The sequence below is a fragment of the Micrococcus sp. KRD096 genome (genome assembly GCF_017168495.1).
Taxonomy (GTDB): Bacteria; Actinomycetota; Actinomycetes; order Actinomycetales; family Micrococcaceae; genus Micrococcus; species Micrococcus luteus.
Genome location: NZ_JABFAY010000002.1, coordinates 1 through 41,942 on the forward strand (window position 1 = coordinate 1; position 41,942 = coordinate 41,942).

40 protein-coding genes and 1 tRNA gene are annotated in these 41,942 nt (G+C 73.9%); 36 read left to right on the top strand and 5 right to left on the bottom strand.

Going from position 1 to position 41,942, the window contains the following annotated elements; translation table 11 throughout:
- The first annotated feature begins 133 nt into the window (after window positions 1–133).
- From J1M41_RS00240 to J1M41_RS00250, 3 genes are all read left to right on the top strand, one after another.
- The gene (locus tag J1M41_RS00240; RefSeq protein ID WP_036339476.1) at window positions 134–640 is read left to right on the top strand and encodes a CDP-alcohol phosphatidyltransferase family protein; all 507 of its coding nucleotides are present in this window, start codon (window positions 134–136) and stop codon (window positions 638–640) included.
- A 126-nt stretch (window positions 641–766) separates the two neighbouring features.
- Entirely contained in the window at window positions 767–1,987 is a 1,221-nt protein-coding gene (locus J1M41_RS00245; protein WP_020624489.1) for a glycosyltransferase, read from the top strand.
- Window positions 1,988–2,032: 45 nt separating this feature from the next.
- Window positions 2,033–2,106 (top strand) — tRNA-Ile (locus J1M41_RS00250).
- Window positions 2,107–2,167: 61 nt separating this feature from the next.
- Here the strand turns inward: J1M41_RS00250 and J1M41_RS00255 are convergent.
- Window positions 2,168–3,052 carry a C40 family peptidase gene (locus J1M41_RS00255; RefSeq protein ID WP_206450912.1) on the bottom strand — a complete coding sequence of 295 codons (885 nt, stop codon included), beginning with the start codon at window positions 3,050–3,052 and terminating at the stop codon, window positions 2,168–2,170.
- A gap of 312 nt (window positions 3,053–3,364) precedes the next feature.
- On the opposite strand from J1M41_RS00255, the gene J1M41_RS00260 reads away from it, so the two are divergent.
- On the top strand, window positions 3,365–4,567 hold the full coding sequence (locus J1M41_RS00260; RefSeq protein ID WP_082067604.1) for a glycosyltransferase: 1,203 nt from the start codon (window positions 3,365–3,367) through the stop codon (window positions 4,565–4,567).
- Here the strand turns inward: J1M41_RS00260 and J1M41_RS00265 are convergent.
- Window positions 4,503–5,177 carry a peptidoglycan DD-metalloendopeptidase family protein gene (locus J1M41_RS00265; protein WP_052001192.1) on the bottom strand — a complete coding sequence of 225 codons (675 nt, stop codon included), beginning with the start codon at window positions 5,175–5,177 and terminating at the stop codon, window positions 4,503–4,505. The two genes, J1M41_RS00260 and J1M41_RS00265, sit on opposite strands and share 65 nt — an antisense overlap.
- 404 nt (window positions 5,178–5,581) lie before the next feature.
- Here J1M41_RS00265 and rpsB point away from each other — a divergent pair, with 404 nt between their 5' ends.
- The 9 genes from rpsB (at window position 5,582) to J1M41_RS00310 (ending at window position 14,309) form a co-directional block, all read left to right on the top strand.
- Window positions 5,582–6,475, top strand: a complete 894-nt coding sequence (rpsB, locus tag J1M41_RS00270; protein WP_036339469.1) for a 30S ribosomal protein S2 — start codon at window positions 5,582–5,584, stop codon at window positions 6,473–6,475.
- Window positions 6,476–6,578: 103 nt separating this feature from the next.
- A complete protein-coding gene (tsf, locus tag J1M41_RS00275; RefSeq protein ID WP_061866737.1) occupies window positions 6,579–7,415 on the top strand; it encodes a translation elongation factor Ts in 837 nt (278 codons plus the stop codon).
- A gap of 195 nt (window positions 7,416–7,610) precedes the next feature.
- Entirely contained in the window at window positions 7,611–8,378 is a 768-nt protein-coding gene (pyrH, locus tag J1M41_RS00280; RefSeq protein WP_002857706.1) for a UMP kinase, read from the top strand.
- A gap of 53 nt (window positions 8,379–8,431) precedes the next feature.
- Entirely contained in the window at window positions 8,432–8,989 is a 558-nt protein-coding gene (frr, locus tag J1M41_RS00285) for a ribosome recycling factor (RefSeq protein WP_036314042.1), read from the top strand.
- A 25-nt stretch (window positions 8,990–9,014) separates the two neighbouring features.
- Complete coding sequence (locus J1M41_RS00290) at window positions 9,015–9,851, top strand: phosphatidate cytidylyltransferase (protein ID WP_036314044.1); 837 nt, start codon at window positions 9,015–9,017, stop codon at window positions 9,849–9,851.
- Window positions 9,852–9,900: 49 nt separating this feature from the next.
- Window positions 9,901–10,500, top strand: a complete 600-nt coding sequence (locus J1M41_RS00295; RefSeq protein WP_041105097.1) for a DivIVA domain-containing protein — start codon at window positions 9,901–9,903, stop codon at window positions 10,498–10,500.
- Between the two features lie 154 nt (window positions 10,501–10,654).
- Entirely contained in the window at window positions 10,655–11,809 is a 1,155-nt protein-coding gene (gene pdhA / locus J1M41_RS00300; RefSeq protein ID WP_060974171.1) for a pyruvate dehydrogenase (acetyl-transferring) E1 component subunit alpha, read from the top strand.
- Window positions 11,810–11,817: 8 nt separating this feature from the next.
- A complete protein-coding gene (locus J1M41_RS00305; protein WP_051995228.1) occupies window positions 11,818–12,873 on the top strand; it encodes an alpha-ketoacid dehydrogenase subunit beta in 1,056 nt (351 codons plus the stop codon).
- A complete protein-coding gene (locus J1M41_RS00310; protein WP_206450913.1) occupies window positions 12,870–14,309 on the top strand; it encodes a dihydrolipoamide acetyltransferase family protein in 1,440 nt (479 codons plus the stop codon). The genes J1M41_RS00305 and J1M41_RS00310 overlap by 4 nt, the downstream gene beginning before the upstream one ends.
- A gap of 108 nt (window positions 14,310–14,417) precedes the next feature.
- Here the strand turns inward: J1M41_RS00310 and J1M41_RS00315 are convergent, their stop codons facing one another.
- Both J1M41_RS00315 and J1M41_RS00320 read right to left on the bottom strand, forming a co-directional pair.
- Complete coding sequence (locus tag J1M41_RS00315; RefSeq protein WP_206450914.1) at window positions 14,418–14,936, bottom strand: GNAT family N-acetyltransferase; 519 nt, start codon at window positions 14,934–14,936, stop codon at window positions 14,418–14,420.
- Between the two features lie 58 nt (window positions 14,937–14,994).
- The gene (locus J1M41_RS00320) at window positions 14,995–15,561 is read right to left on the bottom strand and encodes a TetR/AcrR family transcriptional regulator (protein WP_206450488.1); all 567 of its coding nucleotides are present in this window, start codon (window positions 15,559–15,561) and stop codon (window positions 14,995–14,997) included.
- Window positions 15,562–15,774: 213 nt separating this feature from the next.
- Here J1M41_RS00320 and J1M41_RS00325 point away from each other — a divergent pair, with 213 nt between their 5' ends.
- From J1M41_RS00325 to J1M41_RS00435, 23 genes are all read left to right on the top strand, one after another.
- Window positions 15,775–17,391 carry a carboxyl transferase domain-containing protein gene (locus tag J1M41_RS00325; RefSeq protein ID WP_206450915.1) on the top strand — a complete coding sequence of 539 codons (1,617 nt, stop codon included), beginning with the start codon at window positions 15,775–15,777 and terminating at the stop codon, window positions 17,389–17,391.
- A 7-nt stretch (window positions 17,392–17,398) separates the two neighbouring features.
- Window positions 17,399–19,534, top strand: a complete 2,136-nt coding sequence (locus tag J1M41_RS00330; protein ID WP_206450916.1) for a biotin carboxylase N-terminal domain-containing protein — start codon at window positions 17,399–17,401, stop codon at window positions 19,532–19,534.
- A 15-nt stretch (window positions 19,535–19,549) separates the two neighbouring features.
- Window positions 19,550–20,737 carry an acyl-CoA dehydrogenase family protein gene (locus tag J1M41_RS00335; RefSeq protein ID WP_063190286.1) on the top strand — a complete coding sequence of 396 codons (1,188 nt, stop codon included), beginning with the start codon at window positions 19,550–19,552 and terminating at the stop codon, window positions 20,735–20,737.
- Window position 20,738: 1 nt separating this feature from the next.
- Window positions 20,739–21,269, top strand: coding sequence for a MaoC family dehydratase (locus tag J1M41_RS00340; RefSeq protein ID WP_063190287.1), 531 nt, complete (start codon window positions 20,739–20,741; stop codon window positions 21,267–21,269).
- Window positions 21,266–22,144 (top strand): CoA ester lyase, encoded by an 879-nt coding sequence (locus J1M41_RS00345; RefSeq protein WP_206450917.1) that lies wholly within the window; start codon window positions 21,266–21,268, stop codon window positions 22,142–22,144. The genes J1M41_RS00340 and J1M41_RS00345 overlap by 4 nt, the downstream gene beginning before the upstream one ends.
- 202 nt (window positions 22,145–22,346) lie before the next feature.
- Window positions 22,347–22,721, top strand: coding sequence for a DUF485 domain-containing protein (locus J1M41_RS00350; RefSeq protein ID WP_206450918.1), 375 nt, complete (start codon window positions 22,347–22,349; stop codon window positions 22,719–22,721).
- A complete protein-coding gene (locus J1M41_RS00355) occupies window positions 22,718–24,340 on the top strand; it encodes a cation acetate symporter (RefSeq protein WP_041104224.1) in 1,623 nt (540 codons plus the stop codon). Before J1M41_RS00350 ends, J1M41_RS00355 begins: the two co-directional genes overlap by 4 nt.
- A gap of 139 nt (window positions 24,341–24,479) precedes the next feature.
- Complete coding sequence (dxr, locus tag J1M41_RS00360; protein WP_206451017.1) at window positions 24,480–25,715, top strand: 1-deoxy-D-xylulose-5-phosphate reductoisomerase; 1,236 nt, start codon at window positions 24,480–24,482, stop codon at window positions 25,713–25,715.
- Complete coding sequence (locus J1M41_RS00365; RefSeq protein ID WP_206450919.1) at window positions 25,712–27,079, top strand: site-2 protease family protein; 1,368 nt, start codon at window positions 25,712–25,714, stop codon at window positions 27,077–27,079. Before dxr ends, J1M41_RS00365 begins: the two co-directional genes overlap by 4 nt.
- Before the next feature lie 138 nt (window positions 27,080–27,217).
- A complete protein-coding gene (gene ispG / locus J1M41_RS00370) occupies window positions 27,218–28,369 on the top strand; it encodes a flavodoxin-dependent (E)-4-hydroxy-3-methylbut-2-enyl-diphosphate synthase (RefSeq protein WP_036314066.1) in 1,152 nt (383 codons plus the stop codon).
- Window positions 28,344–29,276, top strand: coding sequence for a GNAT family N-acetyltransferase (locus tag J1M41_RS00375; protein WP_206450920.1), 933 nt, complete (start codon window positions 28,344–28,346; stop codon window positions 29,274–29,276). The genes ispG and J1M41_RS00375 overlap by 26 nt, the downstream gene beginning before the upstream one ends.
- A 120-nt stretch (window positions 29,277–29,396) precedes the next feature.
- The gene (locus tag J1M41_RS00380) at window positions 29,397–31,223 is read left to right on the top strand and encodes a proline--tRNA ligase (RefSeq protein WP_044658608.1); all 1,827 of its coding nucleotides are present in this window, start codon (window positions 29,397–29,399) and stop codon (window positions 31,221–31,223) included.
- Between the two features lie 43 nt (window positions 31,224–31,266).
- Window positions 31,267–32,016, top strand: coding sequence for a TSUP family transporter (locus J1M41_RS00385; RefSeq protein WP_206450921.1), 750 nt, complete (start codon window positions 31,267–31,269; stop codon window positions 32,014–32,016).
- Between the two features lie 130 nt (window positions 32,017–32,146).
- Complete coding sequence (locus J1M41_RS00390) at window positions 32,147–32,734, top strand: ribosome maturation factor RimP (protein WP_036314068.1); 588 nt, start codon at window positions 32,147–32,149, stop codon at window positions 32,732–32,734.
- 1 nt (window position 32,735) lies between these two features.
- The gene (nusA, locus tag J1M41_RS00395; protein WP_060974126.1) at window positions 32,736–33,722 is read left to right on the top strand and encodes a transcription termination factor NusA; all 987 of its coding nucleotides are present in this window, start codon (window positions 32,736–32,738) and stop codon (window positions 33,720–33,722) included.
- Between the two features lie 84 nt (window positions 33,723–33,806).
- Window positions 33,807–34,106: a YlxR family protein gene (locus J1M41_RS00400; RefSeq protein WP_228070540.1), complete on the top strand. Its 300-nt coding sequence runs from the start codon at window positions 33,807–33,809 to the stop codon at window positions 34,104–34,106.
- A 191-nt stretch (window positions 34,107–34,297) separates the two neighbouring features.
- Window positions 34,298–36,862 (top strand): translation initiation factor IF-2, encoded by a 2,565-nt coding sequence (gene infB, locus J1M41_RS00405; protein ID WP_206450922.1) that lies wholly within the window; start codon window positions 34,298–34,300, stop codon window positions 36,860–36,862.
- Window positions 36,863–36,942: 80 nt separating this feature from the next.
- Window positions 36,943–37,389, top strand: a complete 447-nt coding sequence (gene rbfA / locus J1M41_RS00410) for a 30S ribosome-binding factor RbfA (RefSeq protein ID WP_136940854.1) — start codon at window positions 36,943–36,945, stop codon at window positions 37,387–37,389.
- A 13-nt stretch (window positions 37,390–37,402) separates the two neighbouring features.
- The gene (gene truB / locus J1M41_RS00415) at window positions 37,403–38,368 is read left to right on the top strand and encodes a tRNA pseudouridine(55) synthase TruB (protein ID WP_206450923.1); all 966 of its coding nucleotides are present in this window, start codon (window positions 37,403–37,405) and stop codon (window positions 38,366–38,368) included.
- Entirely contained in the window at window positions 38,365–38,733 is a 369-nt protein-coding gene (locus tag J1M41_RS00420; protein WP_036336701.1) for a hypothetical protein, read from the top strand. Before truB ends, J1M41_RS00420 begins: the two co-directional genes overlap by 4 nt.
- Before the next feature lie 11 nt (window positions 38,734–38,744).
- Entirely contained in the window at window positions 38,745–39,176 is a 432-nt protein-coding gene (locus J1M41_RS00425; RefSeq protein WP_036336703.1) for a hypothetical protein, read from the top strand.
- Window positions 39,176–40,153: a bifunctional riboflavin kinase/FAD synthetase gene (locus tag J1M41_RS00430; protein WP_206450924.1), complete on the top strand. Its 978-nt coding sequence runs from the start codon at window positions 39,176–39,178 to the stop codon at window positions 40,151–40,153. Before J1M41_RS00425 ends, J1M41_RS00430 begins: the two co-directional genes overlap by 1 nt.
- Window positions 40,150–40,992 carry a class I SAM-dependent methyltransferase gene (locus J1M41_RS00435; protein WP_206450925.1) on the top strand — a complete coding sequence of 281 codons (843 nt, stop codon included), beginning with the start codon at window positions 40,150–40,152 and terminating at the stop codon, window positions 40,990–40,992. Before J1M41_RS00430 ends, J1M41_RS00435 begins: the two co-directional genes overlap by 4 nt.
- On the opposite strand, the gene J1M41_RS00440 is transcribed toward J1M41_RS00435, so the two are convergent.
- Window positions 40,970–41,942 (bottom strand): CPBP family glutamic-type intramembrane protease (locus J1M41_RS00440; protein WP_206450926.1); only part of this gene is annotated, 973 nt, incomplete at its 5' end. The two genes, J1M41_RS00435 and J1M41_RS00440, sit on opposite strands and share 23 nt — an antisense overlap.

Genomic DNA, 41,942 nt, shown 5'->3' on the forward strand with positions numbered 1-41,942 from the left:
CCCCGGCCCCTGAGGCCCCGATCCCCACGGATCGGGGCCTCGTCGTCTGCGGGGAGGGGCGACGGCGTCGGTAGGCTGGGCGTGTGGGGCGCCCGGCGGGGGCGTCCGCCCGCGGACCCTGGAGGAGCGACCCATGCGTGTGATCGACGTCGGCCTGCGCGAGGGCCACGAGTACCGCGTCCGCGACACCTGGCTGACCGTGCCGAACCTCATCACCCTGGCCCGCTTCGCCCTGGTGCCGGTGTTCGTGTGGCTCACCGTCGACGGTCGGCACCTGGACGCGTTCGTGATCCTGGCGGTGCTCTCCGGCACGGACTGGGTGGACGGCTACGTGGCGCGCCGGTTCGACATGATCTCCACGGTCGGGCGGTGGCTCGACCCGGTGGCGGACCGCCTCTCCCTGCTGGTGGTGGCCGTGACGTTCGTGGCCACGGGCATCGCCCCGCTCTGGCTCGCCCTGGCCATCGCGATCCCGGACGTCGTGCTCGCCGCCGTGTGCCTGCGGCTGTTCGGCGGCAGCCCGGACCTGCCGGTCACGGTCCTGGGCAAGGTGCGCACCGCGCTGCTGCTGGTGGGCAAGGCCCGCGGCCTGCGGGCGGACGGTCAGGACCCGCGTGAGGACCCGTCCCGCCGGGGCTGACCCCCTCGCGCATCCTCGTGCCGGCGCCGACGGTTGCTACCGTGGGACGCGCGCCGTGCCCGCGGTCGATCCTCACGGCACGGGCCGGGCGCCGTCGTGCCATCGCCACCACAGAGAGGGATCGCCGTGTCCGACCGTCCCGGGATCGCCGCCGACCGCCCCCTGAAGGTGCTGATCGCCGCAGACACCTATCCGCCGCACGTCAACGGGGCCGCCACCTTCGGCCACCGCCTCGCCACGGCGCTGCACGCGCGCGGCCACGAGGTCCACGTCGTGATGCCGCGCAGTGACGCCGGCCCGGACACCGTGGAGCACCGGCCGGAGGCCACCGTGCACCTGCTGCGCTCCCTGCCGGCGCCGACGCACGAGTACTACCGTGTGGTGCTCCCGCGGCATGCCAAGATCTCCTTCCGCCGCATCTACCGCGAGGTCCAGCCGGACGTCGTGCACGCCCAGTGCCACTACATGATCGGCGAGGCCGCCATCAACGAGGCCGAGCGGCGCCGCATCCGGATCGTCTCCACGAACCACTTCATGCCGGAGAACCTCGAGCCGTTCCTGCCGTTCCCGCAGTGGTTCCTGGACATCGTCTCCCGGGTGTCGTGGAAGGACATGGGTCGACTCATGGGCAAGGGCGCGGTGGTCACCACCCCCACGGCCCTCGCCGCGCAGGCCATGGCCGAGCACGCCGGCCTGGACAACGTTCTCCCGGTCTCCAACGGCATCGACGCGAGCGCCTACGAGCTGCAGCCGGGGGAGAGGGTGGACCATCCCGGCCATCCGGTCGTGCTCTTCGTGGGGCGGCTGGCCGTGGAGAAGAACGTGGAGGTGCTGATCCGTGCGATCGCGCACCTGGCCCGCACCCGCCCCGACCTGGACGTGCACGCCGAGATCGTCGGCGACGGCGAGCAGCGCGACCGCATCCGTGCCACGGTGGACGAGGAGGGGGTGGCCGACCGCGTCCTGCTGCGCGGCCACGTCTCCGAGGAGGAGCTGCGGGCGGCCTACCTGCGCGCCGACGTGTTCTGCCAGCCGGGCACGGCGGAGCTGCAGTCCCTCGTGACCCTCGAGGCGCTCAGCGCGTCCACCCCGGTGGTCCTCGCGGACGCCCTCGCGTTGCCCCACCTCGTGGACGAGGGCGTCAACGGCCACCTCTTCCCGCCCGGGGACCACGTGGCCCTGGCCGATCGGATCGCCCGGATCCTCGACCTCTCGGACGCGGACCGCGCCGCCATGGGCGAGGCGTCCCACGCGAAGGCCCTGCACCATTCCGCCCAGAAGACGGTGGACATCTTCGAGCGCCTCTACCGCGGCGCGACGGCCGCCGAGGTCCGCGCGATGCTCTGAGCCCCGTCGGTAGGATGGGCGGGTCCCGCGCGATGCCGCGGGGGAGGGGCGTTAGCTCAGTCGGTCAGAGCAGGGGACTCATAATCCCTGGGTCGCGGGTTCAAGTCCCGCACGCCCTACAGAAAACGGCCCCCGGCCGCGCGGTATGGCGCGGACAGGGGGCCGTCGTCGTGCCGGTGCTCAGTAGCGGGCGGCCACCGCGAGCATGTCGGACTTCATGATCGTCGTGGAGGTGAACACCAGGCCCGCGCCCTCGTTGAGGGCGTGGGCGAGCTGGCCGCCGCCCATGTACATGGCCACGTGGTAGATGCGGCCGGTGGACTGGTTCGCGTAGAACACGAGATCGCCGGGCTGGGCCTGGGAGATCGGCACGTAGGACTTCGCGGCGAGGTACTGGTCGCCGGCGCGGCGCGGGATGGAGATGCCGGCCTGGGCCATGGCCTGCTGGGTGAGGCCGGAGCAGTCGAAGCCGGAGGGGCCGTTGCCGCCCCACACGTAATAGGAGGACGGGTTCCGGACGGCGGCGCGCACATAGTCGACGGCGGCCTGCTTGGACGCGGGCGCCGGCGCAGGGGCGACGGCGGGGGCGGTGGAGGTGGAGACCGAGGTGGTCTTCAGGACCATTCCCGGGTGGAGCATGGTCGAGGAGGTCATGCCGTTGATGGACTGCAGGACCGAGGCGGACACGCCCGTGCGGTAGGAGATGATCCACCAGCCGTCGCCGGCCAGCACGGTGTAGGTCGAGCCCGAGGTGGACGGCGCCGGGGCCGGGGCCGGGGTGGCGGTGCCGGAGGTCTTGAGGACCATGCCGGGGTGCAGCACGGTCGCGGCGGTCATGCCGTTGAGCGACTGCAGCGTGGACATGGAGACGCCGGTGCGCTGGGCGATGATCCACCAGCCGTCGCCGGAGCGGACGGTGTAGGTGGTCTCGGCGGCCTGGGCGGTCTCGGCGACGGACACGGTGCCGACGCCGGTCAGGGCGGCGGCGCCCAGGGCGAGCGCCACGGAGGCGGCGGCGGTGCGGGGGGCGCGACGCGCGGCGGCGTGCGGGGAGGTCACAGACATCAGATCTTCTTCCCGGACAGGACCTGCGGCCCATGAGGGCGGTGCCTCCGGGCGATGCCCGGAACGAGGCCGGACCGCGGGTGCGAGTTGACGAGCAGTGCGGATGACCGGGTACGCGAGGACGCGGAGGAAGCCCCGGTGTGGCGGATCGGCTGTAACCGATCCGTGATCAAGATACACGATCGTTATCGAAACGCAATCAGAAATTCGGATGACGTCCAGGTGGCCGATCGGCGCTCGACGCGCCCCGGTCGGCACCTACCGTGCGCGGCTGTCCCCGCCCCTCTCCGGCGCGGCGCTAGCGTGGTGCGGGTGAGCCCCTCCCGCCCCCTGCGCCTGCTGATGGACGCCCGCTACACCCGCACCGACTTCCACGACGGCATCTCCCGCTACGGCGCGAGCCTCCTCGAGGCGGTCGCCCGCCGGACCGACGCGCCGGGCCCGGAGGGGGCCGACGTCGAGGTCGAAGTCGCGATGCTGATCTCGGACGAACGACAGCTGGCCCTGCTCCCGGACGGCGTGCCGTGGCACCTCGTCTCCGGCCCCACCTCCCCACGCGAGCCGTTCGTGGCCCGTCAGGTCGCGCGCCTGCGACCGGACGTCGTCTTCTCGCCCATGCAGACCATGGGTTCATGGGGGCGGGACTACGCGCTGATCCTCACGCTCCACGACCTCATCTACTACGAGCACCGCACCCCGCCGCGGAACCTGCCCGAGCCGATCCGCTGGCTGTGGCGGGCCTACCACCTGACCAAGACCCCGCAGCGGCTCCTGCTCGACCGCGCGGACGCGGTCGCCACGGTCTCCCGGACGACGGCGGAGCTCATCGACCGGCACCGCCTCACCCGGCGTCCGGTCCACGTCATCGCCAATGCGGCGCAGACGGTACCGGAGCCGCGTGACCCGGACGAGACCCCGGACCGCACGCTGCTCTACATGGGCTCGTTCATGGACTACAAGGACATCGAGTCCCTCGTGGCGGCCGCGCCCCTGCTGCCGGGCTACGCGCTGCACCTGCTCTCCCGCATCAGCCCGGAGCGCCGCGGGCAGCTCGAGGCCCGGCTGGCCGCGCGCCGCGCCGCCGCGGGGGCCGCCGGCGCGGACGTGGTCTTCCACGACGGCACCGACGAGGCCGAGTACGTGCGCCTGCTCCGCCGGGCCACCGCGGCCGTCACCCTCTCCCGCGCCGAGGGCTTCGGCCTGCCCGTGGCCGAGGCGATGGCCCATGGCACGCCGGTGGTGTGCTCGGACCTGCCGATCTTCCGCGAGATCGCCGGCGCGGGCACCCCGTCCTTCCGGGGTGTCCCGCTCGAGGGGGACCGGGCGGCCGCGCTCGCGGCCCGTGTGCGGGAGCTCGAGGACCCCGCCGAGTTCGCCGCGGCCTCCCGGGCGAGCGTCGCTCAGGCGGCCCGGTTCAGCTGGGACGAGTCCGCTCGCCGACTCCTGGACCTCACGGCCGCGCTGGGTGCGGCGCGGCGTGCGGCCAGAGCACGGACGGACCGCTCCAGCCGATGAGCACCAGCGGGTCGAGGTAGCGATCGAAGGCCGCGTCCCCCACCCGCCAGCCGTCGGGCTCCCGCACGCCCCAGTGCACGCACGCCCGCGTGCAGTGGGGTGGCGCCCCGGCCAGTCGCCCCACCGGGTCGCCTGCGGCGACGACGGCCCCCACGGCGACATCCGCCTCCACCGGCTCGAGCGAGCTGCGGGTCCCGTCCTCGTGCTCGAGGGTCAGCACGGGGCGGTCGACCACGACCCCGGCGAACACGACCCGGCCCGCCGCCGGTGCCCGGATCGCTGCGCCGGACGGCACGGCGAGGTCCACGCCCCGGTGCCCCCGACCCCACGGTCGCTCGGGCGCGACGAACGCGCGGAGCACGTCATCCGGGGCGGCGCCGGCCACGGGCGCGTGCCACGCGACCGGCGCGGCCGTCGATCCCGGACCTGCCGGGGACGCCGCGACGAGCAGCAGCGCGTCGCGCCCCGACGGTGCGGACGTGGCCCGCGGCACGGCGTCGAGGCCGCCCACCCCCGAGGCGAGGACGAGCCAGGCGAGCAGGGCCGCCGCGACGCACCCCGCGATGTGCGGGCGCGGGAGCGGACGGGGGAGGTGGGTGCGTGGGGTCATGGCGACAGCCTGGCGTCCCGGGCGGCCGCGTGGCGGGCCCGCAGTGCGATCGTGGAGAGCGCCCGCCGCACCGGTCCCTGTGCAGGAGTCGGCGATGGGAGCGGTCGCCCACCTGGGGTAGGATTCACCTCAGCGGTGTCCTGTGGCCGGCCCAGTGCTATGCCCCGGACACCGACTCCGCGCATCGCGGTGGGTCGCTCCAGCGGCCCAGCCCCCACGCTCGGTCCCGTCCCCGCCGTCCTCCTGGAGAGGGCGTCGGCGCGGGTGCTCGTGGGGCCCGGCAGCCCGCCGTCGTGATGCCAGGGGCCGCCCGACCGGGCCGGCCGCCAACCGTCAAGAAATCGACCGGCAGACCGCCCGCGCGTGAAGCGCGGGGTGTCACGGCTGCCACAGAAGGGAACGTCATGCCCGTCGTGACCATGCGCCAGCTCCTCGACTCCGGTGTCCACTTCGGCCACCAGACCCGCCGCTGGAACCCCAAGATGAAGCGCTTCATCTTCACCGAGCGCAACGGCATCTACATCATCGACCTCCAGCAGTCGCTGTCCTACATCGACCGCGCCTACGAGTTCGTCAAGGAGACCGTCGCCCACGGCGGCACCATCCTGTTCGTCGGCACCAAGAAGCAGGCCCAGGAGGCCATCGCGGAGCAGGCCGGCCGCGTGGGCATGCCCTACGTGAACCACCGCTGGCTCGGCGGCATGCTGACCAACTTCTCCACCGTCTCCAAGCGCGTGCAGCGCATGAAGGAGCTCGAGGAGATCGACTTCGAGGACGTGGCCGGCTCGCAGTTCACCAAGAAGGAGCTGCTGCTGCTCAACCGTGAGCTCGAGAAGCTGCAGGCCAACCTCGGCGGCATCCGCAACATGGCCAAGACCCCCTCCGCCGTGTGGGTCGTGGACACCAAGAAGGAGCACCTGGCCGTCGACGAGGCCCAGAAGCTCGGCATCCCGGTCGTCGCCATCCTGGACACCAACTGCGATCCGGACGAGGTCGCCTACCCGATCCCGGGCAACGACGACGCCATCCGCTCCGTGAACCTGCTGACCCGCGTGGTCGCGGACGCGGTCGCCGAGGGCCTGATCGCCCGCCAGGGCGGCAAGTCCGGCCAGGCGGCCGCCGAGCCGATGGCCGAGTGGGAGCGCGAGCTGCTCGAGCAGCACAACGCCCAGCAGGCCGAGCAGGCCGAGGCCCCCGCCGCCGAGGCACCGGCCGAGCAGGCCGAGGCCCCCGCTGCCGAGGCGCCGGCCGAGCGGGCCGAGGCCCCCGCCGCCGAGGCCGCCCCGCAGGGCGAGTGATCCCGGCCGGTCCGTCGGCCCGGCCTCACCCGGCCGGGCCGACGGACCGGATCAGACCCCGAACATCCCGCACAACCCACACCACGGGAAGGACCGAACGAGCATGGCGAACTACACCGCTGCTGACATCAAGGCCCTGCGCGAGCGCACCGGCGCCGGCATGATGGACGTGAAGAAGGCTCTGGACGAGGCCGACGGCGACGCCGAGAAGGCCATCGAGATCATCCGCGTGAAGGGCCTCAAGGGCGCCACCAAGCGCGAGGGCCGCTCGGCCGCCGAGGGCCTCGTGGCCGCGACCGTCGAGAACGGCGTCGGTGTCATGATCGAGCTCAACTGCGAGACCGACTTCGTGGCCAAGGCCGACAAGTTCATCGCCCTGGGCGACGTGGTGCTGCGCGCCGCCGTCGCCTCCGGCGCCACGGACGTCGACGGCCTGCTGGCCTCCGACTACGAGGGCCGCACCCTGGGCGACTACGTGACCGAGGAGGGCGCCCTGCTGGGCGAGAAGGTGGCCGTGCGCCGCCTGGCCCGCGTGGAGGGCGCCTACGTGGACGCCTACCTGCACAAGACCTCCAAGGACCTGCCGGCCCAGGTGGGCGTGCTCCTCGCCGTGGACGCCGACTCCGCCGAGGCCAAGACCGCCGCGCACGACATCGCCGTGCACGTCGCGGCCTACTCGCCCACGTACCTCACCCGTGAGGACGTGCCGGCCGAGACCGTCGAGAACGAGCGTCGCATCGCCGATGAGACCGCCCGTGCCGAGGGCAAGCCGGAGCAGGCCCTGCCGAAGATCGTGGAGGGCCGCCTGACCGGCTTCTTCAAGGAGATCGTGCTCGTGGACCAGCCGTTCGCGAAGGACCCGAAGCAGACCGTCGGCAAGGTCGCCTCCGACGCCGGCACCAACGTCACCGGGTTCGCCCGCTTCCGCGTCGGCAACTGACCGCCGCACCCGGACCGGCCGCTCCCGGTCCACGCCCCGCGGGGGCGTAGGATCGGGAGCGACCCGAGGTCCACTCCGGCGCCGGATGGCGCCGACGACCATCGCATGACGGGGTGGCCGCCCCGACCGGGCGGCCACCCCGTCCGCGTGTCCGCCCCCGGGACGGCACCCCCCACCGACCAGGAGATGCTTCCCATGGAGACGAACCGCGCCCCCGAGGACCCGACCACCGCCCACGCCCCGCAGACCTCGGACGACACCGGCCGCCGTCGCGTGCTCCTCAAGCTCTCGGGCGAGGTGTTCGGCGGCGGCAAGATCGGCGTGGACCCGGAGACCGTCCGCGGCATCGCCGAGCAGATCGCCGCCGCGGCGGACCAGGTGGAGATCGCGATCGTCGTCGGCGGCGGCAACTTCTTCCGTGGCGCCGAGCTGTCCGAGAACGGGATGGACCGCCGTCGGGCCGACTACATGGGCATGCTCGGCACCGTGATGAACTGCCTGGCCCTGCAGGACTTCCTCATCCAGGCCGGGGTCACCACGCGCGTGCAGTCCGCCATCCACATGGAGCAGGTGGCGGAGTCCTACATCCCGCTGCGCGCCATCCGCCACATGCAGAAGGGCCGCGTCGTGATCTTCGGCGCAGGCACCGGCCTGCCCTACTTCTCCACGGACACCGTGGCGGCCCAGCGTGCCCTCGAGGTCGGGGCGGACGAGGTCCTGATGGCCAAGTCCGGCGTGGACGGCGTCTACACCGCGGACCCCAAGAAGGACCCCACCGCCGAGCGTCTCACGCACCTGACCTACGACGAGGCGCTGCTGCGGAACATCCGCGTGATGGACCTGACCGCCATGACCATGTGCAAGGACAACGACCTGGACATGCGCGTGTTCGGCATGGAGGGCCCGGGCAACGTGACCCGCGCCCTGCTCGGCGAGCCGATCGGCACCACCGTCACCGTCTGAGGCGCGCCGCGTAGGATGGCGGCAGACCTGTTCCACCACACCGAGGAGACACCGTGATCCAGGAGACCCTGCAGTCCGCCGAAGAGCAGATGGACCGCACCATCGAGGCCACGCGTGAGGACTTCGCCTCCGTGCGCACGGGCCGCGCCAACCCGGGCCTCTACTCCAAGGTGATGGTCGACTACTACGGCTCGTTCACCCCGCTGCAGCAGCTGGCGTCCTTCACCACCACGGACGCCCGCACGCTGCTCATCACCCCGTTCGACCAGTCGGCCCTGCGCAACATCGAGAAGGCGCTGTCCGAGTCCGAGGTCGGCGCGAACCCGTCCAACGACGGCAAGGTCATCCGCATCGTGATGCCGGAGCTGACCGAGGAGCGCCGCAAGGAGTACGTGAAGCTGGTCAAGTCCAAGGCGGAGGAGCACAAGATCTCCGTGCGCAATGCCCGCCGCAAGGCCAAGGAGGCCATGGACAAGGCCGTCAAGGACGGCGAGGTCGGCGAGGACGAGGGTGCCCGCGGCGAGAAGGAGCTGGACGCGCTCACCAAACGCCACGTCGAGCTCATCGACGAGATGGCCAAGAACAAGGAGCAGGAGCTGCTGGAGGTCTGAGCCTCCCGCCGTCCGCGCTCGCCCCATGACCTCCGCCGTGTCCACCTCGCCCGCACCCCCGCGCGGCGGCCGCGACCTCAAGTCCGCCGTCCTCGTGGGGGTGGGGCTGCTGGCGACGGCCCTGGTCGGCCTCTTCTGGCTCGACTGGCTGCTGGTCCTCCTCGTGGTCGCCCTGCTGGTCGGCGCGGTGTCCGAGATCGCGACGGCGGTGCGCGGCATCGGCCTGGACGTGCCGCGGCCCCCGCTCTGGGTGGCCGCGGCGGTCCTGCCGCTCACCGCGTGGCGGTGGGGGGTGCCCGCGCTGTTCATCGCCCTGGTGGCATGCCTGGCGCTGGTGGCCGTGTGGACGGCGCTGACGCGGCGGCGTCCGGCGGGCCAGTTCATGCTCGCGGGCGTGTTCATCGTGCTGTGGGCGCCGTTCCTGCTCTCCTTCGCCGCGGCGCTCCTGGACGAGCCGCTGGGGCACCGCATGGTGGCGGTCCTGCTGCTGATGGTGGTCTCCAACGACACGTTCGGCTACATCGTGGGCTACCGCTTCGGCCGCACCCCGATCGCCCCGCGCATCAGCCCCAAGAAGTCCTGGGAGGGCCTGGCCGGCTCCCTGGCGGGCTCGGTGCTGGTGGGCGTCGTCGCCGTCCCCCTGCTGGTCGGCCAGCCGTGGTGGGTCGGCGCCGTCCTCGGCGTGACCACCGTCGCCGCCGCCACCTCGGGGGACTTCTCCGAGTCCATGGTCAAGCGTGAGCTCGGCATCAAGGACATGTCCTCCGCCCTGCCCGGCCACGGCGGCGTGATGGACCGCCTGGACTCCCTCGTGTTCGCCGCGCCGGTGGCCTACACCGTGCTGGCGCTGCCCCTGACCTGATCCACCCCTCGACCCGGCACGGCCGGGACCCGCACCGCAGGAGACGCCCATGACCCCCCGCACCACCCCGGACACCGAGCCGGTCTTCGAGCTCGTCGAGCAGGACGAGATCGGCTACGAGACCACCCACGTGGACGCCTTCATGGCGCGTGCCCGTGAGGCGCGCGACGGCGGTGCCCCGCTCACTGCGGAGGAGGTGCGCCAGGCCCGCTTCGCGACCGTCAACGGCGGCTACGCCACCGACGAGGTGGACGACGAGCTGGACCGTCTGGAGGAGGAGCTGGCCGCCGCCGAGCGTCAGGCCTTCGTCGCCGAGCGCGGGGACGAGGACTGGGCCGCGGACCTCGAGGAGCGCGTGGCCGAACTCGTGGCCCGCGCCGATCGGGCCCCGGCGGAGCGCTTCCGCCGCCCCTCCCGCGCGGACGCCGTGAGCTACGACGTGGACCAGGTGGACGCACTCGTGGACCGCCTGCGCGTCACCCTGGCCGGCGCGGAGGGCTCGACGGATCCCGACGCCGAGGGCGGGCTGACCGCGGACGACGTGCGCCGCGCGTCGTTCGGCGAGGCGGAGGGTGCCGCCGGCTACGAGGAGGGCCAGGTCGACGCCTACCTCGACGCCGCCGTCGACGTGCTGCTGCGCCGCGCCTGACACTCTGCCCTCGCGCGGCGGCCCGGGAGAGTGGCGCAGATCACACTGAAGTGATTACAATCACACCACCGAGACGCCGCGCGCTCCACCCCTGCTCGCGCATGCGTACAACTCCCTCGCCCCGCACCGTGGGCGTCGATCGGAAGGCAGTCCAGTGACCCTCGTGGACCACACCCGTCCCACCGGCGGACAGTCCGCCGGCTCTCCGCCCCCGGCGGGCCCGGCCGAGGCCGTGATGCTCCAGGTGCTCGACACGGAGGGCCGCCGCCGTCCGCAGCCGGAGCTCGACCCGTGGATCGAGGACGTCGACGCCGACGCCCTCGCCGCGCTGTACCGTCAGATGGCCGTGGTCCGGCGCCTCGACGTCGAAGCCACGCACCTGCAGCGTCAGGGCGAGCTCGCCCTGTGGCCCCCGCTGCTGGGCCAGGAGGCCGCCCAGGTGGGCTCCGCGGTCGCGCTGCGCCCGGACGACTTCGTCTTCCCGTCCTACCGTGAGAACGGCGTGGCACTGCTCCGCGGCGTCCCCGCGCTGGACCTGCTGCGGGTGTGGCGCGGCTCCACGTTCTCGAGCTGGGACCCGAACGAGACGCGGGTGGCCACCCAGCAGATCATCATCGGCGCGCAGGCCCTGCACGCCGTCGGCTACGCGATGGGCGTCCAGCGGGACCAGGCGGACGTGGCCACGATCGTCTACTTCGGCGACGGCGCCACGAGCCAGGGGGACGTCAACGAGGCCATGGTCTTCAGCGCCTCGTACCAGTCGCCCGTGGTGTTCTTCTGCCAGAACAACCACTGGGCCATCTCCGAGCCCGTGCGCCTGCAGACCCGCCGCAGCATCGCGGACCGCCCGTGGGGCTTCGGCATCCCGTCGATGCGCGTGGACGGCAACGACGTCCTGGCCGTGCTCGCCGCGACCCGCGCCGCCGTCGAGCGCGCGGCCGACGGGGGCGGCCCCACCTTCATCGAGGCCGTCACCTACCGCATGGGTCCGCACACCACCGCGGACGACCCCACCCGCTATCGGGACGACGCCGAGCTCGAGGCCTGGAAGGCCCGTGACCCGCTGACCCGCGTGGAGGCGCACCTGCGCACCCTCGACGTGGACGTGGACGCCGTGCTCGCGCAGGCCCAGGCCGAGGCCGACGAGCTGGCGGCAGAGGTCCGCCGCGCCCTCGAGGCGCTCGAGGAGGACGGCGCGGACAGGCTCTTCGACGAGATCTACGCCGAGCCCCACCAGGAGCTCGAGCGGCAGCGCCGCGAGCACGCCCTCTACCTGCAGCAGTTCGACGACGAGGAGGCGGGCGCGTGAGCGAGCGCATGACCTTCGGCCGGGCGATCAACCGCGGCCTGCAGCGTGCCCTGGCCGACGACCCCAAGGTCCTGCTCATGGGCGAGGACATCGGCGCCCTCGGCGGCGTCTTCCGCATCACCGACGGCCTGCAGGCCGAGTTCGGCGAGGACCGGGTGCTCGACACCCCGCTGGCCGAGTCCGGCATCGTGGGCACGGCCATCGGCCTGGCCATGCGCGGCTACCGGCCCGTCGTCGAGATCCAGTTCGACGGCTTCGTGTACCCGGCGTTCGACCAGATCGTGGCGAATCTGGCCAAGCTGCGCGCCCGCACCCGCGGCGCCGTGCCGATGCCGGTGACCATCCGCATCCCCTTCGGCGGCGGCATCGGCTCCCCGGAGCACCACTCCGAGTCGCCCGAGGCCTACTTCCTGCACACCGCGGGCCTGCGGGTGGTCTCCCCGTCCTCCCCGCAGGAGGGGTACGACCTCATCCGCGCCGCGATCGCCTCGGAGGACCCGGTGGTCTACCTCGAGCCCAAGCGGCGCTACCACGACAAGGGCGACGTGGACCTGGACGTCGCGATCCCCCCGATGAGCCCCGCCCGCATCCTGCGCGAGGGCCGGGACGCCACGCTCGTGGCCTACGGCCCGCTCGTGAAGACCGCCCTGCAGGCCGCCGAGGTGGCGGCCGAGGAGGGCGTCGAGGTCGAGGTGGTTGACCTGCGCAGCCTGTCCCCGCTGGACACCGGCCTCGTCGAGTCCTCGGTGCGGCGCACCGGCCGGCTCGTCGTGGCGCACGAGGCGTCCCGCACCGGCGGCCTCGGCGCCGAGCTCGTGGCCACGGTGGCCGAGCGCGCGTTCCACTGGCTCGAGGCCCCGCCGGTGCGCGTCACCGGCATGGACGTGCCCTACCCGCCGTCCAAGCTCGAGCACCTGCACCTGCCGGACCTCGACCGCATCCTCGACGGCCTGGACCGTGCTCTGGGCCGACCGAATTCGCTGGACTCCGTGGACGCGTTCGCCGCCCCCGAGACCGCCGAGCAGTTCCTCGCCGCCCAGAACGCCGGGGAGGAGACCCGATGAGCCAGAAGACCTTCCGCCTGCCCGACCTCGGCGAGGGCCTGACCGAGTCCGAGATCGTGACGTGGCGCGTGGCCGAGGGCGACGCGGTGACCGTGAACCAGGTGCTCGCCGACGTCGAGACGGCCAAGGCCGTGGTCGAGGTCTCGAGCCCGTTCGCGGGCGTCGTCGCGGCCCTGCACGGCGCCGAGGGCGAGACCCTCGAGGTCGGTGCGCCCCTGGTGACCTTCACCCTCGAGGGCACCGAGCCCGACGTCGGCGGGCCCGCCGAGGGCGACGGCCGCGTGCCCACCCTCGTCGGCTACGGCGCTGCGCCGGACACCGGCAAGCCCGGCCGCCGTGCGCGGCGCGGCTCCGCGGCCCCGGCGACGTCGGCCGCCCCGGTGGGCGAGCCCGCCCGCGGACAGGCGCCGTCCACGTCGGAGGTGGCCCCGGCCGGCGCCGGGCGCCCGCAGCCCGAGGCCGCCGAGCCCGCCCGCGCGGACGCGGCGCCCAAGGCGGTGCGGGGCGCGGCGTCGGGCGAGCGGCCCCGGTGCACTCCGCCCGTGCGCCTGTACGCGCGCCGCGCGGGCGTGGATCTGGAACAGGTCACCGGCACCGGTGCGGGCGGGGTCATCACCCGCGCAGACGTCGAGGCGTCCCTGGCCGGGGGCGGGCAGCCCGCGGCCGCGGCGACGCCGCCGCAGTCCGACGCCGAGTCGGGCTCGACCGGGGGCGTCCGCACCCTGGGCGGCCGCCCGCGCACCGAGGCCGTGCCGGTCAAGGGCGTGCGCAAGGCGACCGCGGCGGCCATGGTGCAGTCCGCGTTCACCGCCCCGCACGTGACCGAGTTCCTGCAGGTGGACGTCACCGAGACCATGGAGGTGCTCGCCGAGCTCAAGGCCTCCCGCGAGTTCCGGGACGTCAAGCTCACGCCCATGACGCTCGCCGCCAAGGCGTGCCTCGTGGCGATGGAGCGCACCCCGGACGTCAACGCCCGGTGGGACGAGGCCGCCGGGACGATCGTCCAGCAGAACTTCGTGAACCTCGGCTTCGCCGCCGCCACCCCCCGCGGGCTGATGGTGCCGAACGTCAAGGACGCCCAGGCGATGAGCCTGAGGGAGCTGGCCGACGCCATCCGCGATCTCACGGGCCTCGCCCGCGAGGGGCGGCTGTCCCCGGCGGACCTGGCCGGCGGCACCTTCACGCTCACGAACGTCGGGGTGTTCGGCGTGGACGCGGGCACCCCGATCATCAACCCGGGCGAGGGGGCGATCATCGCGATCGGCCAGGTCCGGAGGATGCCGTGGGAGCACCGCGGCGAGATCGCCCTGCGGGACGTCATGACGCTGTCCCTCTCGTTCGACCACCGCTTCGTGGACGGCGAGCAGGGCTCGCGCTTCCTCGCGGACGTCGGCGCGATCCTGCGCCGCCCGGGTCTGACCCTGACCATGGTCTGACGGCCCCGGACGCGTCGCGGCCCCGCCGCCCGGGCACCGGGGGGAGGCGGGGCCGTCGTCGTGGCAGGCCGGCGCGGCCGCGGGCACGGCGGGGGCCACGGGGCGCGCTCAGTCGGCGGCGGGCAGCTCCATCACGAGCTCGGTGATGACCTCGGCGCGGGCGTTGGAGAAGACCTTCTCCTCGCCGACGGTCTCGAAGCCGCGGCGGGAGAGCACCTTCACGGAGCCCACGTTGTCCTCGGGGACGTGCGCCCGCAGCGGGCGGGCGGTGTGCTCCTCGAGGAACCGGTCCACGGCCGCGGTCGTCAGGCCCAGGCCCCAGTAGTCCTGCGCGGTCCAGAAGGACAGCTCGCCCACGCCGTCCTGCTGGATGCACACGAGGGCGCCCACGGCGCGGCCCTCGTGCTCGATGGTCCGCACGATGGTGTCCTCGTCCCCGAGCAGGTGGGCCCAGTGGTAGTCGAAGACGCCGCGGTCCCGGGGGTTGCGGGGGGCGAAGGCGGACATCAGGTTGGCCTGCTCGTCCTGCTGGTGGAGGAAGAACTCGTCCAGATCCTCGGGTCGGACGTCACGAAGAAGCACGGCGGTGGACCTCTCGGGGCGGGGTTCGACGGCGTCCGCCGTCACGGTACCGGCCACCGTACCACCGGGCAAGACGTCGGCCCGCCGGGCCGGTGCCGTCCGCTCAGTCCTCGCCGGACAGCGGTCCGGGGGCCGTGGCCGCGGCCCAGGCCATGGCCACGAGGGTCGCACGGCGGGCCGCGCGGTCGGCCGCGGTGCGCCGCACCGAGCGGGGGGTGGAGTTGAGCAGGCCCAGCACGGCCTGGGCGCGGAACACGGCGGTGGCCTGGTCCTCGTGGGGGTGGACGACCTGCAGCTGGCGCGCCCACACGTCGATGTAGGCGCGCTGGGTGCGCGTGATGGCCGTGCGCGCGCCGTCGGGCAGGGCGGACATGTCGCGGTCCTGCACACGGATCACGTCGCGCTGGGCGAGGGCGAAGTCCGCCTGGAAGCCGATGAGGGCCCGCAGGGTCTCCGCCCCCGGCGCGTGCTGCGCCTCGGCGGCCAGCCCGCCGTCCAGCAGGTCCTGTGAGGCCGTGTCGAGGATCGCCGTGAGCACGGCGGCCTTGCCGGCGAAGTGGCGGTAGATGGCGGGGCCGCTGATCCCGACGGCGGCGCCGATGTCCTCGAGGCGGACCGCGTCGAAGCCCCGGGCCGCGAACAGTCGCGCCGCGGCCGCGAGCAGGTCCACCCGGCGTCGGGCCTTGGCGGCCTCCCGGGCGGTCGGCGGGGTCGCCGGGTGGACCGCCCGACGCCGGGGCGGCGGGGGACGCGGGATCGACGGCGGGCATGGGATCCACTGTAGGACGGGACGAGGCGCGCCGGGCGCCCGGTCGACGTCAGTGACGATCGTCACTACACTGAGGCTCGGTTCAGTTAGTCGTCATTCACTGAAGGGGGTCTCATGACCGCCAGCACCCCGGCCCCGGCCGCGCAGTCCGCGCCCACCGTGGCCGAGCGCAACGCGGCCGGCCACGCCCGGCTCGAGCAGGAGCTCGCCGACCTCGTCGCCCGCGCGTCGCTCGGCGGGCCCGAGCGCTCCCGCGAGCGCCACACCGGCCGCGGCAAGCTGCTGGTGCGGGACCGCATCGACGCGCTGCTCGACGAGGGCTCGCCCTTCCTCGAGGTCGGCGCGCTGGCCGCGCACGGCCTGTACGACGGGGACAGCCCCGCCGCGGGCGTCGTGGCGGGCATCGGCCTGGTCCACGGCCGCCTCGTGATGGTGGTCGGCAACGACGCCACCGTGAAGGGCGGCACCTACTACCCCATGACGGTGAAGAAGCACCTGCGGGCCCAGGAGATCGCCCTGGAGAACCGCCTGCCGTGCATCTACCTCGTGGACTCCGGCGGCGCGTTCCTGCCCCGCCAGGACGAGGTCTTCCCGGACCGCGAGCACTTCGGCCGCATCTTCCGGAACCAGGCGCTGCTCTCCTCGCAGCGCATCCCGCAGCTGGCCGCGGTGTGCGGCTCCTCCACGGCGGGCGGCGCGTACGTGCCGGCCATGTCGGACGAGACCGTGATCGTGCGCGAGCAGGGCACCATCTTCCTCGGCGGCCCCCCGCTCGTGAAGGCCGCGATCGGGGAGGACGTCTCGCCCGAGGACCTCGGCGGCGGCCGGCTGCACGCCGAGCGCTCCGGCGTCGCGGACCACCTGGCGGACGACGACCTGCACGCCATGCAGATCCTCCGGGACATCGTGGCCACCCTGCCCCCGGCCGAGGCGCCGGCCTGGGAGGTCGCCCCCGCCGCGGAGCCCGCCAAGGACCCGGCCGAACTGACCAGCGTCGTGCCCGTGGACGTGAACACCCCCTACGACGTGCGCGAGGTGATCGACCGCCTCGTGGACGGCGGCTCCGTCCACGAGTTCAAGCCCCTCTACGGCACCACCCTGGTCACCGCGTTCGCGCGGATCGACGGCCACCCCGTGGGCGTCCTCGCCAACAACGGCATCCTGTTCGGAGACTCCGCCCGCAAGGGCGCGCACTTCATCGAACTGTGCGACCAGCGCGGCATCCCGCTGCTGTTCCTGCAGAACATCTCCGGCTTCATGGTGGGTCGGGACGCGGAGGCCGGCGGCATCACGCGCGACGGCGCCAAGATGGTCACCGCCGTCGCGACCGCCCGCGTGCCCAAGCTGACCGTGGTGATCGGCGGCTCGTTCGGCGCCGGCAACTACGCGATGTGCGGCCGCGCCTACTCACCCCGCTTCCTGTGGATGTGGCCGAACGCGCGCATCTCCGTGATGGGCGGCCCGCAGGCCTCCTCCGTGCTCACGCAGATCAAGCAGGACCAGCGGGCCGCCGCGGGGGAGGAGCCGATGTCCCCCGAGGAGGTCGAGGCCTTCCAGGCGCCGGTCCGCCGGCAGTACGAGGACCAGGGCAGCCCCCTGTACTCCACCGCCCGCCTCTGGGACGACGGAGTGATCACCCCCGGCCAGACCCGCCGGGTGCTCTCCCTGGCCCTCGACGTCATCTCCCGTTCCCCGCTGCCGGACTCCCGGTTCGGCCTGTTCCGCATGTGAGGCACCCGTGACCGAGAACCACGCCCAGGGGACGCCCCTGTTCGACACCGTGCTGGTGGCCAACCGCGGCGAGATCGCCGTGCGCGTCATCCGCACCCTGCGCCGCCTCGGCATCCGCTCGGTGGCCGTGCACTCCGACGCCGACGCCGACGCGCGGCACGTCCGCGAGGCGGACACGGCGGTCCGCCTCGGCCCGGCTCCGGCCCGCGAGTCCTACCTGGACATCGACGCCGTCGTCGACGCCGCGCGCCGCACCGGCGCCCAGGCCGTGCACCCCGGCTACGGCTTCCTGTCCGAGAACGCCGACTTCGCCCGCGCGCTGGACGCGGCCGGCATCGTGTTCGTGGGCCCGCCCGTGGCCTCGCTCGACGCGATGGCGGACAAGATCCGCGCCAAGGAGACCGTGGCCGCGTACGACGTGCCGGTGGTCCCCGGCATCCAGGACCCCGCGCTCACCGACGAGCAGATCACGGCCGAGGCCGAGCGCGTCGGCTTCCCGCTGCTGATCAAGCCCTCCGCGGGCGGCGGCGGCAAGGGCATGGTGGCCGTGCGCGCCGCCGAGGAGCTGCCCGGCGCCCTCGCCTCGGCCCGGCGCACGGCGCGCTCCGCGTTCGGCGACGACACCCTGCTGCTCGAGCGGCTCATCACCGCGCCCCGGCACATCGAGGTGCAGGTGTTCGCGGACGCCCACGGCGCCACCGTGCACCTGGGCGAGCGCGAGTGCTCCCTGCAGCGCCGCCACCAGAAGGTGATCGAGGAGGCCCCCGCGCCCCTGCTGACCGGGCTGGCGCACGGGGCCGAGCTCCGCGAGCGCCTGGGCCGGGCCGCCGTGGACGCGGCCGTGTCCGTGGGCTACCGCGGTGCCGGCACCGTCGAGTTCCTCGTCTCGGACGAGAACCCGGACGAGTTCTTCTTCATGGAGATGAACACCCGCCTGCAGGTGGAGCACCCGGTCTCCGAGGAGGTCGTCCGGGTGCGCGGACAGCGCCTGGACTTCGTGGAGCTGCAGCTGCGCATCGCCGCGGGGGGGCCGCTCGGCTTCGCCCAGGAGGACGTGACCCTCGACGGCGCCGCCGTCGAGGCCCGCGTCTACGCGGAGGACCCCGCGAACGGCTTCCTGCCCTCCACCGGGCCGGTGCTGCGCTGGCGCGAGCCCGCCGGCGAGGGCGTCCGCGTCGACACCCTCCTGCTGCCCTCCCGGCCGGCCGAGGAGCGCGCGTTCGGCTCCGGACCGCAGACTGGCCCCGCCGCCGGCGCCGTGGACCCCGTGGACGTCGACGGCGCACAGCCCGAGATCACCGGCTTCTACGACCCGATGATCGCCAAGCTCATCACCCGCGGCGCCGACCGCGCCGAGGCCCTGGACCGGCTCGACGCCGCGCTCGCGGACACCGTGCTGTTCGGCGTCCGCTCCAACCTGGGCTGGCTGCGCGAGCTCGCTGCCCGCACGGATGTGCGGACCGGCCGGCTCACCACCGAGCTGATCGACGGCCTCGAGGCGTGGACCGCCCCCGCGCTGCCCGAGGACCTCGCCGCCCTCGCGGCCGATGCCCTGGCCGACGTGTCCGAGGACGCGGCCGCCGCCGAGCAGCGCGCGGCCGGCACCGCGTGGGCCCGGGCGGACGGCTGGCGCGGCGCGGGCGCCCCGCAGCCCGGGATGCGCGTGCGGGTCGGGGACGAGGACCGCATCCTCACCGCCCCCGCCGCCGACGCCGAGGTGGACGAGGACGCCGGAGCCCTGGCGGGCGTCAACCTCCTGGCCGGTGACCCGCGGGACCCACGCTCAGCGTGGCTGCACCGCGACGGCGCCGCGTGGCAGGTCCGCCGCCTCACCCGGGCCGAGGTGGTCGAGGCTGCCCGCGCGGCCGCGGCCGCGCGTCGTGCCCCGGCCGGCGCAGCGTCCCCCGAGGCCCGCACGCCCATGCCGGGCACCGTCGTCGCCGTGTCCGTGGCCACCGGGGACACCGTGGCCGCGGGCCAGGAGCTGGCGGTGGTCGAGGCCATGAAGATGGAGCACCCCGTCACGGCCGCCGTCGCCGGCGTCGTAACCGTCCACGTCGCCGAGGGCGACGCCGTGGCCGCGCAGGCGTTGATCGCCGTCGTCGAGCCCGCCGAGCACGCAGCACCCGCAGAGAACACCTGAGAACAGGAGAGGACCATGAGCACCAAGCACCGCACCCTGCCCGCCCTCGAGGAGGACTACCAGGTCCTCTCCGACACCGTCCGCGAGTTCGCCGACGAGGTCGTGGCCCCGGTCTCCGCCGAGCTGGACGCCCAGCACGAGTTCCCGTACGAGATCGTGGCCCAGATGGGCGAGATGGGCCTGTTCGGCCTCCCGTTCCCCGAGGAGTACGGCGGCATGGGCGGCGACTACTTCGCCCTGGCCCTGGCGCTCGAGCAGCTCGGCCGCGTCAACCAGTCCGTGGCCATCACCCTCGAGGCCGGCGTCTCCCTGGGCGCCATGCCGCTGCTGAAGTTCGGCACCGAGGAGCAGAAGCAGCGCTGGCTGCCGGACCTCGTGGCCGGCACGCACCTGGCCGGCTTCGGCCTCACCGAGCCGGGCGCGGGCTCCGACGCCGGCGGCACCCAGACCACCGCCGCGCTCGAGGACGGCCAGTGGCGCATCAACGGCGCCAAGGAGTTCATCACCAACTCCGGCACGGACATCACCTCGCTCGTCACCGTCACCGCCGTGACCGGCACCGTGGAGGGCAGGACCGGCCACGACGGCCGCCCCGCCAAGGAGATCTCCACGATCCTCGTGCCCGCCGGCACCGAGGGCTTCTCCGTGGCCAAGGCCTACGACAAGGTCGGCTGGAACTCCTCGGACACCCACGCCCTGCACTTCACGGACGCGCGCGTGCCGGAGGAGAACCTGCTGGGCGCCCGCGGCCGCGGCTTCGCCCACTTCCTCGAGATCCTCGACGAGGGCCGCATCGCCATCGCGGCCCTGGCCACCGGAGCGGCCCAGGGCTGCGTGGACGAGTCGGTCGCCTACGCCAAGCAGCGGACCTCGTTCGGCCAGAAGATCGGGCAGTTCCAGGCCGTGTCCTTCAAGATCGCCCGCATGCAGGCCCGCGCGCACGCCGCCCGCCTGGCCTACTACGAGGCCGCCCAGAAGATGCTGGCCGGCAAGCCGTTCAAGACCGAGGCCGCCATGGCCAAGCTGATCGCCGGCGAGGCCGCCATGGACAACGCCCGGGACGCCACCCAGGTGTTCGGCGGCTACGGCTTCATGAACGAGACCCTCGTGGCCCGTCACTACCGCGACTCCAAGATCCTCGAGGTCGGCGAGGGCACCACCGAGGTGCAGCTCATGCTGATCGCCCGCGAGCTGGGCCTCTGACGTGACGGAGCGCGTCGAGATCGAGCAGCGGGGCCGCTACGCGGACGAGCTGGCGGTCGGCCAGGTCTACCTGCACCGGCCCGGCCGCACGCTCACCGAGGCGGACAACGTCCTGTTCACCACCCTCACCATGAACCCGCAGGCCCTGCACCTGGACCACGCGTACGCGGCGGCCCAGCCGTTCGGCCGGCCACTGGTCAACTCGATGCTGACGCTGTCCACCCTGGTGGGCCTCGCCGTCGGTCAGACCACGCAGGGCACGCTCGTGGCCCAGCTCGGCCTGGGGGAGATCGCGTTCCCGAAGCCGGTCTTCCACGGGGACACGCTCTACGGGCGCTCCGAGGTCACCGCGATCCGCGAGTCCTCCTCGCGACCGGGGCAGCGGGTCGTCACGTTCGCGATGACGGGGGAGAACCAGCACGGCGACGTCGTCGTCCGCGCCCAGCGCACCTGTCTGATGTGGACCGCGCAGGCGCACGCGGAGGCCAAGGCGAAGGCCGCCGACGCCGCAGGCACGGGGGAGCGGGCATGAGCGCGCTGAGCCTCGGACCGGCCGTCATGTTCACCCCGGCGGACCGCCCCGAGCGGTACGCCACGGCGCTCGAGCGCGCCGACGCGGTGATCCTCGACCTCGAGGACGCCGTCACCCCGGACGCCCGGCCCGCCGCGCGGAACGCCGTCGCGGCGGCCTGGGCGGGGCGGGTGACGGGCGGGGTCGACGGCGGCCCGCTGGACGAGGGCCGCGTGGTGGTGCGCGTGAACCCCGCGGGCACCGCGGACCACGACGCCGACCTGGCCATGCTCGCCGGGACGGGCTGGCGCACGCTCATGCTCGCCAAGGCCGAGTCCGCCGTGCAGGTGGACGGGGTCGTCGCCGCCCTCGGCCCGCAGACCCGCGTCGTCGCCCTGTGCGAGACCGCGGCCGGGATCCTCGCCGCCGCCGACCTGGCCGCCCACCCGCACGTGGGGGCGCTGATGTGGGGCGCCGAGGACCTCGTGGCGTCGATGGGCGGCAGCTCCTCCCGCACCCCCGGGGGCGCCTACCGCTCCGTGGTCCAGCACGCCCGCGCGACGGTGCTGCTGGCGGCGGCCGCCCACGGCGCGGCCGCATGGGACGCCGTCCACCTGGACCTCGGCGACGAGGCCGGGCTGGCCGCCGAGGCCGAGGACGCCGTCGCCCTGGGCTGCACCGCGACCGTGTGCCTGCACCCGCGCCAGGTGCCCGTCGTGCGCTCCGCCTACACGCCCGCCCCGGAGGCCGTCGAGCGCGCCCGGCGCGTCCTCGCCGCGGCCGAGGGCCGACACGGGGCCTTCGAGCTGGACGGGACGATGGTCGACGAGGTGGTCCTCGCCCAGGCCCGCGCGGTCCTGCGCCGCGCGGACGCGGCCCGGCCCGCGAGTCCCTGACCGGCTCCTCTGCGGCCCCGTGCCCCGGCGGCTCCGTGCCGTCGGGGCGCGGCCGTGTCCGCACGGCTGCGCACCGGGGCTGTCACAGGGGCGCACGGCCCAGGGGTGCGCTTGACGGCGCACCCCTCCGCCCGCCAGAGTGTGGTTGTCATCACAGTGATCTGTCTCACACTGATCCGTCCTACGCACCCCCGGAGGGCCCATGTCATCCAGCGAGCCCACGGCGCCGGTCCCCACGGCCGCGCAGTTCCGCGCCGCGCAGCAGTCCGAGGAGTTCATCGAGCTCCGGCGCACCCACCGATCCTTCGCCTTCCCCATGACCGTGGCGTTCTTCGTCTGGTACCTGGTGTTCGTGATCGTCGGCGCGTTCTTCCCCGAGTTCATGGCGATCCGCCTCGGCGGCAACATCACCCTCGGCCTGATCCTCGGCCTGCTCCAGTTCGTCACCACGTTCCTGATCACCTTCGCCTACGTCCGTTTCTCCAACCGGACCCTGGACCCCCGCGCCACCGCGCTGCGTGAGCGCCTCGAGCGCGAGGCCGCCGGCACCCACGAGAACCCGGAGGCCACGCGATGAGCGCGCTCACCCCCCTGCTCCAGGCCGCCCCGCAGACGGTCGGCAACCCCGCCGTGAACATCGGCATCTTCGTCGCCTTCGTGGTGGTCACCCTCGTGATCGTGATCCGCGCGTCCAAGACGAACGCGTCCTCGGCCGACTACTACGCCGGCGGCCGCGGCTTCTCCGGCACCCAGAACGGCACGGCCATCGCGGGTGACTACCTCTCCGCGGCCTCGTTCCTGGGCATCGTGGGCGCGATCGCCCTCTACGGCTACGACGGCTTCCTCTACTCGATCGGCTTCCTCGTGGCGTGGCTCGTGGCCCTGCTGCTGGTGGCCGAGCTGCTGCGCAACACCGGCAAGTTCACCATGGCGGACGTGCTGTCCTTCCGCCTGCAGCAGCGTCCCGTGCGCATCGCCGCCGCCTTCGGCACCATGGCCGTCTGCCTCTTCTACCTCCTGGCCCAGATGGCCGGCGCCGGCGGCCTGGTGTCCCTGCTGCTGAACATCAACGACCGGGCCGGCCAGGCCCTCGTGATCGTGATCGTGGGCGTGCTGATGATCGTCTACGTGCTGATCGGCGGCATGAAGGGCACCACCTACGTGCAGATCATCAAGGCGATCCTGCTGATCGCCGGCGCGGGGATCATGACCGTGTGGTCGCTGGCCCTGTTCGGCTTCGACTTCAACGCCATGCTGGGGGCCGCCGTCGAGATGAACCCGAAGGGCGAGGCGATCCTCGAGCCGGGCCTGCAGTACGGCGCCAGCGCGCTGACCCGCCTCGACTTCGTGTCCCTGGGCATCGCGCTCGTGCTCGGCACCGCCGGCCTGCCGCACGTGCTCATGCGGTTCTACACGGTGCCCACCGCCAAGGAGGCGCGCAAGTCCGTGGTGTGGGCCATCGTCCTCATCGGCGCGTTCTACCTGTTCACCCTCGTGCTGGGCTACGGCGCCGGCGCGCTGATCGGCCCCGAGCGCATCCTGGCCGCGCCCGGCGGGCAGAACTCCGCGGCCCCGCTGCTGGCGTTCGAGCTCGGCGGCTCCATCCTGCTGGGCCTGATCTCGGCGGTCGCGTTCGCCACCATCCTCGCGGTGGTCGCGGGCCTGGCCATCACGGCGGCGGCGTCCTTCGCCCACGACGTGTACGGCTCCGTGATCGCCAAGCACCCGCTCACCCCGCAGGAGGAGGTGCGGATCGGCAAGATCACCGTGGTGGTGATCGGCGTCCTGGCGATCGTCGGCGGCATCGCCGCCCAGGGCCAGAACGTGGCGTTCCTCGTGGCGCTCGCCTTCGCGGTGGCGGCCTCGGCGAACCTGCCGACCATCCTCTACTCCCTGTTCTGGCGGCGCTTCACCACCCGCGGCGCGGTGTGGTCGATGTACGGCGGACTGCTCTCCGCGATCATCCTGATCGTCCTGTCCCCGGTGATGTCCGGGACGCCGACCTCGATGATCCCGGGCGCGGACTTCGCGGTGTTCCCGCTGAAGAACCCGGGCATCGTCTCCATCCCGCTGGCCTTCTTCCTCGGCTGGCTCGGCTCGGTGACCTCGTCGCGCGCCGAGGACCCCGACAAGCAGGCCGAGATGGAGGTCCGCTCCCTCACCGGCATCGGCGCCGAGAAGCCGGTGCAGCACTGATCCGCGGCTGACCCGGCCCCACGGGGGTCGGCGGGGCGGGACGTCGCGGTGCGGCGTCCGTCCGGCCGGCCCCCCGTCCGTGTCCAGGCCCGGCTGGCATCATGGCGGGGTGACGCACGGATCCCTCACCGACTACACGCTGCCCGCCCCCGCCCCGGCGGACGACGACGGCGCCCCGCGCGCCGTCGCCCTGATCGGCTCCACGGGCTCGATCGGCACCCAGGGCCTCGACGTGATCGCCCAGGACCCCGCCCGGCTCCGGGCCGTCGCGCTCGCGGGCGGGGCGAACACGACCCTGCTGGCCGAGCAGGCCGTGCGCTTCGAGGTCGAGGCGGTGGGCTCCGCCGCGGCGGGGGAGGAGGAGCTGCGTGCCGCCCTCGCCGACGCCGCCGCCCGCCTCGGGCGCCCGGCCCCCCGACCCGTGCTGTTCACCGGGCCGCGCGCCGCCGAGCAGATCGCCGCGTGGCCCGGCGCCGACACCGTCCTCAACGGGATCACGGGCTCGATCGGCCTGCGACCCACCCTCGCCGCGCTGCACGCCGGTCACCGCCTGGCCCTGGCCAACAAGGAGTCGCTCATCGTCGGCGGGGCCCTCGTGAAGGCGGCCGCCCGCCCGGGCCAGCTCGTGCCGGTGGACTCCGAGCACTCCGCGCTCGCGCAGGCGCTGCGCGGCGGCACGGCGGACGAGGTCCGCCGCCTCGTGCTCACGGCCTCGGGCGGGCCGTTCCGCGGCCTGGACCGCGCCGCCCTGCACGCCGTCACCCCCGCCCAGGCCCTCGCCCATCCCACGTGGGACATGGGCCGCGTCGTCACCACCAACTCCGCCTCCCTCGTGAACAAGGCCCTCGAGGTGATCGAGGCCCACCTGCTGTTCGACGTGCCCCTGGACCGGATCGACGTCGTGGTCCACCCGCAGTCCGTGGTGCACTCGATGGTCGAGTTCGTCGACGGGTCCACGCTCGCCCAGGCCTCCCCGCCGGACATGCGCCTGCCCATCGCCCTCGGGCTGTGCTGGCCGCGCCGGCTCCCGGGCGCGGCCCCGGCCTGCGACTGGACGCGGGCGGCCACCTGGACCTTCGAGCCCCTCGACGAGGAGGCCTTCCCCGCCGTGCGGGCCGCGAAGGAGGCGGCAGCCGCCTCACCCACCCACATGGCCGTGTTCAACGCCGCCAACGAGGAGGCGGTGGACGCCTTCCACGCCGGCGTCCTGCCCTTCGACGGGATCGTGGACACGGTCCGCGCCGTCGTCGCCGACTACGCCCCCGAGGACGTGCTCGCCGCGGCCGGCCACGACCCCGCGCCGACGGGGCTCACCGTGGACGCCGTGCTCGCCGCCGAGACCTGGGCGCGCCGTGCGGCGCGGGCCCGCTGGTGACCGCCGTGGAGATCCTCTGGTACATCGCGGGCGTCCTCGCGGTCGCACTGGGCCTGGCGGTCTCGATCGCCCTGCACGAGGTCGGCCACCTCGTCCCGGCCAAGCTCTTCGGCGTGCGCGTCACGCAGTACATGATCGGCTTCGGCCCGACGCTCTTCTCATGGCGCCGCGGCGAGACGGAGTACGGGTTCAAGGCCGTCCCGCTGGGCGGGTACGTCGCGATGATCGGGATGCTGCCCCCGCCGCGGCCCGGGCAGACGCCCCGCACGGCGTCCACGGGCTTCGTCCGGCAGCTGGGCCGCATGGCCGACGACGCGCGGGCCCAGGCCGCCGAGGAGGTCCGCCCCGGCGACGCGCACCGCCGCTTCCTCGCCCTGCCGGTGTGGAAGCGCGTGGTGATCATGCTCGGCGGGCCGTTCATGAACCTGCTCATCGCGCTGGGCGTCACCGCCCTGCTGGTCACCACGGTGGGCACCTCGCAGCCCAGCACCACCGTCGCCGAGGTCTACCGGTGCGTGGTCACGACCCAGGAGCAGCAGGCCCGCGCCGCCTCCGGCGGGACAGAGGACTGCCGCCCGGGCGATCCCGACGGGCCCGCCCACGAGGCGGGACTGCGCCCCGGGGACACCGTGCTCGCCTTCGACGGGCGGCCGGTCTCCGACTGGGACGCCCTCTCCGCCGCGATCCGGGACCGCGCCGGACAGCCCACCCGGATCGAGTGGGAGCGCGACGGCGAGCGGATGAGCGCCACCCTGACCCCGCGCCTGACGGAACGGCCCGTGACGGACGCGCTGGGCCGGCCCGAGCGGGCCCCGGACGGGACCGTGGCGACCCACGAGGTCGGGTTCATCGGCATGGGCGCGCAGCTCGAGACGGTCCGCGGCACCCCGCTCGACGCCGGCCCGCTCGTCACCCAGCAGGTGCGGGGCGTCGTCGACGTCGTCCTCGTGCTGCCGCAGCGGCTGTGGGACACCGCCGTCGCCGTGGTGACCCCGGCCGAGCGCGACCCGGACGGCCCGATGTCCGTGGTGGGAGTCGGCCGGATCGCCGGGGAGGCGGCGGCGCTCGAGGAGGCCACGCTGACGGACAAGGCCGCCCTGCTGCTGTCCCTGCTGGCGGGCGTGAACGTGGCGCTCATGGTGTTCAACCTCATCCCGCTGCTCCCGCTCGACGGCGGCCACGTGGCCGGCGCCCTGTGGGAGGCGGTGCGCCGCGGCTGGGCCCGGATCACGGGCCGCCCGGACCCGGGGCCGTTCGACCTGGCCCGCATGCTGCCGCTGACCTACGCGGTGGGCGCGGCGATGCTGCTCATGGGCGTCATCCTGATCGTGGCGGACATCGTGGAGCCGGTCCGGCTGTTCTGAGCCCGGCCCGTTCGCCGTGGGCGGTCGCCCCGAGCCCCGGGGCGCCCGCGCGCCTAGGATGGACCGGAGAACCCGGCGGCCCCGCGCCGTCGACCCCGAGAACCCATGAGGAGCGCCCCCGTGCCCGTCAGCCTTGGAATGCCGTCCGCCCCGCCGCCCGTGCTGGCCCCGCGCCGCACCACCCGGCAGATCCAGGTGGGCTCGGTGGGCGTCGGCTCGCAGCACCCCGTCTCGGTGCAGTCGATGACCACCACCAAGACGCACGACATCGGCGCGACCCTGCAGCAGATCGCCGAGCTCACGGCCGCCGGCTGCGACATCGTCCGCGTGGCCTGCCCCACGGACAAGGACGCCGAGGCCCTCAAGGTCATCGCCCAGCAGTCCACCATCCCCGTGATCGCGGACATCCACTTCCAGCCGAAGTACGTGTTCGCGGCGATCGAGGCCGGCTGCGGCGCCGTGCGCGTGAACCCGGGCAACATCAAGAAGTTCGACGACAAGGTCAAGGAGATCGCGCAGGCCGCCTCGGACCACGGCACCTCCATCCGCATCGGCGTCAACGCCGGCTCCCTGGACCCGCGCCTGCTGCAGAAGTACGGCAAGGCCACCCCGGAGGCCCTCGTCGAGTCCGCCGTCTGGGAGGCCTCCCTCTTCGAGGAGCACGGCTTCAAGGACTTCAAGATCTCCGTCAAGCACAACGACCCGGTGATCATGGCCCGCGCCTACGAGCTGCTCGCCGAGCAGGGCGACTGGCCGCTGCACCTCGGCGTCACCGAGGCCGGCCCGGCCTTCCAGGGCACCATCAAGTCCGCCACCGCCTTCGGCTACCTGCTCGGCCAGGGCATCGGCGACACCATCCGCGTCTCCCTCTCCGCGCCGCCGGTCGAGGAGGTCAAGGTGGGCCTGCAGATCCTGCAGTCCCTGAACCTGCGCGAGCGCAAGCTCGAGATCGTCTCCTGCCCCTCGTGCGGCCGCGCCCAGGTGGACGTGTACACGCTGGCCGAGCAGGTCACCGAGGGCCTCCAGGACCTCGAGGTCCCGCTGCGGGTGGCCGTCATGGGCTGCGTCGTCAACGGGCCGGGCGAGGCCCGCGAGGCCGACCTCGGCGTCGCCTCCGGCAACGGCAAGGGCCAGATCTTCGTCAAGGGCGAGGTCATCCGCACCGTGCCCGAGGACCAGATCGTGGAGACCCTCATCGAGGAGGCCAACCGGATCGCCGGCGAGATGGACCTGGGGGAGGACGGCGGTGACCAGGCTGCCGCCGGTGCCCCGGTGGTCTCCGTCCACTGACCGGGAGGTCCGGGCTGCCACGGCTGACCGCGTCCGCCTGCTGACCGACGCGGACACCGCCGCGCTCGCGGCCCTGTCCGCCCGTGCCCCCGTGTCCAACGTGTTCGTGGACTCCCTGCTCGAGGCGGGCCGCCTGGCCGGCCCGCGCGGGGGAGCGGCGGGCACCCTGTTCCTCGGGATCGACGACGACGCCCCGGGCGCCGGGAGGCTGCGCGCGGCCGTCTGGATCGGCTCGAACGTGGTGCCGGTCGCCGCGTCCGAGGCCCCGGACGCGGGCTGGGCGCCGGGCGACGCGGAGGCGCTCGGCGCGGCGGCCGCCGCGCTGCGCCGCCGGTACGGGTCGATCTACGGCCCCTCCGGTCCCGTCCTGGCCGCCGGCGAGGCCCTCGCCGCCGCGGGCCACCGGTCCCGGTCCGTGCGCCCCGACCAGCCGCTGCTCGTGCTGGGCGACTCCGGGGTGATCGACCCGAACCCGTACGTGGTGCAGGCGCAGCGCCAGGACTTCGCGCGCGTCCTGCCGGCCAGCGCGGCGATGTTCGAGGAGGAGCTGGGCTTCTCCCCGTTCGCGGGCGGCGCGGCCCAGTACCGTGACCGCGTCGAGCGGCTGATCCATGCGGGGCGCGTGTTCATCGACCCGGGCCCGCGCGACGCGGGCGGCCCGCTGCGCTTCAAGGCGGACATCGGTCTGCTCTCCTCCCGGTGCGCCCAGATCCAAGGCGTGTGGATGGCCCCCGCCGCGCGGGGCCGAGGGCTGGCGGCGTCGGCGATGGCCGCCGTCGTGGACTACGTGCGCCTCCAGGCGCCCGTGGTCAGCCTCTACGTCAACGCGTACAACACCCCCGCGCTGCGCACGTACGAGCGCGTGGGGTTCGAGCGGCGCGGCACGTTCGCGACCGTCCTGTACTGACCCGGCGGACCCTGCGCGGGCGATAGGATCGGCGGTCAGGACGCCGGGCACCCCGTGCCGGCGTCGTCCCGTCCCGCGCGCCGCCCCCGACCGCGCGAGCCCGTCCGAGGAGGCCCCGTCATGCCCCTGCGCATGTCCACCCTGTTCCTGCGCACCCTGCGCGACGACCCGGCGGAGGCCGAGGTGGCGAGCCACAGGCTCCTCGTCCGTGCCGGCTACATCCGTCGCGCGGCCCCGGGCATCTACTCGTGGCTGCCGCTGGGCCTGAAGGTGCTGGCCAAGGTGGAGCGGATCGTGCGCGAGGAGATGGACGCGATCGGCGCCCAGGAGGTGCACTTCCCGGCGCTGCTGCCGCGGGAGCCCTACGAGGCCACGGGGCGCTGGGAGGAGTACGGCGACGGGCTGTTCCGCCTGCAGGACCGCAGGGGCAACGACTACCTCCTGGCCCCCACGCACGAGGAGATGTTCACGCTCCTGGTGAAGGACCTGTACTCCTCGTACAAGGACCTGCCCGCGTACCTGTACCAGATCCAGACCAAGTACCGGGACGAGGCCCGCCCGCGCGCCGGCCTGCTGCGCGGGCGCGAGTTCATCATGAAGGACTCCTACTCCTTCACGGTGGACGACGCCGGCCTGGACGCCGCGTACGAGGCCCATCGGGCCGCCTACCTGCGGATCTTCGACCGTCTCGGCCTCGAGGTCGTGCCGGTGCGGGCCACCTCCGGTGCGATGGGCGGCTCCCGCTCCGAGGAGTTCCTGCACCCCACCGAGGTGGGCGAGGACACCTTCGTCGAGTCCGACGGCGGCTACCGCGCCAACGTCGAGGCCGTCACCACGGTGGCCCCCGCCCCGCTGGACGAGGCGGCCATGGCGGCCCTGCCCGCCGCCGAGGTCAAGGACACCCCGGTCTCCACCACCATCGCCGCGCTCGTGGACGTCGCCAACCGGCTGGCCCCGCGCGAGGGCGAGCCGTGGACCGCCGCGGACACGCTCAAGTGCGTCGTGGTCACCGCGGTGGTGGACGGCGGCGAGCGCCGCTCGTTCGTCGTGGGCGTGCCCGGCGACCGTGAGGTGGACCTCAAGCGCCTCGAGGCGTCCGTGGGCCCGGCGCTCGGCGTGGTCGGCGAGCCCACGCTCGAGGCCGCGACCGCCGCGGACCTGGCCGCGCACCCCGCCCTGGTCAAGGGCTACATCGGCCCCGCGGCCGCCGATGCGGTCGAGGGCACCCCGGTGCTCGGCGCGGAGGGCTCCGTCTCGGGCCTGCCCTTCTTCGTGGACCCGCGCATCGCCCCCGGCACCGCGTGGATCACCGGCGCGAACGCGGACCAGCGCCACGTGTTCGGCCTCGTGGCCGGCCGCGACTTCACGTGGGACGGCGTGCTCGAGGCCACCGCGGTGCGTGAGGGCGACGAGGCCCCGGACGGCTCCGGCCCGCTGCACACCCGCCGCGGCATGGAGATGGGCCACATCTTCCAGCTCGGCCGCAAGTACGCCGAGGCCCTCGACCTGAAGGTCCTCGACGTCCACGGCAAGCAGGTCGTGGTGACCATGGGCTCCTACGGCATCGGCATCACGCGCGCCGTCGCCGCGATCGCCGAGCGCTACCACGACGACAAGGGCCTGGCGTGGCCGCGCGCGGTGGCCCCGGCGGACGTGCACGTCGTCGTCGCCACGAAGGGCGAGGACGGCTTCGCCGCCGCCGAGACCCTCGCGGCGGGCCTCGAGGCCGAGGGCCTGACCGTGCTCGTGGACGACCGTCCGAAGGTCAGCCCCGGCGTGAAGTTCAAGGACGCCGAGCTCATCGGCGTGCCCACCACCGTGGTGATCGGCCGCGGCCTGGCCGACGGTGAGCTCGAGCTCAAGGACCGGGCCACCGGCGAGGCGCGCCCCGTGCCCGTGGACGGGGCCGTCGCGGCGGTGCTCGCGGAGGTGCGCCACGGGCGCTGAGTGGTTCGGCGCCGTCGAGCTGACCGCCGGACTGCTCGTCCTCGTGCTCGCCGCGGGCTTCGCGGCGGGCTGGATCGACGCCGTCGTGGGCGGGGGCGGGCTCCTGCAGCTGCCGGCCCTGCTGCTCGTGCCCGGGCTGAGCCCGATCCAGGCGTTGGCCACCAACAAGCTCGGCTCGGTGTTCGGCACGGCGACGTCGGCGCTCACCTACCGGCGGCGCCTGCGGCAGGACCTGTCCACCGCACTGCCGATGGCCGCCGTCGCCTTCGCGGCGGCCCTGGGCGGGGCCGTGGTGGCCGCGCATCTGCCGGCCGGCGTGATCCGGCCCGTGATCCTGGTGGCGCTGATCGCCGTCGCCGTGTTCACGGCCGTGCGCCCGGGCCTCGGGCAGGTCGCCGGCGTGGGACCGCGGCGGAGCACCGCGCTGGCCCGGGCCGTGGCGCTCGGCGCGGCGGTGGGCTTCTACGACGGCGTCCTCGGCCCCGGCACGGGCACGTTCCTCATCCTGGGGCTGGTCCTGCTGCTCAAGTTCGACTTCCTGCACGCCTCGGCACAGGCGAAGGTGGTCAACCTCGCGACCAACCTCGGCGCCCTCGCGTACTTCGTGCCCTCGGGGCACGCGGTGCTGGGCCTGGGGCTGCTGCTCGGCGCGGCCAACCTCGTGGGCGGCTACGTGGGGGCCCGCATGGCGATCGCCCGCGGCACCGGCTTCATCCGCGTGGTGTACCTCGTGGTGGTGGCCGCGCTCATCGTCAAGGTCGGCGCGGACACCCTCGCCCCGCTGCTGCGCTGAGCCCGCCCCGTCCGACCCGGTCGGGAGCACTCGGCCCCGCCGTGGGCCGCCGGTAGGCTCGGCCCCGGATCCCGACCCCGGCCTCCGCCCGCGTGGCGCGGCGGCCCCGACCCGACGAGTGAGGCACCCCATGGACAGCACCGACCGCCGCGACGACCTCGCCGAGCTGCGCACCCGCGTCGAGGAGGCCCTGGCGGCCGACGACGTGGTGGTGGAGCAGGTGCGCGCCACGGGCACCGCCGAGCACCGCACCGTCGAGGTGGTCCTCGACCGCGCCTCGGGCACCCAGGGCCTGAGCCTGGACGACGTCGCCCGCCTCTCCGGCCGGGTCTCCGCCGCCCTCGATGCCCTGGGCGACCACGTGCCCGGCGTCGGTGCGGGGGAGTACCTGCTGGAGGTCACCACCGCGGGCGTGGACCGCCCGCTCACCGAGCCCCGCCACTTCGCCCGCAACGTCGGCCGTCTCGTCGAGGTCTCGGTCGACGGCGCCGCGCCCGTGACCGCCCGCCTGAAGGACGTGACGGACGACGACGTCGAGCTGGCCGTGGTGCGCCCGCCCGCGAAGAAGGGCATGAAGGCCAAGGAGCTGCCCGCCGAGCGGGTCGCCCTCGACCGCCTCGGTCCGGCGATCGTGCAGGTAGAGTGGAGCCCCGCTCAGCAGGCCGGCGACGCCGACGCCGCCGCGGGCGAGGACACGGCCGAGCACACGGAGGCATGAGTTGGACATCGACATGAGCGCGCTGCGCATGCTGGAGGCGGAGCGGGAGATCCCGATGGACCGCCTCATCCCCACCATCGAGCAGGCCCTGCTCATGGCGTACCACCGCACCCCGGGGGCCCTGAAGCGCGCCCGCGTGGAGATCGACCGCGCGACCGGCCACGTCACCGTGTGGGCCACGGAGCTGGACGAGGACGACACACCCATCGGCGAGTTCGACGACACCCCGAACGGCTTCGGGCGGGTGGCCGCCTCCACGGCGCGCCAGGTGATGATCCAGCGCATGCGCGAGGAGGACGACGACAAGGTCCTCGGCGAGTTCAAGGACAAGGAGGGCGAGCTCGTCTCCGGCGTCATCCAGCAGGGCCTGAACCGCCACATGGTCCAGGTGAACCTCGGCACCCTCGAGGCCGTCCTCCCGCCGCCCGAGCAGGTGCCCGGCGAGGACTACGCCCACGGCCGCCGGATCCGCGCCTACGTGGTCTCCGCGACGCGCGGCGCCAAGGGCCCGTCCGTCACGGTGTCCCGCTCGCACCCCGGCCTCGTGCGCAAGCTCTTCGAGCTCGAGGTCCCGGAGATCGCGGACGGCTCGGTCGAGATCACGGCGCTGGCCCGCGAGGCCGGCCACCGCACCAAGATGGCCGTGCGCGCCACCCGCCCCGGGGTGAACGCCAAGGGCGCCTCCATCGGGGAGATGGGCAGCCGCGTGCGCGCCGTCATGACGGAGCTCAACGACGAGAAGATCGACATCGTCGACCACGTGGACGACCCCGCCGCGATGATCGCCAACGCCCTCTCGCCCGCCACGACCGTCTCGGTGGAGATCCTCGACGCGGACCAGCACTCGGCCCGCGCCGTGGTGCCGCAGTACCAGCTGTCCCTGGCCATCGGCAAGGAGGGCCAGAACGCCCGCCTCGCGGCCAAGCTCACGGGCTGGCGGATCGACATCGTCGGCGACGGGGTCACCACCTCTGCCCCGGGCCGCTGACCGTCCCCGGGAACAGATCCGGGCCCGGACGCGCTAGGATGAATGAGGTCCTTTCTCGATCCGACGCCCGTGAGGGGTGAACGCATGACGTCTCGGACGGTCGTGCGCACCTGCATCGGATGCCGATCGAGGGCGGACCAGCAAGAGCTGGTGCGCGTCGCTCTGGACTCCTCGACGGAACCCCCATCCGTCGTCTGGGACCCGGAACGACGCCGTCCAGGCCGGGGTGCGTGGCTGCACCCCGGTGAGGACTGCCTCCACCTCGCCCTGCGCCGCCGCGCGTTCGGGCGGGCCTTCCGGTCCGCCGTCGACGCCGACGCGCTGGGCCGCACTGCGGAGGCACCGGCTGACAGACCGACAGATGAAGGCGGGTCAGAGATCTGATGCGTACCCGATGAGCACTGAAGCATGAGTGCCCAGCGATGAACTTCACCCCCTGCTATCAGGCAGGCCGTGGTGCGCGTGCCCTGGTGGCGCGCGCGACGGCCTGGAGCAACGTCAACGGTCCCAGGACGCGCTGAGACGGACAGCCCGAGCGGCTCCGTTCCGGCCCGTGGGGCCAGAACAGGAGAACCGTGGCCAAGGTCCGCGTCCATGAGCTCGCCAAGGAGCTCGGCATCACCTCGAAGGAGGCCTTGAGCACGCTCAAGGACCTCGGCGAGTTCGTCAGCTCGGCTTCGTCCACCATCGAGCCCCCGGTGGTCAAGAAGCTGCGCAACGCCTACCCGGGTGCCGGCAAGTCCGCCGCCAAGCCCGGGTCCACGCCCGCCGCCCCGGCCGCGGGCCGTTCCGCCGCGCCGAAGCCGGGCGCCGCTGCGCCCAAGCCGGGTGCCTCCGCGCCCAAGCCGGGCGCCCCGCGTCCCGGAAACAACCCGTTCAGCCCCAAGGGCGGTTCCGCCGGGTCTCGTCCGGGCGCCCGCCCGGGCGGCCGTGGCGGTGCGCCGCGCCCGGGCAACAACCCGTTCGCCCCCTCGCAGGGCATGCGCTCCGGTCGTGAGGACCGCGCGCCTCGTCCGGGCGGGCCCCGTCCGCAGGCCGGTGCCGGCGGCCCCCGCCCCGGTGGGCCGCGTCCGAACCCGGGCATGATGCCCAAGCAGATCACCCCGGCCCCGCAGCCGGCCCGCGGCCGTGGCCGTCCGGGCGGCGGCCCCGGCGGCGGCCCGGGTCGTCCCGGCGGCCCGGGCGGCCGTGGCGGTCGCGGCAACGCCCAGGGCGCCTTCGGGCGCGGCGGCGGCCCGCGCAAGGGACGCAAGTCGAAGCGCGCGAAGCGCCAGGAGTTCGAGCAGCAGCACACGCGTGAGATCGGCGGCGTCAAGGTCCCCAAGGGCGACGGCACCACCGTCCTGCGCCTGCGCCGCGGTGCGTCCCTGGCCGACTTCGCCGAGAAGATCCGCGCCGACGTCGCCGACCTGGTGAAGGTGCTCTTCACCCTCGGCGAGATGGCCTCGGCCAACCAGTCCCTCGACGAGGAGACCTTCCAGCTGCTCGGCGACGAGCTGGGCTACAAGGTCCAGATCGTGTCCCCGGAGGACGAGGACAAGGAGCTGCTGGAGGCCTTCGACATCGACCTCGAGGCCGAGGAGGCCAACGAGGACGAGGCCGACCTCGAGCCGCGCCCCGCGGTCGTCACCGTCATGGGTCACGTGGACCACGGCAAGACGCGTCTGCTGGACGCCATCCGCTCCTCGAACGTCATCGAGGGCGAGGCCGGCGGCATCACCCAGCACATCGGCGCCTATCAGGTGCCCGTGGAGCACGAGGGCGAGCAGCGTCGCCTCACCTTCATCGACACCCCGGGTCACGAGGCGTTCACCGCCATGCGTGCCCGCGGTGCGAAGGTCACCGACATCGCCGTGCTGGTGGTGGCGGCCGACGACGGCGTCATGCCGCAGACCGTCGAGGCGCTCAACCACGCCCAGTCGGCCGGCGTGCCGATCGTGGTGGCGGTCAACAAGATCGACAAGGACACCGCCGCCCCAGACAAGATCCGCGGTCAGCTCACCGAATACGGCCTCGTGCCCGAGGAGTACGGCGGCGACACGATGTTCGTGGACGTCTCCGCGCGCAGCAACATCAACATCGACCAGCTGCTCGAGGCGATCCTGCTCACCGCGGACGCCGCCCTCGAGCTCAGGGCGAACCCGCACAAGGCCGCCCGAGGCGTGGCCATCGAGGCCAACCTCGACAAGGGCCGCGGCGCCGTCGTCACCGTGCTGGTGCAGACCGGCACGCTGCGCGTGGGCGACACCATGGTGGTGGGCTCCGCCCACGGCCGTGTGCGCGCCATGTTCGATGAGAACGGCAACGCCGTGGAGGCGGCCGATCCGTCGCGTCCCGTCCAGGTGCTCGGCCTGTCCTCGGTGCCGCGCGCCGGCGACTCGTTCCTCGTCACCGACGACGAGCGCACCGCCCGCCAGATCGCCGAGAGGCGCGAGGCCGCGGACCGCAACGCCCAGCTGGCCAAGCGCCGCAAGCGCATCACCCTGGAGGACTTCGACCAGGCTGTGGCCGAGGGCAAGCTGGACACGCTCAACCTCATCATCAAGGGCGACGCGTCCGGTGCCGTCGAGGCGCTGGAGGACTCGCTGCTCAAGATCGAGGTCGGCGAGGACGAGGTGCAGCTGCGCGTCATCCACCGCGGCGTCGGCGCCATCACGCAGAACGACGTGAACCTGGCGACCGTGGACAACGCCATCATCATCGGCTTCAACGTGCGCCCCGCCGAGCGGGTCGCCGATCTGGCCGACCGCGAGGGCGTGGACATGCGCTTCTACAGCGTGATCTACGACGCGATCGACGACATCGAGAACGCGCTCAAGGGCATGCTGAAGCCGGAGTACGAGGAGGTCGAGCTCGGCTCGGCCGAGGTCCGCGAGGTGTTCCGCTCCTCCAAGTGGGGCAACATCGCCGGTACGCTCGTGCGCTCGGGCCTCATCCGCCGCAACGCCCAGGCCCGCCTGGTGCGCGACGGCGTGGTGGTCTCCGAGCACCTCAAGATCGAGTCGCTGCGCCGCTTCAAGGACGACGCCACGGAGGTCCGCGAGGGCTACGAGTGCGGCATCGGCCTGGGCAGCTTCAACGACATCAAGGAGGGCGACGTGATCGAGACCTTCGAGATGCAGGAGAAGCCGCGCGTCTGACGGCCGGGGCGGGGGCCCGCACGGGCCCCCGCCCTCCGCGTCCCACCCTCTGAACCATCACCACCGGAAGGAACCGCACCATGGCCGATCCGGCACGCGCCGGCCGCCTGGCCCAGCGCATCAAGGTCCTCGTGGCCGAGGCGCTGCGCCGCGGCGTCAAGGACGACCGCGTGGAGCCCGTCACCGTGACGGAGGTCCGCGTGACCAACGACCTGCAGCACGCCACCGTCTACTACACCGTCCTGGGCGACGAGGCCACGGTGGCCGCCGCCCACGAGGGGATCCAGGACAACCGCGGCATCCTGCGCCGCGAGGTGGGCCGCGGGCTCACCATCCGCCTGGTGCCCACGCTCGAGTTCGTGGCGGACACCGTCCCCGAGGCGGCCGCACACCTGGAGGACGTCCTCCGCGTGGCCAAGGAGCGGGATGCCGAGCTGGCGAAGGCGCGCGAGGGCGCGTCGTACGCCGGTGACGCGGACCCGTACCGCGCCGCGGAGCCGGACGCCGACGACGCCCCGCGCGCCTGAGGCCCGCGGCACGGTGAGCGCACGCAGCACCGGGGGACAGGCCCCCGACGCGCCGGGAACGGAGGCGTCGGGGGTCGTCCTCGTGGACAAGCCGCAGGGGTGGACCTCGCACGACGTCGTCGGGCGGGTCCGCCGGCTGGCGGGCACCCGCAAGGTGGGCCACGCCGGCACCCTGGACCCCATGGCCACGGGCCTGCTCGTGGTCGGCGTCAACAAGGCCACGCGCCTGCTGACCGCCATCACGGGCACGGACAAGACGTACAGGGCCACGATCCGGCTCGGGCAGTCGACCGTCACGGACGACGCGGAGGGCGAGGTCGTGCAGACCCGGCTGGCCAATGCCGTCACGCCCGAGCGCGTGGCCGAGCAGGTCGCCGCCCTGACGGGCGAGATCCTGCAGGCGCCCTCGGCCGTCTCCGCCGTCAAGGTGGCGGGCCGGCGCGCCTACGATCGCGTCCGCGCGGGAGAGGACGTCACCCTCGACGCCCGCCCCGTCACCGTGCAAGAGTTCACGGTGCACGAGCTGCGCCGGCTCGACGGCGGCCGGCTGGTCGACCTCGACGTCACCGTGCGCTGCTCCTCCGGGACCTACATCCGGGCGCTCGCCCGCGACCTGGGCGAGGCCCTCGAGACCGGCGGGCACCTCACGGCGCTGCGCCGCACCGCCGTCGGCCCGTTCGACGTGGCCGACGCGCTCACGCTCGAGGCCCTCGCGGAGCGCTTCGCGATGACCGAGCTCTCCGAGGCCGCCGCCGGGCTCTTCCCGGTGCGCGAGCTGACGGAGGACGAGGCCCACGAGCTCGCCTTCGGGCGGGTCGTGGCGCCCACCGGCACGGGTGAGACGCTCGTCGCCGGGCGCGCGCCGGACGGCCGCGTCATCGCCCTCGTCTCCGACGTGCGTCGCCGCGGCGCCGACGTCGCCAAGCCCCAGCTCGTGTTCGCCCCGGCCGAGGGGCCGGGACAGGGAAGGACCGCATGATCCTCGACGCCTGGTTCTGGACGGGACTGGTGATCGGTGCCGTCTCGTTCGTGGTCTGCGTGGTGATGACGGCGATCCGCCGCCACCCCGCGGACGCCTCGATCCTCTCGGTGGCCGCCGTCGAGCTGTTCACGCTCGTCTATGCGGCGGCCGCCGCCGTCCGCCAGCTCGGCGGGGACACCCTGAACGGCCCCGGCTGGGAGTTCTGGGGCTACATCCTCACCGCCCTGATCGTGCCGGTGATCGCCGTGGGCTGGGCCGTCACGGACAAGACCCGGTGGTCCAACCTCGTGCTGGCCGTGGTCGGGCCCACGATCGTCGTGATGCTGCACCGCATGCAGGTCATCTGGTTCGGGCAGTGGTGAGGAGGATGGACATGGCACCCAGCGACGGCGCCCCCGCGCGCAACCAGGGTCTCGGCCGGATCATCGTCATGGTCTACGCGGTGTTCGCCCTCTCGGCGAGCGCGCGCAGCCTCTTCCAGATCCTCACGCAGTTCGACGCCGCCCCCGTGGCGTACACGCTCTCCGCGGTCGCGGCGGTCGTGTACATCGTGGCGACGTTCGCGCTCGCCCGCTCCGGCCCGCGCACCTGGGCGGTGGCGCTGGGCGCCGTGCTCGTGGAGCTGGCCGGCGTGGTCGGCGTGGGCCTGTGGACCGCCCTGGATCCGGGGATGTTCGCCCACGACACCGTGTGGTCCCGATTCGGCGCGGGCTACGGCTACGTGCCGCTCGTGCTGCCGGTGGTCGGCCTGATCTGGCTGCTGACGCACCGCCCCGCCCGCCCGGCCGAGGCGGGGGCGCTCTGATGCGGGTCTGGAACAGCCTGGACGAGGTCCCCACGGACCTGCCGCGCACCGTGGTCACCCTGGGCAACTTCGACGGCGTGCACCGCGGCCACCGCGAGGTGCTGCGCCGGGTCGTCGAGCGGGCGCGGGCCCGCGGCGCCCTGGCCGTGGCCGTGACCTTCACCCCGCACCCGCGCGCCGTGCACCAGCCCGAGGCGCCCCACGTGGACATCATCAGCCCCGAGCAGCGGGTCGTCCTCCTGGACGAGGCGGGTCTGGACGCGGTGCTCCTGCAGCGCTACACCCTCGAGTTCGCGGACCAGTCCCCGGAGGAGTTCGTCCGCGGCATGCTCGTGCACGGGCTGCATGCCGCCGTCGTGGTCGTGGGGCACGACGTGCGCTTCGGCCGGGGCAACACCGGCGACGTCGCGGAGATGGTGCGCCTGGGCGCCCGCTACGGCTTCGAGGTCGAGGCCGTCGAGGAGTTCCCCGCCGAGCACGGGGCCGAACCGGAGCGCCGCTGCTCCTCGACGTGGGTGCGCGAGGCGCTGGCCGCGGGCGACGTCGCTCAGGCCGCGGCCGTGCTCGGCCGGCACCACGTGCTCGCCGGCGAGGTGGTGCACGGGTTCGCCCGCGGCCGCGAGCTCGGCTTCCCCACGGCGAACCTCGAGACGGATGTGCAGGGCATGATCCCGGCCGACGGCGTCTACGCCGGCTGGGTGCACGACGCGCACGGCGGGGTGTGGCCGGCCGCGATCTCCATCGGCTCGAACCCCACCTTCGAGGACGTCTCCCGTGTGGTGGAGGCGCACGTGATCGACCGCCACGACGAGCGCGTGGAGGACTTCGACCTGTACGGCCAGCACATCGAGGTCGAGTTCGTGGCCCGGCTGCGCGGGATGGTGGCCTACGAGGGCGTCGAGAAGCTCGTGGCGCAGATCACGCAGGACGTGGATGAGGCCCGGGCGATCCTGGCCACGACCCCCTCCGATCGGTGAGCGCCCCGGAGCCGGGCGCTCTCCCCGCCGTGCCGAACCTGCCGGGGCGCCCGGCCCGGGCCCGTCGGGCCGGGCCCAACCCCTTCGAGACCGGCGGTGAGCACTACGACGCCGTCCGCCCCTCCTACCCGGCCGCCGCGGTGGACCGCGTCCTGGCGGGCACCGCCGACGGCGCGGACGTGGTGGAGCTCGGGGCCGGCACGGGACTGTTCACCCGGCTGCTCGCGGCCCGCCCGGCGGACCGGGTGCGGACGGTGACGGCCCTCGAGCCGTCGGCGTCGATGCGCGCCGTCCTGGAACGCGAGGTCGCGGCCGGCACGGGCGGGCGGGTGCGCGCCGTGCCGGGCACGGGCGAGGCCACGGGCCTGCCGGCGGCGAGCGCCGACGTCGTGGTGGCGGCCCAGGCGTGGCACTGGATGGACCCGGCCGCGGCGAGCGCGGAGGCCGCACGGGTGCTGCGCCCGGGCGGGCGCCTGGCCGCGGTGTGGAACCAGCTCGACACGGCGGTGCCGTGGGTGCACCGTCTCACCCGGATCATGCACGCCGGGGACGTGCACGCCGCCCGGCCGGAGCAGCGCCGGTTCGCCGCCCCGTTCGGGGCGGAGGAGCACGCACGCTGGGCGTGGACGCAGCCGATGACCGCGGCGGGGCTGCACGGGCTCATGGCCTCGCGCTCGTACTGGCTGCGCGCGGACGAGCGGATCCGGTCCCGGATGACGGCCAACCTCGACTGGTACCTGCACGAGCACCTGGGCCATGCGGCGGACGCGGTCCTGCAGGTGCCCTACGTGACGGTGGCCTGGTGGGCGGCGCCGGTCAGGGGCGGGCGCCCACGGTGACCGGGACCGTCCGGGCGATCCCGGCCCGCCGCGCCTGCCAGAGCAGCAGCGCCGTGGCCACCGCGACCACCGCCACCGAGAGCAGCGTGGCCGCCGGGGAGCCGGCGGTCTCCGCGCCCACGTAGCTGTCCTCGACGGTGCCCACGAGCGTGCCCACGGCGATGATCACCACGTTGTTGACCACGTGCAGGGCGACGGCGGCCTCGAGCCCGCCCGTGCGCCACGTGAGCAGGACGGCGGCGACGGCGAACGCGGCGAGGTCCAGCAGGATCCACGGGTCGAGCGAGCCGTGGGCGAGCGAGAAGGTCGCCGCCGAGAGCACCGCGGTGACCGCGGCGGCCACGACCGGCCGGCGGATCCACGTGCCGACGGCCAGCAGCAGCCACCCGCGGAACAGGTACTCCTCGCCCGCGGCCTGGAACGGGGTGAGCACGAACGCCATGACGAGCAGCCAGACCCAGTCCTGCGCGCGCGGGGCCGTGGGGGCGCCGTCGAGGGCCCACGCGCCCAGCACGTAGGCGAGGAACAGCGGCGTCAGCACGACGACGCAGCGCGCCAGCCAGCGCCAGCGCACGCGGCCCTCGACCGAGTGGACGAAGCGGGCGGCGACGGGGTGGCCCAGCGCCACGGCCAGCAGCGCGACCCCGATCAGCGCGGCGAGCAGGAGGTTGTTCAGCAGCACCATGGGCGCGGAGTACAGGTCGAGGTCGGTCACGTCCGTCGGGTCGGCCGCGCCGAGCAGCGCGGGCCCGGACGTGGCGATCAGGGCGAGAGCGCCCAGCACGCCCCCGAGCACGAGGAGGCCCACCAGGCCGGCCAGCACGAGGCCGAAGGACGCGAGCGGGTTCCACCATCGGGCCCGCGGCGTGCGCAGCAGCGCGGGGTAGCCGTGGCCGATCAGCGGCAGATCCAGGGGCGGCGCGGGCGGCCGGAGGGGGAACGACGACGGG

Bases quoted from the DNA above. Each gene is read 5' to 3' on its own strand.
- ispG (WP_036314066.1), top strand. From the start codon at position 27,218: ATGCCGTCCGCCCCGCCGCCCGTGCTGGCCCCGCGCCGCACCACCCGG.
- J1M41_RS00310 (WP_206450913.1), top strand. From the start codon at position 12,870: ATGAGCCAGAAGACCTTCCGCCTGCCCGACCTCGGCGAGGGCCTGACC.
- J1M41_RS00345 (WP_206450917.1), top strand. From the start codon at position 21,266: ATGAGCGCGCTGAGCCTCGGACCGGCCGTCATGTTCACCCCGGCGGAC.
- pyrH (WP_002857706.1), top strand. From the start codon at position 7,611: ATGGAGACGAACCGCGCCCCCGAGGACCCGACCACCGCCCACGCCCCG.
- J1M41_RS00325 (WP_206450915.1), top strand. From the start codon at position 15,775: ATGACCGCCAGCACCCCGGCCCCGGCCGCGCAGTCCGCGCCCACCGTG.
- J1M41_RS00290 (WP_036314044.1), top strand. From the start codon at position 9,015: ATGACCTCCGCCGTGTCCACCTCGCCCGCACCCCCGCGCGGCGGCCGC.
- J1M41_RS00335 (WP_063190286.1), top strand. From the start codon at position 19,550: ATGAGCACCAAGCACCGCACCCTGCCCGCCCTCGAGGAGGACTACCAG.
- J1M41_RS00265 (WP_052001192.1), bottom strand. From the start codon at position 5,177: ATGACCCCACGCACCCACCTCCCCCGTCCGCTCCCGCGCCCGCACATC.
- J1M41_RS00380 (WP_044658608.1), top strand. From the start codon at position 29,397: ATGCCCCTGCGCATGTCCACCCTGTTCCTGCGCACCCTGCGCGACGAC.
- J1M41_RS00305 (WP_051995228.1), top strand. From the start codon at position 11,818: ATGACCTTCGGCCGGGCGATCAACCGCGGCCTGCAGCGTGCCCTGGCC.
- J1M41_RS00295 (WP_041105097.1), top strand. From the start codon at position 9,901: ATGACCCCCCGCACCACCCCGGACACCGAGCCGGTCTTCGAGCTCGTC.
- rbfA (WP_136940854.1), top strand. From the start codon at position 36,943: ATGGCCGATCCGGCACGCGCCGGCCGCCTGGCCCAGCGCATCAAGGTC.
- J1M41_RS00430 (WP_206450924.1), top strand. From the start codon at position 39,176: ATGCGGGTCTGGAACAGCCTGGACGAGGTCCCCACGGACCTGCCGCGC.
- J1M41_RS00355 (WP_041104224.1), top strand. From the start codon at position 22,718: ATGAGCGCGCTCACCCCCCTGCTCCAGGCCGCCCCGCAGACGGTCGGC.
- J1M41_RS00400 (WP_228070540.1), top strand. From the start codon at position 33,807: ATGACGTCTCGGACGGTCGTGCGCACCTGCATCGGATGCCGATCGAGG.
- J1M41_RS00390 (WP_036314068.1), top strand. From the start codon at position 32,147: ATGGACAGCACCGACCGCCGCGACGACCTCGCCGAGCTGCGCACCCGC.
- rpsB (WP_036339469.1), top strand. From the start codon at position 5,582: ATGCCCGTCGTGACCATGCGCCAGCTCCTCGACTCCGGTGTCCACTTC.
- J1M41_RS00425 (WP_036336703.1), top strand. From the start codon at position 38,745: ATGGCACCCAGCGACGGCGCCCCCGCGCGCAACCAGGGTCTCGGCCGG.
- J1M41_RS00255 (WP_206450912.1), bottom strand. From the start codon at position 3,052: ATGTCTGTGACCTCCCCGCACGCCGCCGCGCGTCGCGCCCCCCGCACC.
- J1M41_RS00350 (WP_206450918.1), top strand. From the start codon at position 22,347: ATGTCATCCAGCGAGCCCACGGCGCCGGTCCCCACGGCCGCGCAGTTC.
- J1M41_RS00420 (WP_036336701.1), top strand. From the start codon at position 38,365: ATGATCCTCGACGCCTGGTTCTGGACGGGACTGGTGATCGGTGCCGTC.
- tsf (WP_061866737.1), top strand. From the start codon at position 6,579: ATGGCGAACTACACCGCTGCTGACATCAAGGCCCTGCGCGAGCGCACC.
- J1M41_RS00240 (WP_036339476.1), top strand. From the start codon at position 134: ATGCGTGTGATCGACGTCGGCCTGCGCGAGGGCCACGAGTACCGCGTC.